At 49.3% G+C, this 57,671-nt stretch carries 57 protein-coding genes and 1 tRNA gene (1 of these 58 running past the window's edge); 18 read left to right on the top strand and 40 right to left on the bottom strand.

Features of this window, described 5'->3' with window-relative positions:
• From murA to HMPREF9443_RS02590, 15 genes are all read right to left on the bottom strand, one after another.
• Positions 1-245, bottom strand: the 5' portion of a protein-coding gene (gene murA, locus HMPREF9443_RS02660) for a UDP-N-acetylglucosamine 1-carboxyvinyltransferase (protein ID WP_040564839.1). Its footprint begins 1,021 nt before the window's first position; only the first 245 of its 1,266 coding nucleotides appear in the window; its start codon is at positions 243-245; its stop codon lies beyond the left edge, outside the window.
• A gap of 159 nt (positions 246-404) precedes the next feature.
• Positions 405-590 (bottom strand): hypothetical protein, encoded by a 186-nt coding sequence (locus HMPREF9443_RS02655; protein WP_009144962.1) that lies wholly within the window; start codon positions 588-590, stop codon positions 405-407.
• 172 nt (positions 591-762) lie between these two features.
• Positions 763-1,452, bottom strand: coding sequence for a hypothetical protein (locus HMPREF9443_RS02650; protein WP_009144961.1), 690 nt, complete (start codon positions 1,450-1,452; stop codon positions 763-765).
• A complete protein-coding gene (locus HMPREF9443_RS02645) occupies positions 1,449-2,855 on the bottom strand; it encodes an aminopeptidase (protein WP_009144960.1) in 1,407 nt (468 codons plus the stop codon). The genes HMPREF9443_RS02650 and HMPREF9443_RS02645 overlap by 4 nt, the downstream gene beginning before the upstream one ends.
• Before the next feature lie 165 nt (positions 2,856-3,020).
• The gene (gene atpC, locus HMPREF9443_RS02640) at positions 3,021-3,431 is read right to left on the bottom strand and encodes an ATP synthase F1 subunit epsilon (protein WP_009144959.1); all 411 of its coding nucleotides are present in this window, start codon (positions 3,429-3,431) and stop codon (positions 3,021-3,023) included.
• 3 nt (positions 3,432-3,434) lie between these two features.
• On the bottom strand, positions 3,435-4,847 hold the full coding sequence (gene atpD / locus HMPREF9443_RS02635) for a F0F1 ATP synthase subunit beta (RefSeq protein WP_021719232.1): 1,413 nt from the start codon (positions 4,845-4,847) through the stop codon (positions 3,435-3,437).
• A gap of 28 nt (positions 4,848-4,875) precedes the next feature.
• Complete coding sequence (gene atpG / locus HMPREF9443_RS02630; protein ID WP_009144957.1) at positions 4,876-5,760, bottom strand: ATP synthase F1 subunit gamma; 885 nt, start codon at positions 5,758-5,760, stop codon at positions 4,876-4,878.
• A 7-nt stretch (positions 5,761-5,767) separates the two neighbouring features.
• Positions 5,768-7,591 carry a F0F1 ATP synthase subunit alpha gene (gene atpA / locus HMPREF9443_RS02625; protein WP_009144956.1) on the bottom strand — a complete coding sequence of 608 codons (1,824 nt, stop codon included), beginning with the start codon at positions 7,589-7,591 and terminating at the stop codon, positions 5,768-5,770.
• Positions 7,592-7,681: 90 nt separating this feature from the next.
• Positions 7,682-8,161: a F0F1 ATP synthase subunit B gene (gene atpF / locus HMPREF9443_RS02620; protein ID WP_009144955.1), complete on the bottom strand. Its 480-nt coding sequence runs from the start codon at positions 8,159-8,161 to the stop codon at positions 7,682-7,684.
• Between the two features lie 39 nt (positions 8,162-8,200).
• On the bottom strand, positions 8,201-8,464 hold the full coding sequence (gene atpE / locus HMPREF9443_RS02615) for a F0F1 ATP synthase subunit C (protein ID WP_009144954.1): 264 nt from the start codon (positions 8,462-8,464) through the stop codon (positions 8,201-8,203).
• Positions 8,465-8,497: 33 nt separating this feature from the next.
• Positions 8,498-9,220 (bottom strand): F0F1 ATP synthase subunit A, encoded by a 723-nt coding sequence (gene atpB / locus HMPREF9443_RS02610; protein ID WP_009144953.1) that lies wholly within the window; start codon positions 9,218-9,220, stop codon positions 8,498-8,500.
• Positions 9,210-9,674: a hypothetical protein gene (locus HMPREF9443_RS02605; protein ID WP_187363680.1), complete on the bottom strand. Its 465-nt coding sequence runs from the start codon at positions 9,672-9,674 to the stop codon at positions 9,210-9,212. The genes atpB and HMPREF9443_RS02605 overlap by 11 nt, the downstream gene beginning before the upstream one ends.
• Positions 9,637-9,912, bottom strand: a complete 276-nt coding sequence (locus HMPREF9443_RS02600; protein ID WP_148495312.1) for a hypothetical protein — start codon at positions 9,910-9,912, stop codon at positions 9,637-9,639. The genes HMPREF9443_RS02605 and HMPREF9443_RS02600 overlap by 38 nt, the downstream gene beginning before the upstream one ends.
• Before the next feature lie 76 nt (positions 9,913-9,988).
• A complete protein-coding gene (gene wecB, locus HMPREF9443_RS02595; protein WP_009144950.1) occupies positions 9,989-11,149 on the bottom strand; it encodes a non-hydrolyzing UDP-N-acetylglucosamine 2-epimerase in 1,161 nt (386 codons plus the stop codon).
• 15 nt (positions 11,150-11,164) lie between these two features.
• Complete coding sequence (locus HMPREF9443_RS02590; protein ID WP_009144949.1) at positions 11,165-12,184, bottom strand: glycosyltransferase family 4 protein; 1,020 nt, start codon at positions 12,182-12,184, stop codon at positions 11,165-11,167.
• Positions 12,185-12,659: 475 nt separating this feature from the next.
• Here HMPREF9443_RS02590 and HMPREF9443_RS02585 point away from each other — a divergent pair, with 475 nt between their 5' ends.
• On the top strand, positions 12,660-13,400 hold the full coding sequence (locus HMPREF9443_RS02585; RefSeq protein ID WP_040564831.1) for a porin family protein: 741 nt from the start codon (positions 12,660-12,662) through the stop codon (positions 13,398-13,400).
• Between the two features lie 35 nt (positions 13,401-13,435).
• Positions 13,436-14,518 (top strand): linear amide C-N hydrolase, encoded by a 1,083-nt coding sequence (locus HMPREF9443_RS02580; RefSeq protein ID WP_009144946.1) that lies wholly within the window; start codon positions 13,436-13,438, stop codon positions 14,516-14,518.
• 77 nt (positions 14,519-14,595) lie between these two features.
• Here the strand turns inward: HMPREF9443_RS02580 and HMPREF9443_RS02575 are convergent, their stop codons facing one another.
• From HMPREF9443_RS02575 to HMPREF9443_RS02565, 3 genes are all read right to left on the bottom strand, one after another.
• Positions 14,596-14,799: a hypothetical protein gene (locus HMPREF9443_RS02575; RefSeq protein WP_009144945.1), complete on the bottom strand. Its 204-nt coding sequence runs from the start codon at positions 14,797-14,799 to the stop codon at positions 14,596-14,598.
• A complete protein-coding gene (locus tag HMPREF9443_RS02570) occupies positions 14,796-16,271 on the bottom strand; it encodes a Y-family DNA polymerase (protein WP_040564829.1) in 1,476 nt (491 codons plus the stop codon). The genes HMPREF9443_RS02575 and HMPREF9443_RS02570 overlap by 4 nt, the downstream gene beginning before the upstream one ends.
• Positions 16,272-16,414: 143 nt before the next feature.
• Positions 16,415-17,299, bottom strand: coding sequence for a YitT family protein (locus HMPREF9443_RS02565; protein ID WP_071585649.1), 885 nt, complete (start codon positions 17,297-17,299; stop codon positions 16,415-16,417).
• A 202-nt stretch (positions 17,300-17,501) separates the two neighbouring features.
• On the opposite strand from HMPREF9443_RS02565, the gene ispE reads away from it, so the two are divergent.
• From ispE to pth, 8 genes are all read left to right on the top strand, one after another.
• Complete coding sequence (gene ispE, locus HMPREF9443_RS02560) at positions 17,502-18,362, top strand: 4-(cytidine 5'-diphospho)-2-C-methyl-D-erythritol kinase (protein ID WP_009144942.1); 861 nt, start codon at positions 17,502-17,504, stop codon at positions 18,360-18,362.
• Position 18,363: 1 nt separating this feature from the next.
• Positions 18,364-19,056 carry a GntR family transcriptional regulator gene (locus HMPREF9443_RS02555; protein WP_009144941.1) on the top strand — a complete coding sequence of 231 codons (693 nt, stop codon included), beginning with the start codon at positions 18,364-18,366 and terminating at the stop codon, positions 19,054-19,056.
• Between the two features lie 2 nt (positions 19,057-19,058).
• Positions 19,059-19,853, top strand: coding sequence for an NTP transferase domain-containing protein (locus HMPREF9443_RS02550; protein WP_009144940.1), 795 nt, complete (start codon positions 19,059-19,061; stop codon positions 19,851-19,853).
• The gene (purR, locus tag HMPREF9443_RS02545) at positions 19,831-20,640 is read left to right on the top strand and encodes a pur operon repressor (RefSeq protein WP_009144939.1); all 810 of its coding nucleotides are present in this window, start codon (positions 19,831-19,833) and stop codon (positions 20,638-20,640) included. The genes HMPREF9443_RS02550 and purR overlap by 23 nt, the downstream gene beginning before the upstream one ends.
• 204 nt (positions 20,641-20,844) lie before the next feature.
• Entirely contained in the window at positions 20,845-22,221 is a 1,377-nt protein-coding gene (gene glmU / locus HMPREF9443_RS02535) for a bifunctional UDP-N-acetylglucosamine diphosphorylase/glucosamine-1-phosphate N-acetyltransferase GlmU (RefSeq protein WP_009144937.1), read from the top strand.
• A gap of 138 nt (positions 22,222-22,359) precedes the next feature.
• Positions 22,360-23,319: a ribose-phosphate diphosphokinase gene (locus HMPREF9443_RS02530; protein WP_021719247.1), complete on the top strand. Its 960-nt coding sequence runs from the start codon at positions 22,360-22,362 to the stop codon at positions 23,317-23,319.
• 87 nt (positions 23,320-23,406) lie between these two features.
• Positions 23,407-24,198, top strand: coding sequence for a polysaccharide deacetylase family protein (locus HMPREF9443_RS02525; protein ID WP_009144935.1), 792 nt, complete (start codon positions 23,407-23,409; stop codon positions 24,196-24,198).
• A gap of 14 nt (positions 24,199-24,212) precedes the next feature.
• The gene (gene pth / locus HMPREF9443_RS02520; protein WP_009144934.1) at positions 24,213-24,809 is read left to right on the top strand and encodes an aminoacyl-tRNA hydrolase; all 597 of its coding nucleotides are present in this window, start codon (positions 24,213-24,215) and stop codon (positions 24,807-24,809) included.
• A 77-nt stretch (positions 24,810-24,886) separates the two neighbouring features.
• On the opposite strand, the gene HMPREF9443_RS02515 is transcribed toward pth, so the two are convergent.
• The 7 genes from HMPREF9443_RS02515 to HMPREF9443_RS02485 form a co-directional block, all read right to left on the bottom strand.
• Positions 24,887-25,786, bottom strand: coding sequence for a hypothetical protein (locus HMPREF9443_RS02515; protein WP_009144933.1), 900 nt, complete (start codon positions 25,784-25,786; stop codon positions 24,887-24,889).
• On the bottom strand, positions 25,776-26,294 hold the full coding sequence (locus tag HMPREF9443_RS02510) for a hypothetical protein (protein WP_148495311.1): 519 nt from the start codon (positions 26,292-26,294) through the stop codon (positions 25,776-25,778). The genes HMPREF9443_RS02515 and HMPREF9443_RS02510 overlap by 11 nt, the downstream gene beginning before the upstream one ends.
• Positions 26,179-26,550, bottom strand: coding sequence for a hypothetical protein (locus HMPREF9443_RS02505; RefSeq protein WP_009144931.1), 372 nt, complete (start codon positions 26,548-26,550; stop codon positions 26,179-26,181). Before HMPREF9443_RS02505 ends, HMPREF9443_RS02510 begins: the two co-directional genes overlap by 116 nt.
• Positions 26,540-27,001 (bottom strand): hypothetical protein, encoded by a 462-nt coding sequence (locus tag HMPREF9443_RS02500; RefSeq protein ID WP_009144930.1) that lies wholly within the window; start codon positions 26,999-27,001, stop codon positions 26,540-26,542. The genes HMPREF9443_RS02505 and HMPREF9443_RS02500 overlap by 11 nt, the downstream gene beginning before the upstream one ends.
• Positions 26,994-27,377, bottom strand: coding sequence for a type II secretion system protein (locus HMPREF9443_RS10285; RefSeq protein ID WP_009144929.1), 384 nt, complete (start codon positions 27,375-27,377; stop codon positions 26,994-26,996). Before HMPREF9443_RS10285 ends, HMPREF9443_RS02500 begins: the two co-directional genes overlap by 8 nt.
• 17 nt (positions 27,378-27,394) lie before the next feature.
• Complete coding sequence (locus HMPREF9443_RS02490) at positions 27,395-28,435, bottom strand: type II secretion system F family protein (protein ID WP_009144928.1); 1,041 nt, start codon at positions 28,433-28,435, stop codon at positions 27,395-27,397.
• A 207-nt stretch (positions 28,436-28,642) separates the two neighbouring features.
• Positions 28,643-29,830, bottom strand: coding sequence for an MFS transporter (locus tag HMPREF9443_RS02485; protein WP_040564858.1), 1,188 nt, complete (start codon positions 29,828-29,830; stop codon positions 28,643-28,645).
• Positions 29,831-30,086: 256 nt separating this feature from the next.
• Here HMPREF9443_RS02485 and HMPREF9443_RS02480 point away from each other — a divergent pair, with 256 nt between their 5' ends.
• Positions 30,087-30,275, top strand: coding sequence for a hypothetical protein (locus HMPREF9443_RS02480; RefSeq protein ID WP_009144926.1), 189 nt, complete (start codon positions 30,087-30,089; stop codon positions 30,273-30,275).
• 105 nt (positions 30,276-30,380) lie between these two features.
• On the opposite strand, the gene ftsH is transcribed toward HMPREF9443_RS02480, so the two are convergent.
• Positions 30,381-32,231: an ATP-dependent zinc metalloprotease FtsH gene (gene ftsH / locus HMPREF9443_RS02475; RefSeq protein ID WP_040564822.1), complete on the bottom strand. Its 1,851-nt coding sequence runs from the start codon at positions 32,229-32,231 to the stop codon at positions 30,381-30,383.
• 226 nt (positions 32,232-32,457) lie between these two features.
• Here ftsH and pyc point away from each other — a divergent pair, with 226 nt between their 5' ends.
• Positions 32,458-35,898: a pyruvate carboxylase gene (gene pyc, locus HMPREF9443_RS02470; protein ID WP_009144924.1), complete on the top strand. Its 3,441-nt coding sequence runs from the start codon at positions 32,458-32,460 to the stop codon at positions 35,896-35,898.
• A 171-nt stretch (positions 35,899-36,069) separates the two neighbouring features.
• Positions 36,070-37,599 carry a hypothetical protein gene (locus HMPREF9443_RS02465; RefSeq protein ID WP_009144923.1) on the top strand — a complete coding sequence of 510 codons (1,530 nt, stop codon included), beginning with the start codon at positions 36,070-36,072 and terminating at the stop codon, positions 37,597-37,599.
• Positions 37,600-37,736: 137 nt separating this feature from the next.
• Here the strand turns inward: HMPREF9443_RS02465 and galE are convergent, their stop codons facing one another.
• The 5 genes from galE to HMPREF9443_RS02440 form a co-directional block, all read right to left on the bottom strand.
• Positions 37,737-38,726, bottom strand: a complete 990-nt coding sequence (gene galE / locus HMPREF9443_RS02460; protein WP_009144922.1) for a UDP-glucose 4-epimerase GalE — start codon at positions 38,724-38,726, stop codon at positions 37,737-37,739.
• 3 nt (positions 38,727-38,729) lie between these two features.
• On the bottom strand, positions 38,730-39,611 hold the full coding sequence (galU, locus tag HMPREF9443_RS02455) for a UTP--glucose-1-phosphate uridylyltransferase GalU (protein ID WP_009144921.1): 882 nt from the start codon (positions 39,609-39,611) through the stop codon (positions 38,730-38,732).
• A gap of 80 nt (positions 39,612-39,691) precedes the next feature.
• Entirely contained in the window at positions 39,692-41,062 is a 1,371-nt protein-coding gene (locus HMPREF9443_RS02450; protein WP_009144920.1) for a phosphohexomutase domain-containing protein, read from the bottom strand.
• A 117-nt stretch (positions 41,063-41,179) separates the two neighbouring features.
• Positions 41,180-41,959 carry a retron system putative HNH endonuclease gene (locus HMPREF9443_RS02445; protein ID WP_009144919.1) on the bottom strand — a complete coding sequence of 260 codons (780 nt, stop codon included), beginning with the start codon at positions 41,957-41,959 and terminating at the stop codon, positions 41,180-41,182.
• Complete coding sequence (locus HMPREF9443_RS02440; RefSeq protein ID WP_009144918.1) at positions 41,956-43,272, bottom strand: AAA family ATPase; 1,317 nt, start codon at positions 43,270-43,272, stop codon at positions 41,956-41,958. The genes HMPREF9443_RS02445 and HMPREF9443_RS02440 overlap by 4 nt, the downstream gene beginning before the upstream one ends.
• Positions 43,273-43,447: 175 nt before the next feature.
• Between HMPREF9443_RS02440 and HMPREF9443_RS02435 the strand changes: the two genes are divergently transcribed.
• From HMPREF9443_RS02435 to HMPREF9443_RS02415, 5 genes are all read left to right on the top strand, one after another.
• Positions 43,448-44,659 carry a DUF401 family protein gene (locus HMPREF9443_RS02435; RefSeq protein ID WP_009144917.1) on the top strand — a complete coding sequence of 404 codons (1,212 nt, stop codon included), beginning with the start codon at positions 43,448-43,450 and terminating at the stop codon, positions 44,657-44,659.
• Positions 44,660-44,816: 157 nt separating this feature from the next.
• Positions 44,817-46,274 (top strand): sodium/proline symporter, encoded by a 1,458-nt coding sequence (locus HMPREF9443_RS02430; RefSeq protein WP_040564819.1) that lies wholly within the window; start codon positions 44,817-44,819, stop codon positions 46,272-46,274.
• A 196-nt stretch (positions 46,275-46,470) separates the two neighbouring features.
• Positions 46,471-47,064 (top strand): hypothetical protein, encoded by a 594-nt coding sequence (locus HMPREF9443_RS02425; RefSeq protein WP_009144915.1) that lies wholly within the window; start codon positions 46,471-46,473, stop codon positions 47,062-47,064.
• Between the two features lie 229 nt (positions 47,065-47,293).
• On the top strand, positions 47,294-47,488 hold the full coding sequence (locus HMPREF9443_RS02420) for a type II toxin-antitoxin system HicA family toxin (RefSeq protein ID WP_009144914.1): 195 nt from the start codon (positions 47,294-47,296) through the stop codon (positions 47,486-47,488).
• A 4-nt stretch (positions 47,489-47,492) separates the two neighbouring features.
• A complete protein-coding gene (locus HMPREF9443_RS02415; protein ID WP_040564817.1) occupies positions 47,493-47,906 on the top strand; it encodes a type II toxin-antitoxin system HicB family antitoxin in 414 nt (137 codons plus the stop codon).
• Between the two features lie 62 nt (positions 47,907-47,968).
• Here HMPREF9443_RS02415 and aguB read toward each other — a convergent pair whose 3' ends face one another.
• From aguB to HMPREF9443_RS02370, 9 genes are all read right to left on the bottom strand, one after another.
• Positions 47,969-48,847, bottom strand: coding sequence for an N-carbamoylputrescine amidase (gene aguB / locus HMPREF9443_RS02410; RefSeq protein WP_009144912.1), 879 nt, complete (start codon positions 48,845-48,847; stop codon positions 47,969-47,971).
• Positions 48,844-49,977: an agmatine deiminase gene (aguA, locus tag HMPREF9443_RS02405; RefSeq protein ID WP_009144911.1), complete on the bottom strand. Its 1,134-nt coding sequence runs from the start codon at positions 49,975-49,977 to the stop codon at positions 48,844-48,846. Before aguA ends, aguB begins: the two co-directional genes overlap by 4 nt.
• Complete coding sequence (nspC, locus tag HMPREF9443_RS02400) at positions 49,974-51,212, bottom strand: carboxynorspermidine decarboxylase (protein ID WP_009144910.1); 1,239 nt, start codon at positions 51,210-51,212, stop codon at positions 49,974-49,976. Before nspC ends, aguA begins: the two co-directional genes overlap by 4 nt.
• 1 nt (position 51,213) lies before the next feature.
• The gene (locus HMPREF9443_RS02395) at positions 51,214-52,473 is read right to left on the bottom strand and encodes a saccharopine dehydrogenase family protein (protein WP_009144909.1); all 1,260 of its coding nucleotides are present in this window, start codon (positions 52,471-52,473) and stop codon (positions 51,214-51,216) included.
• 35 nt (positions 52,474-52,508) lie between these two features.
• Positions 52,509-53,363 carry a polyamine aminopropyltransferase gene (gene speE / locus HMPREF9443_RS02390; protein WP_009144908.1) on the bottom strand — a complete coding sequence of 285 codons (855 nt, stop codon included), beginning with the start codon at positions 53,361-53,363 and terminating at the stop codon, positions 52,509-52,511.
• A 13-nt stretch (positions 53,364-53,376) separates the two neighbouring features.
• Positions 53,377-54,825, bottom strand: coding sequence for an aminotransferase class I/II-fold pyridoxal phosphate-dependent enzyme (locus HMPREF9443_RS02385; RefSeq protein ID WP_021720419.1), 1,449 nt, complete (start codon positions 54,823-54,825; stop codon positions 53,377-53,379).
• Positions 54,826-54,948: 123 nt separating this feature from the next.
• Positions 54,949-56,610 (bottom strand): biosynthetic-type acetolactate synthase large subunit, encoded by a 1,662-nt coding sequence (gene ilvB / locus HMPREF9443_RS02380; RefSeq protein ID WP_009144906.1) that lies wholly within the window; start codon positions 56,608-56,610, stop codon positions 54,949-54,951.
• Between the two features lie 29 nt (positions 56,611-56,639).
• Positions 56,640-57,179, bottom strand: coding sequence for an acetolactate synthase small subunit (gene ilvN / locus HMPREF9443_RS02375; RefSeq protein WP_009144905.1), 540 nt, complete (start codon positions 57,177-57,179; stop codon positions 56,640-56,642).
• Between the two features lie 320 nt (positions 57,180-57,499).
• Positions 57,500-57,584: transfer RNA gene (locus HMPREF9443_RS02370), tRNA-Leu, on the bottom strand.
• Positions 57,585-57,671 lie beyond the last annotated feature (87 nt).

The raw sequence follows: 57,671 nt of genomic DNA, 5'->3' as shown, positions 1-57,671 counted from the left end.
GAGGTTATCTCAGTGCTGTCGATATCCAGCACATTCTTTTCCGGACTGCATTCTACAGCCAGTCCCAGACATTTTAAAACTTCACTTATAGTATGCACATCTTCCAGCATCGGAACTTCATCAAGATGACTTGGGGTAGTTCCCAGGATAGAAGCTGCAATAATCGGCAGTACAGCGTTTTTCGCACCGCTGGTTTTAACTGCACCAACGAGGCGGTTTCCGCCCTTCACAATTAGTTTTTCCAAAATAACCCTCCTGCATATGCGAAGTCGGAAAAATTTTTCCGTAACAAATATTTTATCATCAAACACAGGCTCTTTTCAAGACTTAATAAAAATCCGGAAAATTTTGCCACAGGCATATTTCGCCCGACCTTATAAGAAAAAGCCGGCACTGCTTCCGGCTCAGAAATTCACCCGCTGGCGGTCTGCTAAAATATTATAATAGGTTTCCTTCTCCATTAATTCCCTGCGGATAGCCTTTTTAGCATCCTCATCAGCACATTCCGCCAGACGCTTGCGCAAAAAAGCTATATCCTGCTTCAGCATCAGCATTTTGTTTCCTGCCAGACTTTCTACGATATCAGCCATCTTACAGTCACCGTCCTTACTTATATATCTTGTGCTTCTTCTCAAGAAACTTAGCGGCCTTGCCTAGTTCTACATATTATAGTCTACTATAAGCAAGTTTAATATGCAAGGAAAAATCTGTGACAAAACGCAAAAACCGCCCGACAGGAGCATCCCGCCGGACGGCTTAACTTTACAGCCTGATAATTTCGGCTTTACCAGCAAACATTTCCGCTAACGCAGCAAGCTGCGCATCCTGCGCCACATCACCCACAAGCACCGTATCCGGTGCCAGCAGACTGATGCTGATGTCGCTGAACATCTGCCGCAGCTCGTTAATCATCCTGGCGTCACCGTCATTAATTATGCCCGGAGTACGCTCTGCCAGATGCCAGTAAAGCTGCTTTAAAATATAGCTTTCATTTTTGTTGTACTCTTTGATGTTGTCAATAATGTTATAGGGATAAACATCCTTCTCCCTCCAGGTAGCCTTAAAAATATCCAGCACCTTATTTTCATAAGCAGCCTTATATTCATTCCAGCCCTCACGGTCGTCAAATTTCAGCATATCCTCCAGCTTGTCACGGCAGCTGATAACCTTACGGCAACGCACAAGCATCGCATAAATCAGCGCCCGCTCCGCTTCCGTAGCCTGCGGCTCCTCGCGCGTAACTGTCATTACCTGCAGCCTGCCGGCCTTGCCAAGCATGCGCTCGGCAGCAAATTTTGCGCTTGCCAGATGCTGCATCGATAAGCTGCTGTCAACAGTATTTACAGGAAGTCCCAAATCAGCCAGTTCTGCCACTTCTTTCTCAGAAGCCAGAACAAGTGCGCGCACAGGCTCCTTGCCTGCAAGCAAAGCTGTTACAGCTGCTGTATTCATTTGTCGCTCTCCAGGAAAGCAGCGAATGCTTTATAGGTGTAATAAACATCCAGCTTAGAGCTCAGCTCGAACGGAGAATGCATGCACAGAATAGGCACACCAAGATCGACTACGTCCATATCCATAGAAGCAACATACAATGCAACGGTACCGCCGCCGCCTTCGTCTACAGCGCCCAGCTCGCCGATTTGCCAGAAAACATCAGCCTCATCCATAATGCTGATAACCTTGGCCATCGTTTCAGCGCTGGCATCATTGGAGCCGGATTTGCCGCGCGCACCGGTATATTTGGTCAGTACAGGACCTTTGTTCACGAAGCAGCTGTTGCGCTCTTCATATACGGAAGCAAAGCTCGGATCGTAGGCACCGTTAACATCGGAGGAAAGTGCGGTGGTATTGCGCAGCAGCTTGCGGATGTTGGCACCCTGAGTTGCTGCCAGATCCTCCAGATAGTGCAGCACGAAATCGGAATTCAGGCCGGTGTTGCCGTAGGAACCGATTTCTTCTTTATCTGCCAAAACCGTAACAGTGGTGTAGTACGGTGCTTTGGTATCAATTTCCGCAGTCAGTGCGGTATAAGCGCAAACCTTATCATCCTGGCCGTAGGCACCGATCAGGCTGCGGTCCAGGCCTACATCCTGTGCCTTGGTTGCGGGAACAAATTCAATTTCCGCACGCATAAAATCATGCTCGGTAATACCGTACATTTCGTTGAGCAAAGCCAGTGCGTTCAGCTTAACGGCATCTTTTACACCTTCCTCTTCGCTTTCGTCAACAAAAGGCAGGCTGCCGATAACAATGTTCAGCTCCTCGCCCTTAATGCCTTCGCTCAGCTTGCGCTCGTTCTGTTTAGCGCCAAGATGCGGCAGCAAATCGGTTACGCAGAATACGGGGTCACCGGCATTTTCGCCCACGCAGACCTTCACCAGCTCGCCGTTCTTTTTGATGATAACGCCATGCATTGCCAGAGGCACGGTCACCCATTGGTATTTGCGGATACCGCCGTAATAATGCGTTTTGAAGTAGGCCATCTCATGGTTTTCGTATACCGGGTTCGGTTTTAAATCCAGACGCGGAGAATCGATATGCGCAGCGTTCAGGCGCACGCCTGCCTCCAACGGTGCGGTGCCGAAGGTGGACATAGCCATAGATTTGCCGCGGTTTACGAAATAAACCTTGTCGCCGGGTTTATATGCCTTGCCTTCTTCGAAGGGAACATAGCCTGCAGCAGCCAGCTTTTCTACAGCCTTAGCGGTAAATTCACGCTCTGTTTTTGCTGTATTCAAAAATTCCTTGTAGCCTTCGCAGTATGCAAACGCTGCTTCCTTGGCAGCAGTGTTCTTCTTAGCGATATGGGAGAATTCCCATGTCAAATTCTTTTGCAATTCCTTTGCAGTTGTCATAATCTATCACTCCTTGTATAAGCTTTAGTAAGCAGTGCCAAACGGCACTATGTAAATCATACCACAAATAGCACCTTTTGGGGAGAGGAAGGGAAATGTATACAATACAAAAACCCCCGCCCTGACGGACGGGGGGTAATTTTTTTGGCATTGTCGCAATGCTTATTACAGCTTGTGAGTAGTACGCAAGCGGGCAACAGCTCTCTTCAGCGCGTTTTCGGCACGAACAGTATCAATGTCTTCGCTCTTGGAAGCAAGACGTTGCTCTGCACGTTCTTTAGCTGCTGCTGCACGAGCGGTATCAATATCTGCATCAGCTTCGGCAATAGTTGCCAAAACGGTGCATTTATTGTCTTTCATTTCCAGAAAGCCGCCGCAAACAGCAAATTCTTTAACGCTGCCGTCAGTGAACTCCAGCTTCATCGGCGCAATATCCATGGTCGCAATGATAGGCATATGTCTAGCTTTGAGGCCCAGATTACCGGACAAAGCACGGAAACCCACATAAGTTACTTCTTCAGAAGTGAACAGCATCTTATCCGGCGTGACAATTTCAAAAGAAAACGGAGTAGCCATCTATTAATCCTTCATAGTTGCAGCCTTGGCAACAGCGTCATCAATGGTACCAACCATGTAGAAAGCACCTTCCGGCAGGTCATCATGCTTGCCTTCGAGGATTTCTTTGAAGCCGCGGATGGTTTCCTTCAGAGGAACATATTGACCGGGGGTACCGGTGAACTGTTCAGCAACGAAGAATGCCTGGCTGAGGAACTTCTGAATCTTACGAGCACGAGCAACAGTTACTTTGTCTTCCTCGCTCAATTCTTCCATACCCAGAATTGCGATGATATCTTGCAATTCTTTGTAACGTTGCAGGATAGCCTGTACGCCACGAGCAACATGATAATGCTCTTCGCCGATTACCAGCGGATCGAGGATACGGCTGGTGGAGTCGAGCGGGTCAACTGCCGGATAAATACCAAGCTCTGCGATTTGACGAGACAATACGGTGGTTGCATCCAAGTGAGCGAAGGTGCCTGCCGGAGCCGGGTCAGTCAAGTCATCCGCAGGTACATATACAGCCTGTACGGATGTGATAGAACCGGTCTTGGTGGAGGTAATACGCTCTTGCAGTGCGCCGATATCGTTTGCCAGAGTAGGTTGGTAACCTACTGCGGAAGGCATACGGCCGAGCAATGCGGATACTTCGGAACCAGCCTGAATGAAACGGAAAATGTTATCGATAAAGAGCAGTACGTCCTGGCCGCCAACATCACGGAAGTATTCTGCCATGGTCAGGCCGGTCAGACCAACACGCATACGTGCTCCAGGAGGCTCGTTCATCTGGCCGTATACAAGAGCAGTCTTGTTGATAACGCCAGACTCTTTCATTTCGCCCCACAGGTCGTTGCCTTCACGAGTACGTTCGCCAACGCCTGCGAATACGGAATAGCCGCCGTGTGCAGTAGCAATGTTATGGATAAGCTCCATAATAATAACGGTTTTACCTACGCCAGCACCGCCGAACAGACCGATTTTACCGCCCATTGCATACGGAGCGATAAGGTCAACGACTTTAATGCCGGTTTCCAAAATTTTAGTAGCTGTAGCCTGTTGGTCAAAGCTCGGAGCCGGTCTATGAATGGGCCAGTGATCAGCTGCTTCAACCGGAGTGTCATCATGGTCTACAGTTTCACCTAAAACGTTGAAGATACGGCCCAGTACACCAGGACCTACCGGAACGCTGATAGGAGCGCCGGTATCTACAACTTCCATGCCACGAACCAGACCGTCGGTGGAGCTCATAGCAACAGCGCGGACAATGTTATTGCCGATATGTTGCATAACTTCTGCGGTCAGGTGGATTTTTACTTTACCCTCATCGGTGGTGCCGTCAATGTGCAATGCGTTGAGGATAGCAGGCATGCTTTTAGGAGGAAACTCTACGTCGATAACAGGGCCTACAACTTGTACGATTCTACCTGTATTCAAGGTTTTAGCCTCCCTACGAAATATCTAATTAGTTTTGTGCCTGTTTCAGAGCTTCTACGCCGCCAACGATTTCGTTCAGCTCGCGGGTAATGGATGCCTGACGAGCCTTGTTATAGGACAGCTCCAGGTTTTGTACCAGCTTGCCTGCGTTATCGGTAGCAGAGCTCATAGCAGTCATACGAGAGCCCAACTCACTGGCAGCAGATTGTACCAGTGCAGCGTAAACTACGGTTTCCAGATACTTAGGTGCAAGTACCTGCAGAGTTTCGTCTTCACTAGGCTCGAAAATAAAGCTTGCGCTAGCTTTGCCTTTCTCCTTTACAGGAGGCTCTACCGGCAGAATCTTGTCGCTGGTAGGAATTTGGGACAAAGCGGTTTTGAATAGTGTAAACACAACATGCAGCTCGTCGAAATGCTCGTCAGCAAATTGTTTGATTGCATCCTGAGCAATTTCTACCGCATTTGCGTAAGACGGTCTGTCGGAGTAGCCGAAGTGGCTACTCAGCACTTTATAGCCGCGACGTTGGAAGAAATCTCTAGCCTTACGGCCGCTGGTGATAATGACTACGTCATGCTCACATTCGGAAATCTCCGCAACTGCTTTTTTCAAAGCGTTGGAACTATATGCGCCTGCCAGACCTTTATCAGAGGCGAGCACCAGATAACCAACTTTTTTAACATCACGATGTTGAAGCAGCGGGTGTTTTTTGGCACTTAAGCCTGCAAGGATGCTCGGATCGCTCACAACGTTGGATAACACTTCTTTGATCTTGATAGCATACGGACGGCTTGCTGCAGCTTTTTCCTGCGCTCTTCTGAGGCGGGCAGCAGCAACCATTTTCATAGCCTTCGTGATCTTGCCAATGTTACCTACGCTTTTCATGTGGCGATGAATCTCGCGTGCAGTAGCCATTAGTTAATCACCTACCTTCACTAACAAAGGTTTCCTTGAACTCGGCGATAGCTTTCTTCAGAGCTTCTTCGTTCTCATCAGTGATTTTCTTGGTTTTGATGATATCTCCGCCAACTTCCGGATGGTTAGCTTCCATGAAGTCCAGGAATTCTTTTTCGCAGCGAGTTACATCTTTAACTGCTACGTCATCCAGATAGCCTTTGGTGCCAAGGTAAATAGCCATAACCTGTTTTTCAACAGACAACGGGCTGTATTGGCCTTGTTTCAGAACCTCGGTCAGACGTTGACCACGGTCCAGCTGTGCTTTGGTAGCTTTATCAAGGTCAGAAGCAAACTGAGCAAATGCTGCCAGCTCGCGGAACTGAGCCAGATCCAGACGTAAAGTACCTGCAACCTGCTTCATAGCTTTAATCTGAGCAGCACCACCTACACGGGATACAGACAGACCGGAGTTGATAGCCGGACGGATACCGGAGTAGAACAGCTCGGATTCAAGGAAGATCTGACCGTCGGTAATAGAAATTACGTTGGTCGGAATGAAGCCGCCTACGTCACCTGCCAGGGTTTCGATGATCGGCAGTGCGGTGATGGAACCGCCCTTCAGTTCATCGTTCAGCTTAGCAGCGCGTTCCAGCAGACGGGAATGCAAATAGAATACGTCGCCAGGGTATGCTTCACGTCCTGGAGGACGACGGAGCAGCAGGGACATTGCACGGTATGCAACAGCGTGTTTAGACAGGTCGTCGTATACGCACAGAACGTCTTTGCCCTGATCCATGAAGTATTCAGCCATGGTTACGCCAGCGTACGGAGCCAGGTATTGCAGCGGAGCGGAGTCAGCAGCAGTAGCAGCAACGATGATGGTGTATTCCATAGCGCCGTGTTGTTCCAGAGTACGAACAATACGAGCGATGTTAGAAGCCTTTTGGCCGATAGCTACATAAATGCAGATAACGCCCAGACCTTTTTGGTTGATAATGGTGTCGATTGCAACTGCAGTCTTACCGGTACCACGGTCGCCGATGATAAGTTCGCGCTGACCACGTCCGATAGGAACAAGTGCGTCGATACATTTAATACCGGTTTGCAGCGGGGTATCAACGGATTTACGATCTGCGATACCATGTGCAGGAGATTCAACCGGACGACGTTCAGCAGCAGCGATTTCGCCTTTGCCGTCGATCGGGTCGCCGATAGCGCTAACTACACGGCCCAGCAGGTTTTCACCAACAGGAACCTCCATGATGCGGCCGGTACGGCGAACTACGTCGCCTTCTTTGATTTTGGTCTCGCCGCCCATCAGTACGATACCAACGCTGTCCGGGTTCAGGTTCAGAACCATGCCGGATACGTTGTGGGGCAGTTCAACTAATTCGCCAGCCATAGCGTTTTTCATACCGATAACGGTTGCGATGCCGTCACCGATTTTTTCTACGATACCAACTTCTTCCAGATCAGCATCCACATTGTAATTCTCCAGTTTGTTGCTGAGAGCATCACCCAGGGCTTCCGGTTTGGTGTACTCGTGAACGTCAATGCCGTTCAGAGCAACTTCCATTTTCTTCAGCTTGCGCAGTGCGGAAGCGTCGAATACCTTATCGCCAACTTGTACGATGATGCCGCCGAGGATGGACGGGTCAACTTTCTTGTTCAGGAAAATCTCACGGCCCAGTTTCTCGGTCAGGATTACAGAAATGGATTGATACTCTGCTGCAGATAATCTCTTGGCAGTAGTTACGTTTACATCTAACAGCTCTTTAATGGAGCCCAGATCAATTTTGAAGTCGGACAATTGTTGCTTAATTAAAGCAATATTTTCTTCTGTCTTCATGTTGTACCAATCACCTCCGAATACCGGCTTTTAGCCTGCTGCTTCGCATTACAGCGGCATATATCCGGCTTATTAGGGAAAGCAGCAAAATTATTTCATGATAGAATCAACGATTTTGCTAGCCATTTGTTTGTCTTCTTCAGAACCTAACTTTTGTTCTACGATCTTGCTAGCAGCAATCATGGACAGGTTGATAACTTGTGCACGAACTTCGTCCATAGCTTTCTTCTGTTCCAGTGCGATTGCTTCTTTAGCGGTTGCAATAACCTGATCTTGTTCAGCTTTAGTGTCAGCCATGATCTTGTCATGTGCAGCCTGAGCAGTTTTGCGAGCAGCATCAACAATAGCTTGAGCTTCTTGTTTAGCTTCAGCCAGCTTTGCAGCGTATTCAGCTTTAACTGCTTCTGCGTCAGTCTTAGCCTTTTCAGCAGACTCCAGGTCGCTTGCAATTTTATTCTTACGTTCATCCATAATGTTGCATAAGGGTTTGTAAGCAAATTTTGCAAGAACAATAACTAAAACCAAAAAGTTCAGGATCTGCGCGATAAGTGTTGCGTTGAAGTTAACCAATTATAGCACGCTCCTTTTGTAATATCTTGCAAAATAAAATTATTTAATGAACGGGTTAGCGAATACCAGAACGATAGCGATTACATAGCACAGAATAGGCATGGATTCGATCAAGCCTACGCAAACCAGCATGTTGGTGAAGATTTTACCAGACTCTTCCGGTTGACGAGCCATGGATTCGATAGATTTGCCGCACATGTTGCCGTTACCAAAGCCAGCACCCATAGCAGCGCCCAGGCAAACGAGACCTGCACCGATTACGGATGCAGCAGTAATGATTGCATTTTCAGACATTTGTTTCATCCTTTCAGAATATAAAATTTTTGTGTTAAAGAGTTATTCTTCGTGGCCGGCAAAAGCCAGAGCATAAGAGCCCAAAGCCAAGATAGTAAAGATAAAGGCCTGTACAAAGCCGATGAACAGGGAGAACATTACCCACAGTTCAGGGACAACCCACGGAGCCAGCTGATACAAAACGATCAGCAGGATTTCGCCTGCCAGGATGTTACCAAAGAGACGAAGGGCCATAGTCAGCGGTTTAGTCACTGCATCCAAAAGGTGCAACGGCAGGAAAGCCGGACTGGGGCTGACAAAATGTTTGAAATGGCCGATACCTTGTTGCATAACGCCAACAAGATATGCACTGAAAGCTACTAACAAGGACAAACCAAAGCAGGTATTGATATCGTTAGTAGGAGAAGTCCAGTGAACACCGACCTGAGGAAGCATGCCAATTTCATTGGATACAAGGATAAACATAAAGAGAGTAATAATGAAAGGTGCCATATATTTGCGGCCTTTCACACCACCAAGATTGTCTTCCATTAAACCATTCAGAAAATCGACAAAGAACTCCATGACATTCTGCAATCCGGAAGGTACTAACTTCGGATTTCTGGAAGCAGCAAAAAACAAAACAAATACGATAGCCATTGCAATCCAGGTCATATACATAGTTTGCATATTAACCTCACCCAAAAAGGTGTTGGTTGCAAGATAATGGATTATCTCTTTGGATTGTTCAGCCTCTTGCGCCATAGCAGCAGCTTCATTTCCCATCTTTCACACTCCTTTCTTCACGTTCCTCTTCTTTTTGGAGTTGGCACGCGATAAATATTAAATTTAAAATATAGAATATATGTGTAAGAAGAAAGCCCACGGCCACATAAAACACATGGTATTTCATCTTCAACATCGCAACAAAAAGGCTGCCTGCCGCAAAAATCCGGTAGTAGCGATAACGCTTTAAAAGCTTCACGCCGCGCTCAGGATCATCTTTAAATGCCAGAGCCTTACGCGCACCGCTGCACATAATAACCATGTCCAGCGCACCCACGACCATGCCGCGGAACAACCCGGTAGAGATTTCATCAAGACCTGCAAGCCTTGTTATAACCGCCAAAACCAGTACACACAGCGCAGTACGTATAATCACAGGCGTACCGCCCTGTCTGACCAATGGCGTTAAGTCAAAATTATTTTTCATCCTGCTTTTTCTTTTTTCCGGCATCATTTCTTGAATAGATGCTTCTTTGAATAAGATTATAGTAGGTCATAATCAGTGATATTACTGCCAGAGCAATGCAGATACCCCGCATTGTATGGTCACCGGTTTCCAGATGACGGTCGAGCCAGTCACCGCCAAAATAAGCCAGCATAAAATCAATCACAGCCATAAAAGCCAGCGAAGAAACTGTAGCCAGAGCTTCCAACATTCTGATATGTTCCTGATCGGGCTTATATTGTTGCATGATTCCACAACCTAGCATAAATTCACAAATTAATCATATTTACTCTTTTAATTTTAATATTTTTCACAGTGTTTGTCTACGCTTTAGACGCGAATTCCGGCAAAATTTCTACATCAAAGCCATTTTTTCTTAAAATCGCATGAATAATGCGTTCACAGGCCTTGCCGTCGCCGTAAGGATTAGCAGCCTCCGCCATAGAGCGATAATGCTCGGCATCATCCAAAAGCAGATTGGTTTCGCGCAGCACATCATCATAAGCTGTGCCTACGAGCTTAACCGTACCGGCTTCAACAGCCTCCGGACGCTCAGTGGTATCACGCAGAACCAGAACCGGCTTGCCTAAGGCAGGAGCCTCCTCCTGAATTCCGCCGCTGTCTGTGAGCACGATATCAACCTTAGCCATCAGATTGGCAAACGGTTCATATTCCATAGGCTCAATCAGATGCACTCTGTCTAAATGTCCCAGCTCCTCGCGCACTATTTCACGCACCTTGGGGTTTTTGTGTACCGGGAAGATTGCTTCCACATCGGGATGCGCTTCCAGCACGCTCTTCAAAGCGCGGTAAACATGACGCATAGGCTCGCCCAGGTTTTCACGGCGGTGGGTAGTCATCAGAATCAGACGATGACCGCTGGCAAATACCTTATTGAACTCCTCGTCCTCAAAGCGGTAGCCTTCCTTCACCGTAGTCTGCAGAGCATCGATAACAGTGTTGCCTGTTACCAGAATCTGCTCGGGGCAGATGTTTTCCTTCAGCAGGTTAGCCTTGCTGGTAGAGGTAGGCGCAAAATGCATATCGGCAATCGCACCGGTCAGCTTGCGGTTCATTTCCTCCGGGTAAGGAGAATATTTATTACCAGTACGCAGGCCTGCTTCCACATGGCCTACAGGAATCTGCGCATAAAAGGCAGCCAGAGCACCGGCAAAGGTAGTCGAGGTGTCACCATGCACCAGCACCATATCGGGCTTTGCTTCCTCCATAACGGATTTCAGGCCCATCAGCGCGCGGGTAGTAACATCATACAGGGTTTGACCTGCCGACATAATGTTCAAATCATAATCAGGCGTAATGCCAAACAAATCCAGTACCTGATCAAGCATCTCGCGATGCTGTGCGGTAACTGCCACAATTGGCTGAATATATTTGGGATATTTACGCATTGCCAGCACCAGCGGGCACATTTTGATAGCCTCCGGACGAGTGCCGAAAACTGTCATTAACTTTATCTTCTCCACGGTTCTTCCTCCCCCTTATCTGTCGTTCAGAATACCGATTTTCTTAGCACCAACGGCAACTGCCGTAATAATAACCGCTATAATAAGTGCGGCGTAAAAGCCGTCAAACTCTGCCCACAGCACAGCTGCGATACCGAGCACGGCTGTAATAGCATACATCAGCAGAACTGCCTGCTTCTGGTTCATGCCCATCGCCAACAGGCGGTGATGCAAGTGTCCCTTATCGGGCTGGAAAATTGGACGGCCGTTGCTGTAGCGGCGCATAATCGCAAAGGCTGTATCCATAATCGGCAGGCCCAGTGCAATCGCCGGTACAATCAGCGCTACGGTAGCAGCAGTCTTGACTGCGCCATAAACCGAAATAGCTGCCAGCATATAGCCGATGAACATACTGCCTGTATCGCCCATGAAAATAGTAGCGGGATTAAAATTATAGCGGATAAAACCGATAATGCCGCCGGCCAGAGCCGCAGTCATTACAGCTATATGGTAATAACCCATCTGAACCGCAACCAGAATGACTGTCATCGAAGCGATAGCGGATACGCCTGCTGCCAGGCCGTCCAGACCGTCAATCAGGTTGACAACGTTCGTAAAGCTGATAACCCAGAAAATTGTCAGCGGTATAGAAATAAACCATTCGTTAAGATAAAAATAGCCGCCGAAGGGATTGTTCAGCCATTCGATACGGATATCAAAGGCCACAAGTACGCAGGCAGCAAAAATCTGCCCCAGCAGCTTGACCTTTGCCGGCAGCTGATATTTGTCATCCAGTACGCCTACGATGGCAATCACGCTGCCGCCAAGCAGAATGCCGACAATATCCTTCGTCAGCTCCAAGCTTGCCACTGCGGCAATCATAAAGGCAATATAAATAGCCAAACCGCCAAGACGCGGCATAATCTTCTTATGCACCTTGCGGTTATCGGGCTTGTCAATCGCGCCGATTTTAAAGGCTAATGTTTTAATATAAGGGGTCAATATATAGCTTACCAAAGCGGCAAGCAGAAAGGGAAAACCGTAAGCACTTAACATTTATTTCTTTCTCCACCGAAACCTGATTCCTTGCACACGAAAAACACTAAACTATTCGTTCCTTATATAGTATAACATTTTTGACACTTGCGTCAATTACTTTTATTACAAAAATGCTGTAATAAACCTTTTTTTCCGCAAAATTATCCCAAATTATTCCCATTTATTATAGCATAATATCATCAAGGGAATATATCCTTTTGGCATAACTTATATGTTGTTTGGGTTCTCCGGATGTTGCCTTTTAAAAATTCTTACGGATTTATCTCATATCGCAGACTTTTTACAGATGATTTTTCCGAAATAATCACCGTTAAGGCTTTTTTAACTTCACTTTGCTCCTGTCTGCTGTAAATCTGCTCTAAAAAAAGTCAAGTAAACTCCTCTATCGTAACAAAGCGAAAATTTATGTTAAATTTATAGTTTTTTTGTCCATTTTCTGCTTAAATTAAATTTAAGAAAGGGAGGGATGAGAATGCTGTCCAAGAGCTCATTTTTCACAACAATTCTGCTGCTTCTGCCTGCTATGGCAAGCGCACAGACAGCAGATGATGATCTGCAGCTGGAGCTGCGTTATTATGCACCTAAACTGAAATTTACATCTCACGGAATTGTGCCTGCTGCTTACAGTAATTTCCGCGATACGCTCAACATTAAAAACGGTAATGCACCCGAATACAGGCTAAGCGGCAAAAACTGGTATGTAGATTACATCGCTATCCACGAAAAAGGCTATGCTTCGCACCACATACCGGCACCAGGCAGCCTGATTCCGGCGGACAGCCGCACCAAGCTGAATTTGGACTATGCTTCCTTTAACTATCTTTCTCCCATCAAAACAACTGAAAACGGCACCGCCTACTGGCTCGCAGGCCTGCGCTGTTACCGCTTCGATACTGCGTTGCAGTTCAGCAGTCCCGTACTTAATAAAAAGTGTGCTAAGCAGCTGAACCAGTTCGCCCCTGCCTTCGGCATCGGCGGCAAGCATTACCTTGATGAGGCACACCGGCTGCAGCTTTACAGCGAGCTTTCCGGCTTGCCCTTAGGCGGCCGCGGGCACACCTACGACCTTGATATCGGCGTAAAATACAGTCCTTGTAAAAACCTCAGCGCCAACGCCGGCTACCGTGTTCTGGATTTGAAAATCAAAAACGATGACGGCACCGGTCTGTACAAGCTTTCCGGTTGGTACGGCGGCCTGAGCTACAGCTTTTAACATTTTATTATGAAAACCAAAGAGGAGGTTCCGGCATGAAAACAATCACCGCTTTACTTATGGCAACACTTATTATGTGTCCCTGCAGCAGCATCATGGCTAAAAATCCTGCTGCCTCTGTAACCGACAAAGCGCAAAAGGCATCAATTTCTACCATTAAAGATTTGGATAACGGGCGTTTGTACGTAATGGATTATACGGCAGACTATAAGCTGGACAAAATGCTGCAGCAGAATATCAACAGCGTTGACACCATGCTGGCCTTCGTCGGCAGGGAGCTTCTCGGCGCAGCCAAACCGGCTCCGGGCGCCATTGACGCCGGCTGCAGTGCCTTCGCCGGACGCACGGAAGAAGGCAAGCCTATCTACGGACGCAACTTTGACTATAAAATGAAAATGACTGCCGTAATGGTACGTACTGCTCCTAAGGACGGCTATCGCTCTATCGGTATAGCGGATGCAGGCTGGGTAGGCTACGATATCGGCAGCCTCAGCGACGGCAAGAGTGATTTATCGGCAGCAGTAGCAATGCCATACCTGATTATGGACGGTATGAACGAAAAGGGCCTTGCTGTCAGCGTGCTGAAGCTGGACGGCAAGCCTACGCACCAACGCACCGGCAAGCCTCAGATTACAACAACAGCTGCTCTGCGCCTGATGCTTGATAAGGCAGCCAATGTAGACGAAGCTTTAGCATTATTGGAAAAATATGATATGAATTCATCTATGGAAACTGCCAACTTCCATTTTCTGCTCAGCGATGCAGACGGAAAAAACGTTGTTTTGGAATATACTATTGATGATATGACTGTTATCGATACCAATTATGTTGCCAACCATTATCTGGCACCCAAAATGCATGGATTGGGACACGCCTATGACCGCTTTGCTGTACTGGATTCTGCTGTAAAGTTTAAAAAGAGCATCTTTACGCCCTTTGAAGCTATGTCCCTGCTTTCCCTTGTCAGCCAGCCGGAAACCGAAGAAGCAACCAGCATGACGCAATGGTCCGTAGTATATAATCTGCATGACCTGACAGCGCAGGTTGCCATCCGCAGAAATTATGATAAGCTGTTCAACTTTACGCTGGCAGATTTAAGCGGCAAGGCTAAAATCTAAATTATAACCATATACCTTACGCAAAAAGAAGCTGACAGGCACCTATGTGCCGCAGCTTCTTTTTTGTATGACCTCTTTCAGCAGTCCCAGCCAGCCTGCTGCTTCTCCTGCTCATCCATCTGCAGGCGCACCCGCTGCGCCGTACTGCGCACAGCGACAGCGTGTCCCTCCAAAGCTGCGAAGGGTGCAAACTGCGCTGCCCGCTCTGCCAGCGGCATCTGCCGGTGCCGCTTTGATACATGATGCGGCAAATTGATAATATCCTCATAACTATCGTTCATGCCTTGTGACCTCCTATCTGTTCGTTGCGCTCCTTTGCTGTTGCCCCGTCAAGCAGGCTCATGCCCTTCAAAACGGAATTCTTGCCAAAGCGCCGCTTAATCTCCAGCTGTGCCTGCTGCAATCTGTTTTCGCGCTGCCATGCAGCCTGCTGCACTGCCTCATTCCCAAAGTTAAACAAGCTCAGCTCCTGTTCCTGCTTCTTGGCAGCAGCCTGCGCCGGAAGCACATGATTCGCCGCCAAGGTCAGCCTCCGCACCAAAAGATTGCTGTCCGTAATGCGCTCATACAAATCCGCTGCCGCCTGCACCAGCAATTTAGATGATGAAGAAAAACACCCCAGATTAAAGCTGCCATGCGCATGCTGCGGCACCCTGCGCCCGTAACAGTCAATCTTCACCACACCCTGGTAGCTGCTGCCCTGCTTCAGATTGTCGATATCATAGCCCACCGTAAGCACTATCTGGTCGGTCACCAGCGCCTTGCTCACCAGCTCCAGCGCCAACGCATCTGCCATCTCACGCAGCACCAAAAGTGCCTCCGCCGATTCATACGCACGATGCAGCACCTGCCCCGAGCTCAGGCTGCAGACCTGCGGCCGGTATCCCTTCACATCGGCAATCGTACAAGGCTCCCAGCCCCAGGCGTGGTCAATCAAAAGCTCCGCATTTTTTCCGAAAAGACGGTACAGCAGCTCTTCATTATATACCGAGCAGCGCGCTATATCTCCCATAGTATATATGCCCCGCGCCTCCAGCTTGCTCGCGTAGCCACGGCCGACGCGCCAGAAATCCGTCAGCGGCCGATGCTGCCACAGCTCACGCCGGTAGCTCTGCTCGTCCAGCTCCGCAATCCGCACGCCGTTGGCATCTGCCGCAATATGCTTCGCCCGCACATCCATCGCCACCTTCGCCAAAAACAAATTAGTGCCGATGCCTGCAGTAGCGGTAATACCTGTTTCGCGCAAAACATCCAAAATAATCCGCATCGCCAGCTCCCGCGCCGACAATCCGTAAAGCTCAAAATATTGCGTTACATCCATAAACACCTCGTCCACAGAATAGACGATGATATCCTCCGGCGCCACATAACGCAGATAAATTTCGTAAATTCGCGTGCTGTATTCCATATAATAGGCCATACGCGGCGGCGCAATAATAAAATCCAGTGCCAGCTGCGGCTCGCTCTGCAGCTGCGCATAAGAGCACGACGAACCGCAAAGCTGCCTGCCGGGAGCAGCAAAACGCCGTGCGGCATTTATCTGCTGCACACGCTGCTTCACCTCAAACAAGCGCCCGCGCCCCGGAATACCATAGCTTTTCAGCGAAGGCGTCACCGCCAGACAAATAGTTTTATCCGTCCGCCGTTCATCTGCCACTACCAGATTAGTATCCAGAGGATCAAGTCCGCGCTCGCGACATTCTACCGACGCATAAAACGATTTTAAATCTATAGAAATATAAGTACGCTGCAACTTTTTCTTCTCCTTTACTATCTGTTTTGTTTCTATTATAGCACTTTCAAACGTACATGTCTGTAATATTATAAAAATATTTTCGTATTTATAGTAAAAGAAAATCCCCTGCCGGCGAACAGGCAGGGGAAGAAAGTATAATCTTATTCATGCTTCTCCGGAAATTTAGGTCTGGGGAAGTTAGGACCGGACGGCTTAAGCGTAAAGCCACGGCCGAAGACATCGTTAACATCACTGATAATCATAAAAGCACTGGGGTCAATCTCTCGCACAATGGAGCGTACCTTCGCCAGCTGTGTCAGCTTGATGACTACGAAAACCAGCTCGCGGTGACGATGCGTAAAGCAGCCCTCGCCGCTGATATAGGTAACACCGCGGCCAACGATTTTAATAATCGCTTCCGCAATTTTCTCGTGATGCTCGCTGATGATAATAACCTTCTTTTTATAATCAAAGCCTGTCGTAAACGCATTACAGGTTTTGGTCATCACAAAAAAGGTAAGCAATGTGTACAACACCGGCTCAATACCGAATAAGGAAACACTGGCCAGCAGCAGGCAGATGTTGAAGGCAAAACCAGTTGTACTAATAGAGATAGAATAATTTTTCTGGATAATAGCGCCGATAATATCCGTACCGCCGCTGGAGCCGCCCACGCGGTACATGCACGCGGCACCGATGCCGTAAAGCACACCGCCGGCAATGCAGGCCAGCAGCTTGTCATGCACTACAGTATAGTTTGACAGAAAATGAAAGAAATCCAAAGATACAGAAAAAGCAATAATACCATACAGCGCGCTGATAGTATATTCACGGTCCATATACTTATAGGCTAAAAAGAACAGTGGCACATTGCAGATTAAGCTGGTAGCGCCCATCGGCAGGCCGGCAACATAATAGGCAAGTACGGCAACGCCGCCGATGCCGCCGCTGAGCATCTTATTAGGCATATAAAAGGTATTCATGGCAATACCCATAATCGCACAGGCCAAGGTCACCATAGCATAATGGTAAATTTTTTTCTTCAAAGCGGGATTCATAAAATTCTCCTTTGCAAGCAAAATATTCTGAATATGTTTTTTATGTATATATTGTAACACTTTAACGCAGAAAGGCAACTACTAAATATTTTTCTCGCCAAAATCCCGAACGTTCGAAAAAAATTCTTGCTATGCAGGCATAAGCAGTATAAAATAATACTGTATACAACATTAGGCAGGTGAACTTATAATGAAGCAAATAAAAGAAACGGCATATGCCAAAATAAATCTGGGACTTGATATTCTCGGCAAGCGTGAGGACGGCTACCACGAGGTAAGTATGATTATGCAAAGCGTCGGCCTGAGCGACGAGGTTGTTATCAGCAAGGGTAACGGCATTCAGATCAGCTGCAATCTGCACAACCTCAGTTGCGGTCCTGACAACCTGGCCTACAGAGCAGCCGCATTGCTCGCAGGTCACTGCGATATTATTCCGAACGTTCACATCGCCTTGAACAAAAAAATTTTTCTAGCGGCAGGACTGGCAGGTGGCAGCAGTGATGCGGCAGCAGTTTTGCGCGGTCTGAACCGTTACTGGGGGCTTAACCTGGAAAATTATGAGCTGGAACAGCTCGCTGCGCAGTTGGGCAGCGATATCCCATTCTGCATCGAAGGCGGCACCATGCTGGCAACAGGTCGCGGCGAAGTCCTCATCAAGCTGGAGGACATGCCCGAAACCTGGCTGGTACTGGCCAAGCCCCGCGGACTGGAGGTTTCCACCGCCTGGGTTTACAAGAACTTTAACCACGGCCGTGTAGTACATGCACCCTGCATCTGGCAGCTGGAAGCATATCTGCGCGAAGGCGGCAAAGCCATCGTTCCCTATATGGGCAATGTTTTAGAAACAGTTACAATCCCGGCACACCCCGTTATAGCCTCTATTAAGGCTGCTATGCTGGGAGCAGGCGCCTACTATTCTCTTATGAGCGGCAGCGGCCCGACCGTCTTCGGCCTTACTGCTGACAAAGAAACTGCCAAGCGCGTACAGCAGGCACTGACAGATTTTGATGTAGAAACAGCAATTACGACAACTATCGGAAGGAGAAACTAATATGTCCGGACATTTGCAGCCTATAAAACTAGACAGCTACAAGCCTCTGCGTGAGCTTGTCTGTGAAAATATCCGTCAAGCTATTATTGACGGCACCTTCAGCCCCGGCGAACGCCTCATGGAAATCCAGCTGGCTGACGAAATGGGCGTAAGCCGTACGCCCGTGCGCGAAGCAATCCGTAAGCTGGAGCTGGAAGGCTTTGTAGTTATGATTCCCCGTCGCGGTACCTATGTTGCCGATATTTCCATTAAAGATATCACCGAAATTTACGAAATCCGTATCAGCCTTGATATTCTGGCTGCCGGTCTGGCTGCCGAGCGTATTACGGATGAGGAGCTTGAACAGCTTAACGGTTATCTTATCGAAATTGGCCAGCATATCGCCAACAATGATATGGATAAAATCGTCGAAGTAGATACTGCCTTCCATGATATGTTATACACTGCCAGCCGCAACGAGCGTCTGCGCAGCATCATCAATAACCTGCGCGAGCAGATGACTACTATCCGCGGCCGTTCTATGAGCTACCCGGGACGTTTAGTGGAAACCATGGACGAACATCGCAATCTGGTAGAAGCAATTGCCGCACATGATGTAGAACGTGCGCAATACGCAGCCCGTATCCATCTGGAAAACGCCGAGCACACCCTCATGCGTTCCCTCAGCGAGCATCTGCCGCAGAAGAAGGCGTAAGCATGACAACTGCTAATATAGATGCTTTTATTGTAGCAGGCGGCCTCAGTCCCTGGCTGAAGTCCTATGCCGGCACCGAACACCGCTGCCTGGCACCGCTTGGCGATAAGCGCCTCATAGACTATATCATTGCAGCCCTGCAGGGAAGCGGACGCATCCGCCGTATTGTCGTAGCTGCCCGCCCCGAAGCCTTGGCGCTTTTAGAGGGTACGTTACCGGCCGACGTTCTGCTGTGTGAAGCCGCAGGCGACCTGCCGGCTACAGCCGTCGCTGCCTCCGAAGCCTTAGGTCCTGATGCCAGCGAAAAGCTGCTAGGAGTATGCGACGACATTCCGCTGCTGACCTCCCTTGCAGTACGCGACTTTCTTGCAGCCTGCAATGCCTTCCCCGAAAGCCAGCTTTATTATCCCATCATCCCCAAGGATGCCTGCCTGAGTGCTTATCCCGATGCAAAGCGTACCTACGGCAAGTTGCGCGACGGCATCTTTACCGGCGGCAATATGATGCTGATGGCCAAAGAGATTATTCCCGGCGGCCAGCAAAAAGCACGCGAAATCTTTGCCCGCCGCAAATCACCGCTTAAGCTGTGCAACTGGCTCGGATGGGGCTTCTTGATAAAGCTCCTGTGCCATCGTCTGACAGTGGCCGATGCGGAAACACGCACCTCCGCACTTCTGGAAATGCGCTGCAAAGCCATCATCACCCGTCATGCCTGTATCGGCATGGATATAGATAAACCAAGTGATTTAGAACTTGCAAGGAGGACGCTTACATATGGTAAAAGCCAAAAGAATTGAACGCGTAGCAGCGTTAAGTAAACTTTTAGCCGATCATCCATATCGGCTGTTTTCATTTTCATATTTCTGCAAAAAATTTGCTATCGCCAAATCCACCCTCAGCGAGGATGTTTTAGCCGTAAAATCCGGACTGGAGCTTTACGGCCTCGGCAAGGTAGAAACCGTTTCCGGCGCTGCCGGCGGTGTACGCTTTATCCCCGGCCATCTGCCGGAGGACGACGCAGCCTTCTTGGAAGAGCTTGCTGCCCGCCTCACCTCCCCGGACCGCATCCTGCCCGGCGGTATGCTTTATACTACCGATATTCTTTGCCATCCGGAAACCGTAGTGCGTCTGGGTGAAATCTTCATGCTCCGTCTGCAGGAGCTGGCACCGGACTGCATCATGACGGTTGAAACAAGCGGTATTCCGCTGGCTATGCAAACTGCGCGTGCATTTAACGTGCCTCTTGTCATCGCCCGTCACACCAGTGATATTACCGAAGGCAGCACCGTCAACATCAATTACGTCAGCGGCTCCACCAAGGTTATCCAAAACATGGCCATGCCCAAGCGCGCATTGCAGCCCGGCAGCCGTGTGCTGATTGTGGATGATGTTATGAAGGGCGGTGGCACCGCCAAAGGCATGATTGCTTTGGCTCACGAAGTCGGCGCTCAGGTTGTAGGCAAAGCCTTTTTAATCGCCACCGCTGCACCGGACCGCAAGCTGGTAGAAGATTACACTGCCTTCTTCACCCTGCATAACGTAGACGAAGAACAGCAGAAAGTAACATTGGAAGTAAATAAATAATATAGAATACATAAGGCTGGCTAGAAGGTATTTTTAGATGATGCCTTATGGGCAGACCGAATTTTTATCAACTATAAACTACGTCAGGCTGTTTGGAAGGTATCAGATGCTAAACGACGGTGACGACGGCGTACTACTTGTACGTCTAGGAAACGTTGTGACGCAGATGATGCCTTATAGACAGTCAGGAAAGGAAGAACTCACATGTCAGAATTAGTAGCAATAATCCTCGCCGCAGGCAAAGGCACAAGAATGCGCAGCAAATACCCCAAAGTACTGCACAAGGTAGGCGGCAAGCCCATGTTGCAGCACGTAATTGACGCTGCAAGCGCTGCCGGCGCAGACAAAAAGGTTGTTATCGTCGGCCATGAGGCAGAACTGGTAGAAGCAATGGTAGGCAATCAGGGAACCATCGCCCTGCAGGCCCAGCAGCTTGGCACCGGCCACGCTGTAATGCAGACTGCCGATACCCTGAAGGACTTCCACGGCACTGCGCTCATCCTGTGCGGCGACACCCCGCTGCTGGACGGCGAAGAGCTGAAAAAATTCTGCGAAGCACATCAGGAAAGCGGCGCTGCTGCTACCGTACTTACGGCAATTATGGACGATCCGTTCGGCTACGGCCGCATTGTACGCGATGCTGACGGCAATGTACAGGGCATCGTAGAGCAGAAGGATGCTACCGAAGAACAGAAAGCTATCAAGGAAATCAACACCGGTATTTACTGCATGGAATGCCCGCAAATGTTTGACGTGCTGGCTACCCTGACTAACGACAACGCGCAGGGCGAATATTACCTGACTGACGTACTGCAAAAGCTCAACGAAGCAGGTGCTAAGGTTGGCGGTATTTCCACTGCCGACAGCGATATGGTTATGGGTATCAACTCCCGCAAGCAGCTTTCCGTTGCTGAAGGCGTTATGCGCCAACGCATTTTGGATAAGCTGATGGATGCAGGCGTAACCATTATGGATCCTGCCAGCACCTTCATCGAAGCAAGCGTAAAAATCGGCCGCGATACCGTTATTTATCCCTACACCTGGCTGGAAGGTACAACTGAAATCGGCGAGGACTGCGAAATCGGTCCTAACGCCCGCTTTACTAATGTAAAAATCGGTGACGACAACCATCTGCAATTCATCTACGGCCATGACTGCGAGGTTAAAAACCACGTTACCGCCGGTCCGTACGTTCATCTGCGTCCCGACACCGTTATCAGCGACCACGTTAAAATCGGCAACTATGTAGAGGTTAAAAACTCTAACGTAGGCGAAGGCACCAAGCTGCCTCACCTCACCTACATCGGCGACAGCGATATCGGCAGCGGCGTTAACATGGGCTGCGGCTGCATCACAGTCAACTACGACGGCAAGAAGAAGCACCGCACCGTTATCGGTGACAACGCCTTCGTCGGCTGCAACACCAACCTTGTTGCACCTGTAACCGTACAGGCCAACACCTACATCGGTGCAGGCAGCACTATCACCAAGGAAGTACCCGAAAATGCTCTGGGCATTGCACGTGCCCGTCAGAAAAATATCGAAGGCTGGGCCGAAAAATACCGTAACGAGGATAAATAAGCTTTTATAGTCACATATGTGTCAAAAAGTTTACAAAAAACTTGTGATTTACGTGTTTTTTGTGTATAATTAAATTTAAGTAAAGTTTTGCTCATCGCACCAGCAAACTACAACAAGGTAATTTTGGAGGGATTGGACATGTTGTCTGACGAGAATAAGTTAAGAATATTTACCGGTAATGCAAACCCTGATCTGGCACGCGAAATCGCTGCTTACCTCGGAACCACCGTTGGTGATTCTGTAGTTAACCGTTTCAACAACGGCGAAGTTCAGGTAATGATTAACGAAAGTGTACGTGGCAAGGATATCTTCATTGTACAACCGACCTGCGGCCCTATCGTTAACGATAACGTAATGGAGCTTTTGATTATGGCTGATGCCTTCAAACGCGCCAGCGCTAACCACATCACTGCTGTTATCCCCTACTATGGCTATGCACGCCAGGACCGCAAAGCACGCGGCCGTGAGCCTATCACTGCTAAGCTGATGGCAGACCTGCTGGAAACTGCAGGCATTACCCGTGTAGTAACCATCGACCTGCACGCTGCACAAATTCAAGGCTTCTTCAACATCCCCTTTGACCATATGCCCGGCGGCCCGCTGATGGCAGAATACATTAAATCCAAGAATCTGGAAGACATGGTTGTTATCTCTCCGGACCTTGGTGGCGTAAGCCGTGCCCGCAATTTCGCTGAAATGCTGAATGCACCGCTGGCTATCATCGACAAACGTCGTCCGGAACCCGGCGTTGCTGAGGTTATGAACCTGATTGGCGACGTTAAAGGCAAAACCTGCATCATGGTAGACGACATGGTTGATACCGCAGGCTCCCTGACCGAAGGCGCACGTGCCCTGAAGAAATTTGGTGCTAAAGAAGTATATGCATGCTGCACTCACCCGATCCTGACCGATCCGGCACTGTCCCGCATTGCTCAATCCGATATCACCGAGCTGGTTGTTACCAACACCATTCCTCTGGCTCCTTCCAAAAAGCACCCGAAAATTAAGGTGCTCTCCATTGCGCCGATTCTGGCAGAAACCATTCTGCGCATTTACAATGACTGGTCTGTAAGCCAATTATTCGATACCAAACACTAAGCGTAATATAAAAAGGCTTGCCTCTGGCAAGCCTTTTTGTTATGATTAAAGCCGGCAAAACTACCGGCTTTAATATTTGGAGTAACTATGCGTATCATTTATCTTCTTATTATCTGTTCCCTTGCCGGCGTACTGCTGCTGTGGCTGGGGATATACAAAAAAATCAGCAGAAAGACTGCCGCTATAAGCGCTGCTCTCAGTCTTACGCTTGCAGGCGCGCTGCTCTTGCTCGCCGTACTTCCCGGCAACAGCTTTTATGGCAAGGTTATAACACATGCGGAAAATACCCACGGGCGCAAGCTCATTGCCCTCACCTTTGATGACGGCCCTTATCCGCCCTATACCCAGAAGCTGCTCAAGCTTTTGGCTGCCAAAAACGTGCATGCCACCTTCTTTATAGTGGGCGAAAACGCTGCCAAGCATCCGGAAACAGTAAAGCTCGTCCAGGCACAAGGACACCTGATTGCTCTGCATGCAGGCTATCACAAGGATTTGCTTAAGCTCAGCAGCAGCGAAGCTGCCGCCAACATCGCCTATGGCAAGCAAACGCTGCAAAGCATCACCGGTACTGCACCGCAGTATATGCGTCCGCCGCACGGCTTCAAGGACTGGAGCACTGTCAAGGCTATCAATGATGCAGGTATGCAGATAGTAAACTGGAGCATCATTCCCCGCGACTGGACAAACCCAGGCGTGCAGGTAATCGCCGACAGAGTCTGCGAGAACGCATCCACCGGTGCTATTGTCCTGCTGCATGACGGCGACAGTCCCAAAAATCTGGCACCGCGTGACCAGACGATTGAGGCAGTCGGCCTCATCATCGACCGTCTGCGTGCAGAGGGATATGAATTTGTCACCATCGAAGAACTTAATAAATAAAAAGGAGCAACAATATGAAACTAATTGTCGGCCTTGGCAATATCGGCCGCGAATACGAAAATACCCGTCACAACATCGGCTTTATGGTAGTTGACGAGCTGGCACGCCGTCTTGGTGTAAGCTTCGGTAAGGAGGACCGCAGTGCCTATATGGCAGAATACCGCGCTCCCGAAAAAATCATCATCATCAAGCCAACCACCTACATGAATCTCAGCGGTGTTGCTGTTGGTGCCTACGCCAACTTCTATCACATCGATCCGGATGATATCGCTGTTATCCAGGATGATATGGATATGCCCGTAGGTCAGCTGCGCATCCGTCGCAAGGGCAGCGCCGGCGGCCACAACGGCATCAAATCCATTACCGAGCATTTGGGCACCGATGCTTACCCGCGCTTTAAAATCGGCATCGGCCATCCGGCACGCAATAATAAGGCAGTTGTCAACCATGTACTGCATGCCTTCCAGGGCGAGGACAAAACCGCTATCGAAGCAGCAGTAGCAGAAATGGCCACAGCGCTGGAGGAATGGATTAAATCCGGCGATATCGAAGAGGTTATGCAGGCGCACAACAAGAAAAAGGCTAAGGCTGAAAAACCTGCAGCCGAATAAACAATATAAAAGAACTAGCAAGAGCAGTCATAGCTCCGGCTAGTTCTTTTTTTGGTTATGCAATATATTCAACAAAATTACGGCTTATTGAAGGCCGGTGTCAGCATCGGTTCAACAGCACCTGTATCAGGAGTAAGGTCTGCTGTTCCCCTGAGCACGATTTTGTCTGCCAGAACAAAGCCGTTCAGCTGACAGCCTGCACCTATCGTCACCGTTCCCTTCGCCAGCAGCAGCGCCTGTGCCATTTTGGTACCGTCACCCAGCGTAATATCGCCCTCTTCACTAATAAGCACTATGCGGTCCGTGTAATATGAACCCGGTGCGGTATTTATCGACAGCTTATTGGCTATCAATGTTGCACCCTGCAGGCCTTTGCTGCCAAGAATCAGCGAAGTATTACTCCTCAGATAATAAAAGCGGGCGCTGAGGCCGTTTTCCTCCGTAGTCCTTTTGTTCAGCGAAGCAGCGCATTTATTCTGCAGAAAGCTAATCTGCGGCAGCCTTACTTCTTCTGTGCTTGTATATAACGCTGCCTGCTGCAGATATTCTCCTCCTGTCAGCGAACGTCCCGCAAGAACGCTCTTAGCTGCCAGCTTCCGCATCTCCGGACTGAAGCTCACCCTAAGCCTGTGCAGCCGCTGTACTGCGCCAACATGATTAGCGGCTACGACAGACACCTTCAGGTAATCTATCTGCCCATCCGAGCTGTAACTGCTTTCGCTTGTCACTTTTACCGGTTCATTGCCCGGCTGCAGCTCGCCCTCATAGCAAAGCTGCGTACCCGCAGGCTGCGGTTTTTGACCTATAGCCTGCAATACGGAGCCGCACAACAGCCGCAGCTGCTGCCCCCGTAAAAAATCCTTTTCCGCCTCATAGCCCTTTACTGCATAAAGCAGGCAAAGCTGGGCGCTGAGTGCCAGCAAGAGCGCTGCCAGCAGGCACGGAAGCGATATACTGCCCTTTGCGCTATGCATCATCTGTTATCCTCGCACTATAACAAATAAAATACTGCGTCACCCGCATGCTTCTGCCGTTACGGTAAAGATCGAAGCTTACGCACAGCATTTGCGGCGAGCAGCGTCGCACCTGCCATCCGAAAACGCCTACCTCCTCCAGCGACACCGGATTCACACCCGTGCCTTTATTGGTACGCGTCCTCTGGTATATGCCCTGCTTATCGCTGTAAACAGTCACCTGTTTACACCCCTCAAGCATCCTGCAACTTATTTTGCCGTCAGTCTGCAGACGCACGCTCTGTGCATCATAGCAGACTATCTTTTCTAACTGCGCCAAAATATGCCGTCTGGCTTCCTGCAGCTGCAGCTCATCCTGCAGGCAGCCAAAGCTGAGACCGGCAGTGCCTGTTGCTTTAAAGACCAACGTCACCAGCACTACTGCCAGCAAAAGTCCCAGCAGCAGCTCCAGAAGCAGATAGCCCCTCTGCCGTCGGCAGCGCACGGATAAGCGTAACCCTGACCTTGCCATAAGCAGCCTGCACCTCCTGTACCGCCAAACATTCTGTGCTGCCGGAGCTAATTCTTTGCGTCACGTCAAAGCGGCCGCTATATTCTTCGCCCGCCAGCACCTGCTGTGCGGCCTGCACCGCCTGCTGCAGTTCAAGGCTTTCATTCAGCAGATAATTGCTGCGGTAAAAGCCCTGTATCGCTGTCGCCAGCAGCACTGCCGTAAGGCAGAAGCACACCAGCTCCTGTACCAGGCAAAAGCCTCTGCTATTTTTCATAAACAGTCACCCTGCCTGTAACCGGCTGCACCGTCAGCCGGCAGTACATATCAGGCAGCTGTCTATGCTCCAGCCTGTAACCGCCAATGGCTGTCGGATTGCCGTTTTCATTATAGCTGAGATTCTTAATCGCTTTTTCGCACGTCAGGCTGATGTCAGCATCGAGCCTTACACGCTTCCAGATTTTATGCGCGCGCTCAATTCTGTAGCTATGCTTATCCTTATCGCTGACTTTAAGCGTGTACATATAATTTTCCGGCTGAAACAGCGTCTGCTGCTGCATCTGTCTGATATCCGCCGCCAAAAGATATGCTGTATAGCGCAGCTGCTGCCTGTAATACTGCCGCTGCAGCGTCTTGCTTCCGGGATACAGCATTACTGCCGCAAGTCCCAGGCACCCAAGTGCCAGCAGCAGCTCCAACAGCAGATAGCCTGCTGTCTTATTATTCACCGGCGTTAGCTTTACTGCCCGGTGAGGTTACTGCCGCACCCTTGCTGTTTTTGCCGCTGAGGGTATAGGTGCCGTCGGTTGTATTTGGTGTATAGGTAAGTGCCTCGCCCTTGGCATCCTTGAATTCCAGCTTACCGCCCAGATATTCGCTGTCCAGTGTAGTAAGCTCTGCCGGCACAGTGCCTGCATCCATCTTATACAGCTGAATTGCCTGGTCGATAGTCACCAGATCGTTTTGCAGACGGGCATTCTTCACTCTGTCGTTAGCACCCGAAAGCGAAGGCAGCAGCATGGTAGCCATAATGCCAATCAGCGCCGCCGCTGCTACTACCTCGATTAAAGTAAAGCCTCCCTGTTTACGCATTGTTTTTAACATAATCGTACCTCCTGAATTTACTCCGGCATTGCCGAAAGCATCTCAAATAGCGGACCGATAACTATGCAGACGATTCCCGCTATGATAATCGCTGCCACTAAAAGCAGCAAGGGCACCATCAGCTCCTGCAGCCTGCCAAGCTGCTGCTGCATACGCTGCTCACCGGCCGTTACTGCTTCCTGCAGCATTTGCGGCAGATAGCCTGTAGATGCGCCCACGCATACAAGCTCCAGCATCAGCGGCGAAAAAAGCTCTTTTGCGCCGCCTGCAGCCTGTTCAATCGCAATGCCTCGCTTTAGCCTGCTATTCAGCAGGCGCAGCTGCCCGGCATACTGCTCATCATCCATGGTATCCGTCACAATCGCCACCGCTCTTGTTATGCCTACACCGCTTTCCAAAAGCAAGGCCAGCAATCTGCAAAAGCGTACTTCTAATAAAAGGCCATGAAAATTTCCGCTTAACCGGCTGCGTAAAAAACAGCGCAGCAGCCTGCGTCCCAGCAAAAAAAGTGCAGCTGCTACGCCTGCCGTCAACGCCAGCGCTGCCAACGGCTGCTGCAGCAAAGCATCCTTCAGCGTCAGCAGCAAAGCCAATGTACCCATCGGCAGCACGCCCATAGCGCTGTAGGTATCCGCCAGTACCGGCAGGATGTACAGTAAAAACAGCAGCAGCACGCAAAACGATGCCAGCAGCAAAAATGCCGGATAAGTTACAGCCCTCTGCACAAAACGCCGCAGCTTAAGCTGGCGGCTGTAATAATCTGCCAGCTGCTCCAGCAACGTGGCCAGCTCACCGCTTTCTTCCCCCACAGCCACCAAAGTAACTGCCAGCTGAGTACAGCAATCCGCTTCCGCTGCCAAGGCCTGTGCCAGGCTGCTGCCACGGCGCAGCCTTTGCTGCAGACGATAGCAGAGCAGCATCTGCTTAGCGCTGCCATGCTTTTGCAATAACTGCAGCGCATTCAGTAACGGCAGGCCGCTGCGCAGGATTACCGCCAGCTGCCTGTAGAAGCTGATCTGCTCCGCCAGGCTCACGCCTCCTCTAAGCTTAATTTTCATCACCTCCACATGGCCGATTATAGACTATTTGTGAATTTTCTGTCTAATTTTATTTGTCACATATGTGAAATCTGTGTGACATAAAAATCTTTTTTTACCGCAAGCAAAAGAAAAAACTCTGAAAGCCTCATATTACAAGACTTACAGAGTTTTTCTTAACTGATTAATTTTCTGAAAATTATCTGTAATTATAACGTTCTAAGCAGTCTAAGCAACAATATTTTGCTCATGACCATGACGAAGCCAAACGCAAGCGCTAATGCCGAAAAGAATCACGCCGGCTACTACAAAAAGACTTTGCAACGGCGCAAATGTAGCAATAGCTCCGCCAAGTACAGGACCTACCATGGAACCGAACTGCTGCGCACTGAACATAAAGCCAAAAACGCGTCCGCGCTGGTCGGTAGTTGTATTGCTGGCCAACACCGCACTCAGCGAAGGCTGAATACCGGCACAGCACAAGCCATAGCAAAAATTACAGACACAGAACAAAAGCAGTGTCTGCGGCATTGCCGTCACCGCACTCATCAAGCCGGAAAGCAGCGTAGCAGCGCACAACGCTTTATAAAAGCCGTGCTCCTGTCCGAAGCGTCCCCAGCTCGGCGCAGTAATAGCACTGGCAATGCCTACGAGCGAGAAGGCCACGCCGGAAAGAAACATAATGTTGCCCTCACCATGGTTCAGCTCTGCGATATAAAGGCTCAAAATCGGCTGAATCAGCAGGATAACCATCTGAGCTACAGCAATGTAAATCAGCGTTTCACGAATTACAGGTTGCTGTAAAAGCTGTACCTGCGGCTTGGACGCAAGCTTTTTCGGCTCCGCCTTCGGCGGCTCGGGAATGTAGAACATAAATACCAGCGTAATAATTGTCAGTAACCCACCTGCAACAAAGAATGAGGCACGCATGCCAAACAGCGTTGCCAATGAACCGCCTACAAGCGGACCAATGACGTTGCCGCAGGTCAGTCCTGCCTGCATAATGCCCAAGCTCACGCCCAGCTTTTCCATCGGCACCAGGCTGGTAGCAATAGCCAGGCACGCACTCCACAAGCCGGCAGCAAAGCCCTGCAACACACGCACACCGAACATCTGCTCCGGCGTAGTTACTATGCCGCCCAAAAAGTACGACAGAGCCAGGCCTGCACCCGCACGCACCGCCATCATCTTTTTGCCGTGCGTATCAGCCATTTTACCCCAGATAGGCGCCATGATACCGCCAATCAGAAAGGTTATGGAAAAAATCGCGCCGTTCCACATTTTTACATCATCGGCACTTACTCCCAGTTCGTTCATCAGATACATCGGCAAAAAGGGAATAAGCATAGTATAGCCTGCAGCCATCAGCACAACATTAACCGTAAGAATGGCTAAAACAATCTTCCAGTTTTTCATAAAATCCACCTCAAAATAAAACAAAATCATACAACAGTAATAAATTATTATAACGCTAAGGCCGTTTTTGTGCAAATAAAAAATCTGCAATACAGCCTCAATTGCATAATATAATTACACTTAGGGAAATATGCTCTGCCGCAACAGAAGCATATATAAAACTGTATCAAAACAGTATCAACACAACAAAACAGAACACCGAAACCCGCTTGCCTAACGGATTTTCAGCGTTCTGTCTGTTTTTGGAGGAGAAAATATGAATTTGCTTAAAAAGCAAATAGCAGCTCGTTTAAAAGTAGAGGAGCTAACCAATGCACTTAAGGAAATTATCAAGGTCAAAGGTCAAGGCTGCAATGCAAAATCAGGAAGGGACGATATACATTGGTTAGCCATCACTAACTTCACGATTATTGTAGCACATATTTTTATAGTTAGCAATAGCTAATTTTAATTTTTTTATTTTTTTTCGCGATTAACGCTGCGTGCAAAAAAACAACGCAGTCACGTTGCCGTTTTACGGAATACGTAACTGCGTTTAAGCTTGTAATTGTTATTCTTCCGGAGTTTTCTCCTCTGCATTTTCTTTAGCCTGCTCCTGCTGCAGCAAAGCCATAAACTGCTCGCCGGTGATAGTTTCCTTTTCAAGCAGGTACTGTGCCAGTACATCCAGCTTATTTCTGTTGTCCTGCAAAATCGTGCGTGCCTTTGCGTGAGCCTCCTTAATCAACGCCAAAACCTTGGCATCAATCTTGCCGGCTGTAGTTTCACTGCACTGCAGGGCAGCGTCACCGCCCAGATAACGGTTGGCCACAACCTCGGTAGCCATCATATCAAATTCTTCCGTCATACCCAGACGCGTTACCATGCTGCGTGCCAGCTTGGTTGCCTGCTCGATATCATTGGAAGCGCCGCTAGTAATGCTGCCGAAAACAACCTCCTCGGCACTGCGGCCGCCGGTCATAGTTACAATCTTGTTGAACAGCTCTTCCTTGGTCATCAGCACGCTGTCATTTTCGCTGATTTGCATGGTGTAGCCTAAAGCGCCGTTGGTACGCGGAATAATAGTGATCTTATGAACCGGAGCACTGTGCTTCTGCATAGCAGCAACAAGTGCATGCCCAATTTCGTGGTAGGCAATAACCTTTTTCTCTGCGAGAGAAATTACCGCACCCTTACGCTGATAACCGGCGATAACGGTTTCAATGGATTCCTCCAGATCTTCCTGCTCCACCACGTTACGATGCATTTTTACAGCGCGCAACGCACCCTCGTTGATAATGTTGGCGAGCTCCGCACCGCTGGCTCCGGCTGTTGCCCGCGCCAACGTACCGTAATCGATATTGTCTGCCATACGCACATTACGTGCATGAACCTTCAGGATAGCCTCACGGCCTTTCAGATCTGGCAGCTCAACAGGAATGCGACGGTCAAAACGTCCCGGACGCAGTAGCGCCTTATCCAGAGATTCCGGACGGTTGGTAGCTGCCAGAATAACTACACCCTTGCTGCCGTCAAAGCCGTCCATTTCGCTCAGCAGCTGATTCAAAGTCTGCTCGCGTTCATCATTGCCGCCGAACTGGCCGTTATCACGGCGTTTGCCGATGGCATCGATTTCATCGATAAATACTATGCAAGGTGCCTTTTCCTGCGCCTGCTTGAACAAATCGCGCACACGGGCAGCGCCCATGCCAACGAACATTTCTACAAATTCACTGCCGCTGATGCTGAAGAACGGCACCTTGGCTTCACCTGCTACCGCACGCGCCAGCAAGGTTTTACCCGTACCGGGAGGGCCTACCAGCAATGCACCCTTCGGCATGTTAGCACCGATATCCTTGTACTTGCCTGGATTATGCAGAAAATCCACCAGCTCCATCAGTGCTTCCTTAGCCTCGTCCTGACCTGCTACATCGGCAAAGCTTTTGCCTGTCTGCGCTTCCACATAGACCTTGGCATTGCTCTTGCCGAAGCTCATGGCGTTGCCGCCCATGCGCTTGCCCATGAAGTACATAAATAACTGTCCCAGGCCAAAGAAAATCAGAATCGGCAGTACCCAATTGGTGAAAAAGGTTACCAGAGGACTTTGTTCCTTAGGCACAACCTGCGTAAATTCTACCTTACTCTTCATCAGACGGTTAGCCAGCTCCGGGTCTTCCACTCTGCCTGTAACGTAAATTTCTTTTTCGTTGTTCTTATCAACCGCAGCCAGACGCTTATCGGTAATTTCTACCTTAGATACCTTGCCTTCATCCACCATCTGAAGAAAATTATTATAGGAAACCTCCTTCATTTTCGGGTTAAAGAACATTGGCATGATTACGGAATTGAATACCAGAATCAAAACCAGCATCAGCATATAATAATACGTCAATGGCCGTTTTTTATCATTGTTATCGTTCATCATTTCATCTCCTCGCTATGCTTTATAAGTATTATTGTATACCTATTTATAGCAATAAACAAACGAAAAAAATGTGAAGCTGATTGTATCGTCAACACAAAAAGTGTTAAAAAATCACACTCTCCCCGTCCCCTGCAAGAATACTTGTATACATGCGTCCTATCCCTTGAATTTACATGTCATTTTCTATACAATTAGCTTGTAACTATCTAAGGAGGTCAAACTTATGCCTAAAATTAATACAGTTTTAGTTGCTAACCGCGGCGAAATCGCTATCCGCGTTTTCCGCGCCTGCAACGAATTAGGAATCCGTACTGTTGCTATATATTCCAAGGAGGACACCCTGTCCCTGCATCGCAATAAAGCCGACGAGGCCTACATGGTAGGCGAAGGCAAAAGTCCGACCGACGCTTATCTTGATATCGAAGACATTCTGCGCGTAGCCAAGGAGCATGACGTAGATGCCATCCATCCCGGTTATGGCTTTTTATCCGAAAACAGTAATTTAGCACGCCGCTGTGCTGAGGAAGGCCTGATTTTCATCGGCCCGCGTCTGGAACACCTGGTAATGTTCGGCGACAAAATCAACGCCCGTAAGCAAGCCGAGCTGGCAGGCATCCCCATGATTCCCGGCAGCAAGGGTACAGTAAACAGCCTCGATGAGGTACTGGCCTTTGGCGAAAAATGCGGTTATCCTATCATCATTAAAGCAGTCAACGGCGGCGGCGGCCGCGGTATGCGCGTTGTTCACAGCGCCGAAGAAGCCATAACTGCCTACGACATGGCTAAAAGCGAAGCTAAAAAAGCCTTTGGCAATGATGAAATATATCTGGAAAAATATCTGCAAAATCCGAAACACATTGAAGTACAGATTATCGGCGATACCCACGGCAATTTAATGCATCTGTTCGAGCGCGACTGCTCCGTACAGCGCCGCCACCAGAAGCTGGTTGAAATTGCTCCGGCCTTCGCCCTGCCTATAGAACAGCGCAAAGCTATCTGCGAGGCTGCTGTCAAGCTGATGAAAAATGTTGACTACATCAGCGCCGGCACCGTAGAATTTTTGGCTACTCCCGACGGCAAGTTCTACTTCATCGAGGTTAACCCCCGCATTCAGGTTGAACACACCGTTACCGAGCAGATTACCGGTATCGACATTGTGCAAACACAAATCAAAATTGCTGAGGGGTACAACCTGCACGGCCCGGAAATCGCCCTGCCGCAGCAGGATGAGCTGACAACCATCGGCCACGCTATCCAATGCCGTATTACCACAGAGGACCCGTCCAATAACTTTATGCCCGATACAGGCAAGCTGATTACCTACCGCAGCGGCGGCGGCTTCGGCATCCGTCTAGACGGCGGCAACGCCTTCACCGGCTCCGTCATCACTCCGTACTACGATTCTCTGCTGGTTAAGGCTACCACCTGGGGCCTCACTCACCAGATTGCAATTACCAAGATGCTGCGCTGCTTGAAAGAATTCCGTATCCGCGGCGTCAAAACCAATATCCAGTTTTTGGAAAACGTACTGCAGAACCCGCACTTCATCAAGGGCGATTATACTACCGACTTTGTTGATAATACACCGGAGCTGTTTGTCTTCCAAAAAACCTTGGACCGCGGCAACAAGCTGCTGAACTACATTGCCGATATCACCGTCAACGGTTACTCTAACGTCGGCGTACAGCCGAAGCCTGACTTTGCTCCGCTGAATATGCCCAAGCCCTACAATGGCATTCTGGCGCTGGGTGCTAAGCACGTTCTCGATACCCGCGGACCTGAAGGTCTTGCTGAATGGGTACTGGCACAGCAGGAGATTCTGCTCACAGACACCACCTTCCGTGATGCGCATCAGTCCCTCTTCGCCACCCGTCTGCGTACTGCCGATATGCTGCGCGTTATGCGTGACACCGCCGGCAAGCTGCCCGGACTTTTCTCCTTTGAATGCTGGGGCGGCGCTACCTTCGACGTAGCCTATCGCTTCCTCGACGAAAGCCCCTGGCAGCGTCTGGCACAGTTCCGTCAGGCTGCACCGAACATTCTCTTCCAGATGCTGCTGCGCGGTGCCAACGCCGTAGGCTACACCAGCTATCCGGATAATGTTGTTAAGCAGTTCATTAAGCTGGCAGCCAAAAACGGTATCGACGTTTTCCGTATCTTCGACAGCCTCAACGGTCTGGACAATATGCGCCTGTCGATTGACACCGTCCGCGAATGCGGCAAGGTAGCAGAGGCAGCACTGTGCTACACCGGCGATATTCTCGACCCCAACCGCGATAAATACGATTTACATTACTACATCAATATGGCTAAGGAGCTGGAAAAAGCCGGCGCCAACATTATCGCCATCAAGGATATGGCAGGCCTGTTGAAGCCGGAAGCAGCTTACCGCCTGGTAAGCAGCCTCAAATCCTACGTCAACGTACCTATCCATCTGCACACCCATGAAGGCAGCGGCAACGCTATCTACACCTACGCGCGTGCTATTGATGCCGGCGTTGATATCGTAGATACTGCTATGAGCGCCATGAGCAACGGTACCTCCCAACCCAGCGGCAGCAGCCTGTACTACGCACTCAGCGGTCATCCGCGTCAACCGCGTCTTGACGTAGACGCTATGAACGAGCTGTCCCGTTATTGGGAAACCGTGCGTCCCTACTACAAGGCAGCCGACAGAACCGAAAACTTCCCCAACCCCGAGGTTTACGTACACGAAATGCCCGGCGGACAATATACCAACCTCAAACAGCAGGCACAAGCTCTGGGCCTCATCCATCGTTGGGAGGAAATCAAGGATATGTATCACCGCGTATCCATGATGTTCGGCGATTTAATCAAGGTTACTCCATCCTCCAAGGTTGTCGGTGACATGGCACTCTTCATGGTGCAGAACGACCTGACGGAAGAAGATGTATATGCTAAGGGCGATATTCTGGACTTCCCGGCCTCCGTTGTGGAATTCTTCGAAGGACGCATCGGCACTCCGTACCAAGGGTTTCCCGAAAAGCTGCAGAAGCTGGTGCTCAAAGGACGCGCACCTATCAGCGAGCGTCCTGGCGCTGTACTGCCTCCGGTAGATTTTGAGGATGTACGCGCTAAGCTCAAAGAGCTTGAAGCACCTACTACGGACGAAGCAGTGAGCGCTTACTGCCTCTATCCTAAGGTATTCACCGACTGGGTAAACCGTTACAACCAATTCGGCGATGTATCCGTTCTCGATACTCCTACCTTCTTCTTCGGCATGACTCCGGGCGAGGTTATCAAGGTTGAAATTGAACAGGGCAAAGTGCTCGTTATCAAGCTGGACCACATATCCGAAGCCAACGCTGCCGGTATGCGCACCGTCTTCTTCGAATTCAACGGCCTGCCGCGTGAAATCGAAATCAAGGACCGCAACGCCAAGACCACCACTGTTACCCGAAAGAAAGCAGAAAAGGGCAACATGGGCGAAATCGGCGCTTCCCTTTCCGGCTCCGTTGTCAAGGTGCTGGTAGAAAAGGGCCAGTCCGTTACCAAGGGCACTCCGCTGATTGTTACCGAAGCTATGAAGATGGAAACCACGCTTTCGGCACCGATTTCCGGTATCGTCAGCGCTATCCATGTAGCTGCAGGCGAACGCGTAGAAAGCGGCGACTGCCTCCTGGAAATAAAAACTCAAATGTAAATTGCATACGCTTAAACTTAAGGCTGCTGCCGTGGCGGATTTCCGCTGCTACGGCAGCCTTACTTTTTTTGCTGGTCATTATTTTTCCTCTATGTTATGATATAGTTACTCTTTGCTTTTTTAAAACAGCATTATTTGCTGCAATACATATTTTTATTACGAGGTGAGCACATGAAGCAGACAATCTATCAATATGTAAACAGCTATCTGGACGAGCATGGCCGCTTTACTGCTACCAATCTGTGCGATGACCGCTACGCCACCATTCCACGTCCCCTTGGCTCCGAGGATGCCTTTCACTATACAATGGGCAACCTGCCCAATCCCAAATCCGCCAGCATACTGCTCAAGCTGCTGCAGGCCTATCTGAACGAGCCTACCACCCAGCAGCGCAGCAAACTGTACAATGAACTGAAGGGCATGGCCTTTGCGGAATATTGCGACCCCTTTATCGAAGCTTTAGACCAGAATGATATCAACAGTGTTGCCTTCGACCTGGCGCGACGCTTTTTCTATAACGCCGACGGACGTGAGCATGTTAAATTCGCCATGCTGCTTTTCGGCATGTACGGCATGGAAAAAATTTGTCAGCAGGAGCCGGAGCTGTGGCAGGATTTGCTGCGCATAGCACACTGCGAGGAATTTACCTTCGCCTTTTTATATTCCTGCCGCGTAACAAAATTCAACCCGCAAAACGCTATCTGGGAGCTTATCCGCTGCACCAGTGGCTGGGGCAAGGTTTTCAGCATTACCGACTGCCACTGCCGTGATGAGGAGGAACGCCTCTGGCTGCTGCAGAACGGCCCCGATATCGACGTAGAATATCCGCCGTTGTCCGTCAAATTCATCAGAGAAACACATTTAGAGGAACAGCTGGCACATCCGCTTAACTACGCACAGTATAAAAGCGCTGTCATCATCGTGGGCAATTATCTGATTATGCTCAACCATTTCCCGGCAGAGGTAATCGAAGAGCAGTTCAACATCAGCGATATCCATCTGAACAAGCTGCTTACCTGCCTGCTTGCGCAGGCCGAAGCACATGTCAGCAAACCGGAGGATGTACTTGATTTAATCAGCTACGTTACGGCGCTGCAGCAGCTTTGCGATGAGCAGAACCATAGGCAGCTCACGCTTAACCAATGCCATGAGCAGATTGCCGCCTGCGAAAAAATCATCTACCGCAAGGACTGGCAGCCTGAAATTGACAGCGATTTAATCAAGGACAATAAGCTTGATTATCAGCTGTGCAACCTGGCAGTGGAGCTGGATATAGACATTTGGCCGCGGCTTTTCGATTTTTGGTTGGCACATCTGGACGAAACACCGCTGTTCCCGTACCTGCTTTCCTACGAAGGCGAGCAGCGCTCCGAACGCGTGCTGCGTCAAATCGAAGCAGACCTGCCCCGCTACTGCGTAGAACAAAACGACCTGCTGGTACCGCTGCGTTATCTCAACACACATCCGGGTGAAAGCGATGCTATTATCTGCGCTGCCCTGGAATCCATCTTCGATTTGCCGCGCGGCATTGCCTGCGGTATCGTCGATGACTGGGGACAGGAATTTATCACGCCTGCCATCCGCCGCTCGCTGATTAAAGCGCGTCAGCTCAGCAATAACGATGTAGTTACCGCACGTATCGACTGCCTGCTGGCTGGCAAGCATTTCGACATCGGCAAATTCCTCAACAAACGCAAATAAGCAGACTGCTATGCAATGTTATTGCTTAGCTTAGACAGTTATTGTTAAGAAAAGCTTTCTCAGCACATAACAAAACCGGTTTCCCTATCAGCTTAAAAGCCTGGGAAACCGGTTTTTTAGTATGCACTTATTTACTTTTAGCCGCAATAGCCATGCGGATGGCCCTTATGCCACTTCCACGCGGTGCTGATAACCTCATCTACACTGCTGTGCTGCGGCTCCCAGCCAAGCTCCTCACGGATTTTTGCCGAAGAAGCAATGAGCACTGCGGGATCACCGGCACGACGCTCCTCCTCCACAACGGGGAAGTCAACGCCGGTAACCTTTTTGGCGCTGTCAATCATCTGGCGTACGCTAAAGCCGTTTTCACTGCCCAGATTATACACACGGCTGCTGCCACCGCTCAAAAGATGTTTGAGTGCCAGCACATGCGCCTTCGCCAAATCGCAGACATGAATATAATCACGCACACAGGTACCGTCAGCCGTCGGATAATCGGTACCGAAGATAGAAACCTGCTTGCGCACGCCCTGCGCCGTTTTCAGAATCAGCGGAATCAGATGGCTTTCCGGACTGTGGTCCTCGCCGATATCGCGCGTCGGAGAAGCACCGGCAGCGTTAAAATAACGCAAAGCCACATAACGCATATCGTAGGCATGGTCATAATCTGCCAGCATGCCTTCAATCGCCAGCTTGGTACGGCCGTAAACATTGGTCGGTGCCAGACGGCTGTCCTCGGTAATAGGTACTGCTTCCGGCTCACCGTAAACAGCTGCGGTAGAAGAAAATACCATTCGGTCCACACCGGCACCACGCATAGCCTCTAAAAGATGCAGGCTGCCTTCAACATTATTAAAATAATATTTCGCCGGGTCGGTCATAGATTCGCCAACCAGACTGCTGGCAGCAAAATGAATCACCGCATCAATTTTAAACTGCTCCATAATGTGCTTGGCAAAACGCACATCATGGATATCGCCCTCTACCAGCTGTACTTCGTCAGGCACTGCCGCCTCATGGCCGGTAGAAAAATTATCATAAACAATAGGAGTAAAGCCGCTCTTTTGCAGCTCCTCCACTACATGGGAGCCAATATAACCTGCTCCGCCGGTAACAAGGATATTCATTAATTATTTGCTCTCCTTTGTAACGATTCCCTGCAGATAAGTCAGGAACTTGTCACGCAGCTCAGGACACTTCAGCGCCATTTCTACAGTTGCCTCCAAGAAGCCCTGCTTATCGCCCACGTCATAACGACGGCCTACAAAGTCATAAGCATACATCGGCTGCTCCTTAGCCAATACCTTAAGCGCATCGGTCAGCTGGATTTCATTACCACGGCCGGGCTGAGTTTGCTCCAGAATCGGGAAAATTTCCGGTGTAATTACATAACGGCCCAAAACCGCCAGACGAGAGGGTGCTTCTTCTACTGCAGGCTTTTCTACCATATCGTTTACCTTAACGGTACGTGCTTCATCAGTCGGTTCACCGGCAACAATGCCATAGGCAGAAACCTTCTCCTGCGGCACCTCCTGCACACCTAAAACACTGGCACCGGTTTTATCGTAAACATCAATTAGCTGCTTCAGTGCAGGCACCCGGCTGTCAACAACATCATCGCCCAGCAGTACGGCAAAGGGCTCATCGCCAACAAAATGCTTAGCGCACAAAATAGCATGACCAAGTCCGCGCGGTTCCTTTTGGCGGATATAATGAATGCGAATATCGGAAATTTTGCGTACCAGCTCCAGCTCCTTGGTTTTGCCGCTGGCCTCCAGGTTCAGCTCAAGCTCGATGCTGCGGTCGAAATGATCCTCGATGGCACGCTTGCTGCGGCCGGTAATAATTAGGATGTCCTCAATGCCGGAAGCAAGAGCCTCTTCGATAATATATTGGATGGTCGGTTTATCAACAATAGGCAGCATCTCCTTCGGAGTTGCTTTGGTAGCAGGTAGGAAGCGTGTTCCCAGGCCTGCTGCCGGAATAACGGCTTTACGTACAGGTTTAAACATTTTATCTTATCTCCTTGTATAGACTCAATTTATAAATCGCGGTGACTCAGCAAGCGATGCTTTACGGGAAGCATCTAAAATCAGGCTTCCTCGCCGCCGATAACTTCCAAAAGCTCTGCAGTCTTAGCCGCCAGCAGCTCCTTGTCACTCTTAGTTTCTACGTTCAAGCGCATTACAGGCTCCGTATTGGATACACGCACATTAAAGCGCCAGTTGTCATAGGCAACGCTCAGGCCGTCCAGATGGTCCTGCTCGCCGTCAGCATATTTTTTGCCCAACTCAGCCAGCACTGCTGCGGAATCTGCCACCTTGCGGTTGATTTCGCCGCTGCAGGGATACATAGCAACGCGCTCGCCTACCAGCTCGCTAAGCTTTTTGCCGCTGCGGCACATCAGCTCGGTAACCAGCAGCCAGGGAATCATGCCGCTGTCGCAGCAGGAGAAATCGCGGAAATAATGATGCGCGCTCATTTCGCCGCCGTACAGCACGTCATTGTTGCGCATGCATTCCTTCATAAAGGCATGACCGCTCTTGCAGCGTACAGGCACACCGCCGTCACGCTGCAAAATAGCTTCGGTGTTCCAGGTAAGGCGCGGGTCGAACATAATCTTTGCACCCGGCTCCTTGTGCAGGAAAACCTCCGCCAGCAGGCCGACAATATAATAGCCCTCGATAAAATCTGCCTTCTCGTCAAAGAGGAAGCAGCGGTCGAAGTCGCCATCCCAGGCAATACCAAGATCCGCACCGCTCTCACGTACAACCTTAGCCGTAGCTTCACGGTTGGGCAGCAGCAACGGGTTGGGCACACCGTTCGGGAAGGTACCGTCAGGAGTTTCGTTCAACGTGATAAATTCAAACGGCAGATGCTTCGCCAGCTCCTTCAAAATAGGACCGGCACCGCCATTGCCGGGGTTAGCAACAATTTTCATCGGCTTGAGCACGCTTGTATCAACATAGGTCAGCAAATGCTCGATATAGGCAGGCATAATATCCATATGCTCCAAAGCACCCATAGTTTTGCCTGCTACTACCTTATGCACGAACTCTTTGGTTGTAGCAACCATCTCACCGATTTCCTTCAGACCGGTATCGCTGGAAACAGGACGTGCATCACGGCGTACCAGCTTCATGCCGTTATATTCCTTGGGATTATGGCTGGCAGTAACCATAATACCGCCGTCTGCTTTCAGATGAGCGGTAGCAAAATAAATCATTTCCGTACCGCATTGGCCGATATCAATAACCCTGGTGCCGCCATGGCGCAGTCCCTCCGTCAGCGCATCCACCAGTGCTCTGCCGCTCAAGCGGATATCATGTCCGACAACAACAGTTTCCGCAGCGAACATTGCCGAAAAAATTCGTCCCATACGGTAAGCCATTTCCTCGTTAACTTCTGTGGGGTAAACGCCGCGTACATCGTAGGCCTTAAAAGCCTTGTTCGTAACTTGCATTTGTCTATTCTCCTTTTTTATAGTGTATTTAGCAAAATTTCATTGTTCAAGAACCATTTTATATTATTCTTCATCCAACAAAAAAATCCTGCCTGCATCGCAGACAGGATTTGAACGCTACAGCTTAGCACCGCTCGCACGGATAACTTCTTCCGCTGCCTCGCCCAGATACCAACGGATAACGGAAAAGAACGGCAGCGTCACGCCATTATAGTCAGGCACCAGACAGATGGTTGCCAACATTTCCAAAACTTCATCCAGCTCACGGCCCTTACTAAGCTCATCACTTATCTGGTCCTCCAGCGTATGGATTACCTCACGACGCATGCGCATCAGCCGCGGCGCGTTCAAGTTCAGCTCGCGGATAGTGCTGCGCGCCTTACCCTGCAAATCTTTGGGGCAGGTATCTTCGTCTACGTACATCCGCCCGCTATGCTCCGCATAACGGAACAGACGGATTTTGCCGGGAATCTTCAGCGGATTGAGGATATAGTTTGTAATTTCACGCCCACCCTTAGGCACATCGCAGCTGCGGTCACGCTTCTGGCTTGAATAGCGCCACTCGGGGTCAGGCACATAAGGCTGACTGCCGCCGTGGCACACGCCCAACAGATTGCGCCAATCCAGATGATAGTTGTGCCCATGCTCCTGCGTAGCATTTTTCGGATAAAAATGCTCCACGCGGAAGTCGTCAACCTCGCCTTCCTCCTCCGCCAGCTTAATGCCTACCTCACAATAGGCGCAAAGGCCGTGCTGGTCACGCAAAATTGCTTCCCGCACCTGTTTATAGCCCCTGCGGCAGCGACGGCGGAAATGCTCCCAGGTTTCCTCGGGATTATGCAGCCTGTACTGCCTGAGAAGCTCAGGTTCTTCCTTGCTTTTATAAACACGTTTCATGAGCGCCTCCTGCGGAACTGACGCATACGGATATCCATATCCGCACGCAGCAGAGCAGGCTCCTTGCCATTGGACCATTTATCCAGCTTTTTGCGCAGTTCCAGCGCTTCCGGCGTATCCCAGGCATCCTCGCTCACCAGCTGCAGATAACGCTTTAAATCCTGCACAATCGGCAGAGCTTGCGGACGTGGGCTCACATTCTGAATATCCTGCAGCAGCTGATAGCTGTTGGCGCCCAAGGAAAAATCTACGTGGCGCACGCCTTCGAACTGCTTGCTCCAGGCCAATACGCGTATGCTCTCGGCCGGCACGCTGCTAAGCACCTGCGCACTATGCGTAGTCACTACAAACTGTACCATCGGGAAGGTTTTCTGTAAATCCAGCAGTACCGTCTGCTGCCACAGCGGGTGCAGATGCATTTCTACCTCATCAATCAATACAAGCCCCGGAGTCTTGGTTACCGCATCCTCACGCAGCTGCGGATTCAGACGCGCCATGCGATAGGCCAGGTCAGCCACCATGCTGATAATACTGCGAAAGCCGTCGCTCAATTCATCTACCACCATTTCACCCATATCGGGATGACTGACAACAAAGCATTTCAGGCGGTAATTATAATACAAATCACGCAGGCCGGTACTTTCCAGACACACGTCGACAGCGTTCTGAATCGCATTCTTCAGCATCACATTGCGCTTCACCTCTGCGCTGTACTGCTGCTCTGACTGCGCACACTTGGTGACATACTCAAACCATTTCCCGAAGGTGCTGTAGGAAGAAGACGGCTCCAGGCATTCCTCGTAGCCTACATTGCGTTCCATCAGCGATTTATGAAAATTTGTCATCAGCTTGCTGTCTACCCAAATGCGCTGAGTACCGTAATAGGCCAGCACCGGCAACAGCCTGTTGCCGTTCTCCTTGGCATCGTGCGCCAATGCACAGCCACGTTCGCACAGCTCATCAGCATCATCCTCAGGCACATTTCCCTCCAGCAGGCGGCGGTTACAGGTAAGCTTTTTGCCGTAAACCTCACCCTCCAGCTTAATTTCTACCGGATAATGGCATTCCATACCATCAATATGACGCATATCCTTTTTATAAACAGGCACACGCCGCACATCCTGGGGAGTAATTTGCCGGCCACTGGCATCAAAGCTGCGCAGATAGGGCTCCAGAGCAATTGCCAGCGCATCAAAAATCGCCGTCTTGCCCTTGCCGTTTTCGCCTACAATAACTGTCAGCTTAGGTTCAAAAGCAATATCAAGCTCATCGTAACAACGGAAATTCTTCAGTCTTAATCTTTCTATCTGCATAATCTGACCTCCGTTTCTGTATCTCTGCTTACATTATAGCATTATTTGCATCCCATACTAAGATTTTTTACAGTTTTATTATGATTTTTTTGTGGCAGGGTGTATAATAAATAAACATCATCAGCAATTACTTGGTACTTGCCAACAATTACGCAACCGAAAGGAAAACCTGTTTATGAACATATTTCTTCTGCTTACAATCGCCATGCTCATGATCATCCTCATGCTGAGGCGTCACATCCCCATCGGCCCCTGTATGCTCACCAGCGGTATTTTTATCTGGCTGATGAAAGCACCGGAGCTGCCGTATCTGGTACAGGCATTACGCGAAACATTAACAATGCCGCGCACCTATGATATTCTTTTTGCCCTTTATTTTGTCATGTGCCTGGAAATCGAGCTGCGCACCAGCGGTGCATTGGCAGGTATGGTGCAGGCGCTGCAGCGCATCTTTTCCAGCGCTAAGGTAACCCTGGCCGTGATGCCTGCCTTCTTAGGCCTGCTGCCGTCACTTGGTGGCGCACGCTTCTCGGCTCCTATTGTAGAGGAAGCCAGCAAAAATCTGCCTATCGAACAGGAGCATAAAGCTGCCATCAATTTCTGGTTCCGCCATATCTTTGAATTTTCCAGCCCGATTATTCCCGGTATGATTATGGCCTGCAACATCGCCGGCGTCAGCTACGGTGAATTCATTCTGCATCTGGCCTGGCTAACCGTACTGGCCTTCTCCGCAGGCTGGTTTGTCCTCATCCGCCCCATCAAAGCGGCAAACAGCCGTACCGAAACTATTGCCAATGACAGTCAGGGTACGCAGTATTTATGGCTGGCGCTTTCGCCTGTCATTATCACCTTTATTCTCGTAGTATTCTGCGGCTTGAACGCCTCCGCCGGCATGGGCCTGGTCACAGCCTGCCTGTTTCTGGTACTTCGCTTTACTAATCGCGAGGTTGGCCTCAAGGATGTTGTTATCGGCGCTCTGGACATCAAAATGTTCCTCAATGTGCTGTGCATCCTCTACTTCATTCAGATATTGACCGTCACCCACGTGCTGCAGGAAATCGTCGCAGCCTTCCAAAGCTCTCCGCTGCCGGTGCCTGTTATCATCGCCTGCGTCAGCTTCATCATCGGCGTGCTCACCGGCATGTCACAGGGACATGTGGCTATCGTTATGCCTATCGTTGCCGCTATGCAGACAGGCAGCCTGAACCTGGCCGGCGTTGCCATGGCCTTCGGTATTGCCGGTCAGATGCTCACACCGACGCATATGTGCCTTGTTATCACCGTCGATTATTTCAAAGCCAACTTTTTTAAAACGCTTAAGCCGGTTCTGCTTTGCGAAATCATCATTCTGACTCTCTTTACAGCTTATACATATTTCACATGGTAAATTTTCAGTGCTTAGTCAGCAGCAAGCAGTGTTCGGATTAGTCCTCAAAACACTGTCCGTTGCATATTAAGCATTTTATTTTTATTATTTACTTGCAGTAGCCTAAAGTTTAAGTGTATAATAGCATTATCTATTCTTAAATTTTGGAGGGGTGTTTGTGAATTATACGGAAATGGTAGTCTTCATCGTCTACCTGCTATTCATGCTGTCAATCGGTATCTGGTTCTTCTATAAAAATCGTCAGGGTGGTGAAAAGACCTACTTCCTCGGCGGCCGTCAGATGGGACCGTGGGTAACCGCTCTTTCTGCCGGTGCTTCTGATATGAGCGCCTGGGTGCTCATGGGCTTGCCGACATCTATCTATGCTCTTGGTCTCGGTCAGGCCTGGATCAGTATCGGCCTGCTCACCGGCTATTCCTTAAGCTGGATTTTCCAAGCACCGCGCCTGCGCCGTTTTTCTATCGTGGCAAACGATGCCATCACTATTCCGCAGTACCTCAGCAACCGCTTTTTATCTAAGTCCCATGTGCTGCAGGTAATCTGTGCAATCGTTTTCCTTATTGCCTACACTATTTATTCCGCATCAAGCATCAAGGCTTGCGGTACTCTGTTCAACACCGTTATCGGCATTGATCAGACCTACACCATGTATGTGGCAGCCTTCATCATCATCGGCTACACCTTCTTAGGCGGCTTCTCCGCTGTTTGCTGGACTGACTTCTATCAAGGCCTGATGATTCTCGGTTCTCTGCTGATTGCACCTATCTTCGCAGTGTCCTTAATCAATCCGCAGGCTGTTGCCGGCATTCCGCCCGATTACTGGAATCCGGTTGCCAAAACCTCTGATATTATCTCCGGCTTCGGCTGGGGCCTTGGCTACTTCGGTATGCCGCATATCATCATCCGCTTCATGTCCCTCAAATCCCAGAAGGAAATGAAGAAATCCGCTGTTATCGCTATCAGCTGGACCGCCCTCATCTGCTTCTTCGCTACCATGGTAGGCGTTGTCGGCCGTATGTATCTGGGCATGGATGAGAACATCAATCAAAACTCTCTGGTATTCATCGCCATGGTTCGCAGCATTTTCCCGGCTCTGATGAGCGGTATCCTGCTTTCCGGCGTATTGGCAGCTTCCATGAGTACTGCTTCCAGTCAGCTGCTCGCTTCCGCTTCTGCCTTTGCCAGCGACGTTTATAAACCTGTAATCCGTAAATACCAATCCGGTGACAAGGAAATGCTTTGGGCAGGACGTATCGTTGTACTCGTTATCTCCTTCGTAGCTCTGCTTATTGCCGATTCTCCGCGTGCAGGCAGCATTATGGAGCTGGTTGCCAACGCCTGGGGCGTATTCGGTGCAGCCTTCGGTTCTGCTATCATGCTCAGCCTTTTCTGGCGCGGCTTCACCTTCCAGGGTGCGGTAGCCTGCATCATCGTCGGTGCTGTTGTCGATATCGGCTGGTACCTGACTATGGCAGCCTCCACCGGCATCTACGAAATTATCCCCGGCTTTTTTGCCAGCCTTGTAGCAGGTGTCATTGTTTCCCTGCTCAGCGGCGGTCCTTCCAAGGATGTTGCTGCGCTTTATGATAAAGCCAACAACTACTTTGAGGAATAATTGTATAAGCCTAAAAAATTAGCCACATAAAAAAGTCCGATTTGTCATCACAGACGAATCGGACTTTTTATATTCTCAGCAAAATTTCAAGCTAATTTTACCCAAAGAGGCAAAAGCATAGCATTTTCCTCTCAATCATATTATAATAAAAGTGACCAATAAAATTGCTTAATACATTATGTGAGGAGGTTCTGCCATGCGTACTTTTCTGATACTGGCCTTTTGGTACTGGTTCTATAATCAGCTCTTCTTCCTGCTGGCTGCCATGGGCTTTTTTATAATACATTTTCTTGTTGCTGTCATCGGCTTCGGCGGTATGGATACCCTTGCCAGCGGCATTCTGCTAATACTTTATGCATTAATCCTCTACAAGCTCTTCGGGCGCTTTCTCTGGCGCAGCAGGCTGCAGCAATATAATCCCGGCAACACACAGCTGCTTTGCGCCTCACTGTTGCCGCTGATTTTAGGCAGCGTTGTTCTCACCGCCAGCTTTGCCATAGCAGACGGCAAAATCTACAACACCATGACTGCCATGCCTGTGCTCGCAGCGATCAACCTCAGCCTGTCCTATCTGCCGCTCGCCAAAAGCGTCTGGACTATGCTTATTTTAGGCAGCATCTTCAACATCTTCACCATCACCTGCTTCTGGCGCTACTGCCGCAAGTATCTGCAGCAGGAAATTCCCTGGCTGAAGCTGTTCACAATAATAGCTATCTGTCTGGCAGTCTGCACTATCATTATTTACAGCATAACCATTATGTATCTGCCTGATGACAAAGTAGGAGGATGAGATAGTCAAAATTTTATCATCATTAATCCAAACATCTTATGAAATTTTTGCGAATATACCTCTAACCATATTTTCTATGATATAATAAGTCTAACATACAAATTTAATACTGTTGTCGTTCTCTTAGGAGTATTGTAGTACCAACTGCAATACTCCTTTTTTAATAGCATCACCAATACGTATTGTTTTTATACGTGTTAAATGATACAATTATGAAAGGAGCAATATCATGAAATTTAAAGAACTGGAAAAGCTACTGAAAAAAGCCGGTTGGACATTATATTCTACCAGAGGCTCCCACTTTTATTACGTACATCCACGCCAACCTAATAAAGTAACTGTTCCTAACCATAAGGGAGATATTCCCATAGGCACAGTTAAAGCTATTTTCAAACAAGCCGGTTTAGATTTTCAGAAAGGGTGATTTTATGTTATCAATGTATCCTGCGTGCTTTTATAAAGAAAAAGACGGACGATACACCGTAATTTTTCCAGACCTTAACCATCTGGCAACCTGTGGTACGGATTTACAAGATGCTATGAAAATGGCAACAGACTGCCTTGCAGGCTTTCTTTACGAAGCAAAGCTCAGCAATGAAGCTGTTCCGGAACCATCTGAATTAAACACTATTGACGTTAACGAAGAATATAACGATTACGCAGAAGCCTTTGTTAATATAGTAAGTGTTGATGTAGAAGCATATGCCAAAGAGCACTTTACCAAAGCAGTCAAAAAAACTCTCACCATCCCTAAATGGTTAAATGATGCGGCGATTGCCAAAAAGCTGAACTTCTCCAAAATTTTACAGGATGCTCTCAAGCACGAGCTCAATATCGGATAAAACAAAAATCACAACCGGTTACACATATAGCCGATTGTGATTTTTTATTATAGCTTCAATATTTACTTACCGGCAATCTTACCATAGCATTCCGGTCTGCGGTCACGGAACAGTCCCCAGCTCAGTCTGTCCTCAGACAAGGCTGCCAAATCATACTCCGCATAAAGAATTTCTTCCTGATCACGCGATGCATCCTGCACAAGCGCACCGGTACCGTCGGTCATGAAGGAAGAGCCGTAGAACAGCAAGGAGGACTGTTGGCCTGCATTGCCTTCGCAGGGCTCCACAGTTTCCAGACCAATGCGGTTTGCTGCTACCACAGGCATCAGGTTAGCTGCACTATGACCTTGCATAACACGGCGCCAATGCGGCATGCTGTCACAGTCTAAGATAGGCTCGGAGCCAATCGCCGTAGGATAGAACAAAAGCTCTGCTCCGTTCAGCGCCAGGCAGCGTGCTGTCTCAGGGAACCACTGATCCCAGCAGATACCGATACCGACACGGCCATACTTGGTATTGAAAACCGTAAAACCGCTGTTACCCGGTTTAAAGTAAAATTTTTCCTGATAAAAATGATCGTCAGGAATATGTGTTTTGCGATAAACGCCTAAAATCTCACCGTCGGCATCAATGCAGGCGATGGAATTGTATAATTCATTGACATCACGCTCAAAAAAACTGATAGGCAGAACGATATTCAGCTCCTTCGCTAAACGCTTGCCCATCTGCACCGCAGGATTTTCTTCCGTAGGCAGTGCATACTGATAGAAATCATAGCGACGCTGCTGGCAGAAATACGGACGCTCCCACAGCTCCGGCAACAGAACAATCTGCGCGCCGTTCGCTGCAGCTTCACGCACCAGTGCTTCAGCGTGCTGTAAATTTTCTTCTACGGTCGGCGCACAGCGCATCTGCACTGCTGCCACCTTTACCTTGCTCATAAGCACACTCCCTTCGGAATTTGCTGTGTAATGCAGTGAATATTGCCGCCACCGGTCAAAATTGCCCGCGCCGGTATCTGCACTACCTTACGCTCAGGACAGAGCTTGGCAAGAATTTCCGCAGCCAGCGCATCGCTTGCCGCATTCTCCCCGCCAAAGGCAGGCACTACAACACTGTCATTACTGAAATAAAAGTTTACATACGAAGCCGCCAGACGTTCACCGGCCTCGCGCATATCCTCTCCTTCAACAAAGTCGAAGCCTGCTACCTCGTCCTCGGTGATGCACACAGGCACCGCAGGCACAGGCAGCTTATGCACGATGATTTTACGTCCCTTGGCATCCGTCAGCTGCTCCAAAGCATCCAGGCTAGCCTTGCTCAAAGCATACTGCGGATCAGCTTCATTATCTGTCCACGCCAGCACCACCTCACCGGGGCGGATAAAGGCACAGACATTATCTACATGCTCGTTTGTTTCATCGTTATAAATACCGCGCGGAATCCACAAAACCTTTTCCACGCCCAGGTAAGTCTTAAGCTTTTGCTCAATCTGCTCTTTGGAAAGGTCGGGATTACGCCCGGCGCTCAGCAGGCAGGCCTCCGTCACCAATGCCGTACCATCGCCGTCGCAGTGAATAGAACCGCCTTCCAGCACAAAGGGAACAGCATCATACAGCGCAGCACCATAATGCTCGGCAAACTTTTCCGCAAAAGCATCGTCCTGCTCATAATCGGGATACAGGCCGTCTACCTCGCCACCCCAGGCGTTAAAGCGCCAGTTTACACCGCGCAGCTCGCGTCCCTGCGCGCCGTCACGCACAACAAACGTCGGACCGATGTCACGCGCCCAGCTGTCATCTGTTTCCATAGCTAGCAGCTCAACGTTAGCGACACCTGCAAGATATTCCTGCGCTACGGCAAAGTGCTTAGCACCGCAGATAACATAAACCTTTTCGCTCGCCGCAATCGCCTTAATCACAGCCGTAAACGCTTCGCAGGCCGCAACTGCGCCAAAGCTCCAGGAGCCCGGACGCTGCGGCCAAACGATAATGCAGCCATCATGCGGTTCGTATTCGCCGGGCATATGAAAGCCGTCGGCAGCGGGAGTAAAGTTTTTCTCTAACATCATGACAAACGTCCTTTAAAATCTTCATAACCGAAACGGCGTACAAGCTCCGTAGTACCATCCTTGTGCAACAGCACAATATCAGGCAGCGGAATGCCGTTAAAGGTATTATTTTTTACCATGGAATAAATCGCCATATCCTCAAAAATCAGCTTATCGCCAACCTTGATTTCCTTGTCAAAGCTGTAATCGCCAATCACGTCACCGGCCAGACAAGTCATAGAGGACAAACGGTATTTATATTGCTTTTCGTCAGCCTCATAGCCGTCGCGCAGAGTCGGACGGTACGGCATCTCCAGCACGTCAGGCATATGACAGGCAGCCGATGCGTCAAGGATAAGAATATCCAGACCGTTATGCACAATATCCAGCACCTCACTCACAAGATAGCCGGCATTGAGTGCCACAGCCTCACCGGGCTCCAGATATACCTCAACGTGATAGGTAGCGCGAATATATTTTACTAAATCAATCAGTGCTTCCACATCATAATCACTGCGCGTAATATGATGACCGCCGCCCAAATTCAGCCATTTAAGCTGTGCAAAATACTTGCTGAACTTCGCCTCGAAGGCCTTCCAGGTCGTCAGCAGATCATCAGCGTTCTGCTCACACAGCGTATGGAAATGCAGGCCCTCGATTTCCGGCGGTAAAACCTGCGGGAAGTTAGCCAGTGTTACACCCAAACGTGAGCCATAGGCACAGGGATCATAAATTGCATGCTCACCCTCCTGCGTCGAGCATTCCGGGTTCACGCGGATACCAACGCTCACACCGGCCTGAGCGCAAACAGCCTTATGCTTTTCAAACTGCGCAAAGCTGTTGAAAATAATATGGTCGCAGATTTGCACCAGCTCCTGCATATCCTGCTCCTTAAAAGCAGGTGCAAAAACATGGTTCTCCTTGCCCATCTCCTCATGACCGAGGCGCGCTTCGTAAATACCGCTTGCCGTCGTGCCTGCCAGATATTCACCCATCAGCGGATAGAGGCGGAACATAGAAAAGCATTTCTGTGCCAGCAGAATATGCGCACCGCTTTCGCACTGCACATGCTGCAAAAGGCGCAGATTATTCAGCAGCTTAGCCTCATCAACCACATAGCAGGGAGTCGGCAGCGCCTTCAGCGCCGCCTCCTCACGCTCTGCGCGCAAATTCTTCTGCAAATCAGCCAGACGGGAAGCACCCTCAGCCTTGTCGACAACATATGCCGGCATTACAGTTTTCTTGGCGTCCGTCATCTTATTCTACCGTAGCCGGGTTTTCGTCAACAACCCAAGGCAGGCCGAACTTATTCAGCATATCCATGTACGGATCCGGATCGAATTCTTCCACATTGAATACGCCTTTGCCCTGCCATTGCTTAGTAATAACCAGAGCAGTACCGATCATTGCAGGAACGCCGGTGGTGTAGCTGATAGCCTGAGAGCCGACCTCTTTGTAGCATTCCTGATGGTCGCAGACATTATAAATATAAATGGTCTTTTTCTTGCCATCTTTGGTACCGGTGAAGATACAGCCGATGTTGGTTTTGCCTACGGTGCGAGGACCGAGGGAAGCAGGATCCGGCAGCAGTGCTTTGAGGAACTGAATAGGCACGATCTCCTTGCCTTCATAGTTAATCGGCTTGGTGGACAGCATGCCAACGTTCTCCAGGCACTTCATATGTGTCAGATAGCTTTGACCGAAGGTCATAAAGAAGCGGATGCGTTTTACGCCGGGAATATTCTTCGCCAGAGATTCAATTTCCTCATGGTGCAGCAGATACATATCCTTCATGCCTACCTCAGGGAAATCATACTCGCGTTTGATAGCCATAGCAGGGATTTCTACCCAATGGCCGTTTTCCCAATAGGAGCCGGGAGCAGAAACCTCACGCAGGTTAATTTCCGGGTTGAAGTTGGTAGCGAACGGATAACCGTGGTCGCCGCCGTTGCAGTCCAGAATATCAATAGTTTCGATTTCGTCAAAATAATGCTTCAGTGCGTAAGCGGAGAATACACTGGTAACACCGGGGTCAAAGCCAGTGCCGAGCAGAGCCATGATGCCGGCCTGCTCAAATTTTTCTTTATAAGCCCATTGCCAGGAATAATCGAAGTAAGCAGAGAAGCCCTCTTCCTTGCAGCGCTTGTCATAAACTGCACGCCATGCGGGATCGTCAATGTTTTCCGGCTCATAGTTAGCGGTATCGATGTAATCAACCTTGCATTCCAGGCAGGCATCCATAATAGTCAGGTCCTGATAAGGCAGAGCAACATTCAGCACTGCATCCGGTTGGTAAGCCTTAATCAGCTGCACAAGCTGTTCCTTGCTGTCAGCGTCAACCTGTGCTGTAGTAATCACAGTAGAGGTCGTGGGCTGCAGCTTTTCTTTAACTGCGTCACATTTGGACTTCGTACGGCTGGCAATACACAGCTCGGTGAAAACATCACTGTTTTGACAGCATTTTGCGATAGCTACGCCGGCAACACCGCCGCAGCCGATTACTAATAATTTACTCATAATTCAAATCATCTCCTGTTCATAAATTAAATAAATTATCTTTCTTCTTCCTCCAACATATCTTCAACATACTTAGGCAGCATAAACGCTCCCTTATGCAGATGCTCGGAATAATACCAGGTCTTGATGCCGCGCTCCAGCCACTTCTTGGCATCAAAATCCTTCAGCGGATGATACTTCTTGGAAGCAAAGCCGAACAGCCAGTAACCGGAAGGACAGGTCGGAATGTGCGCCTGATATACACGGCTGATGGGAAAGCTGTGGCTGGCCTTGCGGTGCATGGCGCGGCAGGTTTCCTCATCCTCATCGTAGAAGGGGCTGCCATGCTGATAAACCATGATGCCGTCCTCCTTGAGCGCACGGAAGCAGTTACCGTAGAATTCCTTGGTAAACAGGCCCGCTGCATGTCCTAAGGGATCGATAGCATCGCTGATAATCAAATCGTATTCATCAACCTTGGTACGCAAAAAGCGCAGACCGTTAGCGTTGAATACAGTTACGCGCGGGTCATCAAGACCGCAGGCGTTGTCCGGGAAATAGTCACGGCAGACATCGATAAAAACATGGTCTGTTTCTACTACGTCGATTTCCTCTATTTCATCATAATGCGTCAGCTCGCGCGCTACACCGCCGTCGCCGCCGCCTATTACCAGTACCTTGCGCACATGCGGATGCACTGCCATAGGCACATGGACAATCATTTCGTCATAAACAAATTCGTCCTTTTCCGAAAAGACTATGGTACCGTCACAGCTGATAAAGCGACCGAATTCCTTGGATTCAAAAACGTCTATTCTTTGGAAATCCGTATCCGCACCGAAAAGCTGCTTTTCGATTTTGATATCCAGCTTCACATCTTCTGTATGATAGTCAGAAAACCATAGCTCCATTTAATCACGTCCTTTATACTAATACATTGATATTATTAACATCCGGATCCTCAGGTCCCTGCATGGAGCAACCCTTTTCCTTGGCATAAATAATATAATCGATAATATCCTTGGTGATAACCTCACCCGGCGCCAGAATAGGAATTCCCGGCGGGTAGCACATTACAAATTCACTGCAGATGCGTCCCGCAGTTTCGCGTATAGGCAAAGATTCGTCCTTGGCATAAAAAGCCTTCTGCGGCGAAACAACAACCTTAGGTGCGATATATTCGGTATTGAGCATTTGCGACGGATCCTTGGAATACAGGCGCTTGATATCTGCCAAAGCACCCACAAGACGTTCAATATCCTGAATACGGTCACCGATAGAAATATAAGCAAGAATGTTGGCTATATCACCAAACTCAATCTGGATATCATATTCATCGCGCAACAGGTCATAAACCTCGATGCCTGCAAGACCGATATCACGCGTATAGACCGAAAGCTTGGTAACATCAAAATCATAAATACTGCTGCCGTTTTTCAGCTCGCGTCCGTAAGCATAGAAGCCGCCGATAGAATTAATTTCCTCACGGGCATATTCCGCCATCTCCTGCACCTTGCCGAAGGATGCCTCACCGCGCATATACAGGTTACGGCGTGAAATATCCAGGCTGGAAAGCAGAAGATAAGAAGCACTGGTAGTCTGCGTCAGATTGATAATCTGGCTTACATACTCCCAGTTGACATTAGGCCCTGTCAGCAAAAGGCTACTCTGCGTCAGACTGCCACCTGATTTATGCATAGAAACAGATGCCATGTCAGCACCGGCCGCCATCGCATTAACAGGCATATTTTTTCCGAAATAAAAATGTGTACCGTGCGCCTCGTCTACCAGGCAGAGCATGTTATGCTCATGCGCCAGCTTGACGATAGAACGCAAATCCGAACAGATACCATAATAAGTAGGATTGTTTACGAGCACCGCCGTAGCATCGGGATTTGCCTTAATTGCCTTAGCTACCTCGCCGATCTCCATCCCCAGAGAAATTCCCAGCTTACTGTCAACCTGCGGATTGATATAAACCGGAATCGCGCCATTAAGTACGAGCGCGTTAATCACACTTTTGTGTACATTGCGCGGCAGGATAATTTTATCGCCTGCCTTACAGGAGGACAAGACCATGCTTTGCACGGACGAGGTCGTACCTCCTACCATAAAGAATGCGTGTGCCGCACCGAAAGCCTCTGCTGCCAGCTCCTCTGCGTCGCGGATTACCGAAACAGGATGGCAGAGATTATCAAGAGGCTTCATGGAATTGACATCCAGGTTTACGCATTTTTCTCCCAGCAGCTCGCGAAGCTCCGGGTTGCCACGACCGCGCTTATGACCTGGTACATCAAATGGCACAACGCGTTTTTTACGAAAACGCTCCAGTGCCTCGTACACCGGAGCAGAAGTTTGTGATAAATTTCCCATTTTCTTCTCCAAAGCATAAAAAAATAAAAGGACAGATGATATTTTCTTCTGTCCCTTTATCGTAACATTTTTAACCTGTTTCAGCAAGAGTTTTAAGAGTAACTAAGCAAAATCTTAGCCAATTCAGTTTATCTCATCGTCAGCGAATTTTACAAAATCATTAATTCCCAGTCCCGGAGCTACCATTGGGAGTACCATATTTTTAGGATTAATGCAAACCTCTATAAGATAAGGCTTCCTGCATTCCCACGCCTTGGCCACTGCCTGAGCCAAAGCCTCCGGCGTATCCGCATGCTCTCCTTCAATTCCGAAGGCAGCAGCATATTTTACAAAATCAACATAGCCCGGCAGCTCGCAGGCCGTAAAGCGTTTGGCAAACTGCACCGTCTGCAGCTGGCGTATCATTCCCAGTCCGCTGTTATTGAACACTATAGCGATAACAGGCACATTATTGCTGGCAATAGTAAAAAGCTCGCTGCCTGTCATCTTAAAGCCGCCGTCACCGCTTATGCTGATGACACGGCTCTGCGGACGCGCCAGCTGTGCGCCTAACGCAGCAGGCAGGCCGAATCCCATCGTACCTAAGCCACCGCTTGTCAGCCACTGGCGGGCAAACTGTATCTTCAAATGCTGCGCTGCCCACATCTGATGCTGCCCTACGTCCGTAGTAATAATATAATCCTTGTCCTTGAGCACCGGATTCAATGCTTTAAAGAACCGGGGCGCCTCCTCGTCCCCAAAATCATCGTCCATACCCGGCCAGGAATTTATCTTATCCCACCATGAGCTCAAATCGTGCGGCTGCGCTGCCTTTTCCAAAGCATTCAGCGTTGCTACCATATCTCCGGTTATGCCTATACCCGAATCAATATTTTTATCTACCTCGGCAGGGTCAATATCAAGATGGATAATAAGCTTGTTGGCACTGTAGCTGCTGCGTTCGCCTGTAACGCGGTCATTAAAGCGGCTGCCGACAGCCAAAATCAGGTCGGCTTCCTTAACGGCATTATTGGCACGTTCATGTCCATGCAGGCCTGTCATTCCCAAAAACAGCTGTCTGTAGGCACTAATCGCACCAAGCCCCATCAACGTGCTGACAACTGGAATATGCAGCTTTTCACACAAATGCATGGCATCATATTCTGCATTGGCATTGATAACGCCACCGCCGACCAGCATTACCGGACGCTTTGCCTTATTGATAGCTGCTGCAGCCGCTGCCACACGTTCAGCATCAGGCTCCAGCGGCTGCAGCTCCGCCAGACGGGATTCCTCAAAATCTATCAGTGCCGTCTGCACATCGCGCGGCACATCTACCAACACCGGTCCCGGGCGTCCTTCACGCGCCAGCTGGAAGGCAAGTCGCAATGTCTGCGCCAGATTTTCCGGCTTTTTAACTAAAAAATTATGCTTGGTAATAGGCATTGTAATACCTGTGATATCTACCTCCTGGAACGCGTCATGGCCGATAAGCGCCCTGTTTACCTGACCTGTAATGGCCACAACCGGTACGGAATCTAAAAATGCCGTTGCCAGACCTGTGACCAGATTGGTTGCACCGGGACCTGATGTAGCTATACACACGCCAACCTTACCTGAAGCACGCGCAAAGCCGTCTGCCGCATGTGTAGCACCCTGCTCATGCGCCGTTAATATATGTTGTATCGTACTTTGCCGTAATGCATCATAAAAAGGGAGAATCGCACCCCCGGGATATCCGAAAACCGTTGTTACCCCTTCTTCTGCCAGTATTCTGCACATAATCTCTGCGCCGCTTAACTGCATACGCTCACTTCCTTCCGCAAATCTATCTCTTATATTGCCGCATGACCATCATCCATCTGCGGCCATTCAAAACGTGATTTTTCCACAGCCAGCGACGTATCTCCGCGCTCTAAAGCAACAAGGCCGGTCTGTACCATTTCGGTTACGCCATATGGACGCATAACATCAACAAAAGCGCGCAGCTTGCCTTCATCGCCGGTAGCAACAAATATCAGTGACTCACCGGTTACATCCACGGCATGCGCACGGAACACTTCCGCCAGCTGCAGCAGCTCCGGACGCTTATTGCCGGCCTTTACCTTAACCAAAATCATACTGCGGGTAGCACTGGATTTAGGAGGCAACACCTTGACACGCTCTACCTCAACCAGCTTCGCCAGCTGTTTGGTAACCTGAATAATGGTCGGCTCGTCAGCTTCCATCGTCACTGTCATACGCGAGAACTCCGGGTTTTGCGTCGTGCCTACCGCCAGGCTGTCAATATTGAAGCCACGGCGTGAAAACATGCCTGCTACACGCATCAGTACGCCAGGCTGATTACGTACAACAATCGATAAAATTTGCTCCATATCTTTCCCTCCTGCAATAACATGTCTACAGCTCTGATGCTCTTACAAATCTGTCAGGCTTGCCGGCATCATCTAATCAGTGTTTTTTTATTATTTCAGCAAGCAGTTTTTTGTCAACAAAAAGTGTAATATTTGTATATTATTTTTTGATTACAGCTTATTAGTGTAAACACTATTACAGATTTCAGTGTACAAAAAAAGCCCACGCAGCTATTGCCACGTGAGCAGTAAAACATCCAACAGCATTCTTTTGTTTAACAGTTGAAGCAAATAATCAAAAAGCTCACGTGACCATTCCACGTGAGCCTGATTTATAAGGTTGGTGCGAGTGACAGGAATCGAACCTGCACGCCGAAAGGCGCTAGATCCTAAGTCTAGTGCGTCTGCCAGTTCCGCCACACTCGCATATAAAATATTATATCATAACAAGAACATCTATGGCAACTGTCCATGTAAACAAAGGCCGCGTCAGTTTACTGTAGGAATCAAAAG

The organism is Phascolarctobacterium succinatutens YIT 12067 (assembly GCF_000188175.1).
Taxonomy (GTDB): domain Bacteria; phylum Bacillota; class Negativicutes; order Acidaminococcales; family Acidaminococcaceae; genus Phascolarctobacterium_A; species Phascolarctobacterium_A succinatutens.
The sequence above is the reverse complement of the archived record's forward strand: the minus strand, read 5'-3'. Positions and strand labels throughout refer to the sequence as shown.

Coding starts and splice junctions, on each gene's coding strand:
- HMPREF9443_RS02505 (WP_009144931.1), bottom strand. CDS start 26,550: ATGAAAAATAGCAGAGGCTTTTGCCTGGTACAGGAGCTGGTGTGCTTC.
- HMPREF9443_RS02645 (WP_009144960.1), bottom strand. CDS start 2,855: ATGACAACTGCAAAGGAATTGCAAAAGAATTTGACATGGGAATTCTCC.
- HMPREF9443_RS02605 (WP_187363680.1), bottom strand. CDS start 9,674: ATGATGCCGGAAAAAAGAAAAAGCAGGATGAAAAATAATTTTGACTTA.
- HMPREF9443_RS02655 (WP_009144962.1), bottom strand. CDS start 590: ATGGCTGATATCGTAGAAAGTCTGGCAGGAAACAAAATGCTGATGCTG.
- HMPREF9443_RS02530 (WP_021719247.1), top strand. CDS start 22,360: ATGTTGTCTGACGAGAATAAGTTAAGAATATTTACCGGTAATGCAAAC.
- HMPREF9443_RS02650 (WP_009144961.1), bottom strand. CDS start 1,452: ATGAATACAGCAGCTGTAACAGCTTTGCTTGCAGGCAAGGAGCCTGTG.
- HMPREF9443_RS02465 (WP_009144923.1), top strand. CDS start 36,070: ATGAAGCAGACAATCTATCAATATGTAAACAGCTATCTGGACGAGCAT.
- galE (WP_009144922.1), bottom strand. CDS start 38,726: ATGAATATCCTTGTTACCGGCGGAGCAGGTTATATTGGCTCCCATGTA.
- HMPREF9443_RS02580 (WP_009144946.1), top strand. CDS start 13,436: ATGAAAACAATCACCGCTTTACTTATGGCAACACTTATTATGTGTCCC.
- purR (WP_009144939.1), top strand. CDS start 19,831: ATGGTAAAAGCCAAAAGAATTGAACGCGTAGCAGCGTTAAGTAAACTT.
- ispE (WP_009144942.1), top strand. CDS start 17,502: ATGAAGCAAATAAAAGAAACGGCATATGCCAAAATAAATCTGGGACTT.
- atpC (WP_009144959.1), bottom strand. CDS start 3,431: ATGGCTACTCCGTTTTCTTTTGAAATTGTCACGCCGGATAAGATGCTG.
- HMPREF9443_RS02385 (WP_021720419.1), bottom strand. CDS start 54,825: ATGGGAAATTTATCACAAACTTCTGCTCCGGTGTACGAGGCACTGGAG.
- atpG (WP_009144957.1), bottom strand. CDS start 5,760: ATGGCTACTGCACGCGAGATTCATCGCCACATGAAAAGCGTAGGTAAC.
- HMPREF9443_RS02550 (WP_009144940.1), top strand. CDS start 19,059: ATGACAACTGCTAATATAGATGCTTTTATTGTAGCAGGCGGCCTCAGT.
- atpA (WP_009144956.1), bottom strand. CDS start 7,591: ATGAAGACAGAAGAAAATATTGCTTTAATTAAGCAACAATTGTCCGAC.
- HMPREF9443_RS02445 (WP_009144919.1), bottom strand. CDS start 41,959: ATGAAACGTGTTTATAAAAGCAAGGAAGAACCTGAGCTTCTCAGGCAG.
- HMPREF9443_RS02395 (WP_009144909.1), bottom strand. CDS start 52,473: ATGAGTAAATTATTAGTAATCGGCTGCGGCGGTGTTGCCGGCGTAGCT.
- ilvN (WP_009144905.1), bottom strand. CDS start 57,179: ATGGAGCAAATTTTATCGATTGTTGTACGTAATCAGCCTGGCGTACTG.
- HMPREF9443_RS02490 (WP_009144928.1), bottom strand. CDS start 28,435: ATGAAAATTAAGCTTAGAGGAGGCGTGAGCCTGGCGGAGCAGATCAGC.
- HMPREF9443_RS02415 (WP_040564817.1), top strand. CDS start 47,493: ATGTTATCAATGTATCCTGCGTGCTTTTATAAAGAAAAAGACGGACGA.
- HMPREF9443_RS02480 (WP_009144926.1), top strand. CDS start 30,087: ATGAATTTGCTTAAAAAGCAAATAGCAGCTCGTTTAAAAGTAGAGGAG.
- HMPREF9443_RS02420 (WP_009144914.1), top strand. CDS start 47,294: ATGAAATTTAAAGAACTGGAAAAGCTACTGAAAAAAGCCGGTTGGACA.
- nspC (WP_009144910.1), bottom strand. CDS start 51,212: ATGACGGACGCCAAGAAAACTGTAATGCCGGCATATGTTGTCGACAAG.
- HMPREF9443_RS02450 (WP_009144920.1), bottom strand. CDS start 41,062: ATGCAAGTTACGAACAAGGCTTTTAAGGCCTACGATGTACGCGGCGTT.
- HMPREF9443_RS02525 (WP_009144935.1), top strand. CDS start 23,407: ATGCGTATCATTTATCTTCTTATTATCTGTTCCCTTGCCGGCGTACTG.
- HMPREF9443_RS02510 (WP_148495311.1), bottom strand. CDS start 26,294: ATGGCAAGGTCAGGGTTACGCTTATCCGTGCGCTGCCGACGGCAGAGG.
- HMPREF9443_RS10285 (WP_009144929.1), bottom strand. CDS start 27,377: ATGTTAAAAACAATGCGTAAACAGGGAGGCTTTACTTTAATCGAGGTA.
- HMPREF9443_RS02600 (WP_148495312.1), bottom strand. CDS start 9,912: ATGCAACAATATAAGCCCGATCAGGAACATATCAGAATGTTGGAAGCT.
- HMPREF9443_RS02485 (WP_040564858.1), bottom strand. CDS start 29,830: ATGAAAAACTGGAAGATTGTTTTAGCCATTCTTACGGTTAATGTTGTG.
- HMPREF9443_RS02425 (WP_009144915.1), top strand. CDS start 46,471: ATGCGTACTTTTCTGATACTGGCCTTTTGGTACTGGTTCTATAATCAG.
- atpE (WP_009144954.1), bottom strand. CDS start 8,464: ATGAAACAAATGTCTGAAAATGCAATCATTACTGCTGCATCCGTAATC.
- ftsH (WP_040564822.1), bottom strand. CDS start 32,231: ATGAACGATAACAATGATAAAAAACGGCCATTGACGTATTATTATATG.
- pyc (WP_009144924.1), top strand. CDS start 32,458: ATGCCTAAAATTAATACAGTTTTAGTTGCTAACCGCGGCGAAATCGCT.
- HMPREF9443_RS02585 (WP_040564831.1), top strand. CDS start 12,660: ATGCTGTCCAAGAGCTCATTTTTCACAACAATTCTGCTGCTTCTGCCT.
- speE (WP_009144908.1), bottom strand. CDS start 53,363: ATGGAGCTATGGTTTTCTGACTATCATACAGAAGATGTGAAGCTGGAT.
- HMPREF9443_RS02440 (WP_009144918.1), bottom strand. CDS start 43,272: ATGCAGATAGAAAGATTAAGACTGAAGAATTTCCGTTGTTACGATGAG.
- aguA (WP_009144911.1), bottom strand. CDS start 49,977: ATGATGTTAGAGAAAAACTTTACTCCCGCTGCCGACGGCTTTCATATG.
- atpB (WP_009144953.1), bottom strand. CDS start 9,220: ATGGGAAATGAAGCTGCTGCTATGGCGCAAGAGGCTGAACAATCCAAA.
- HMPREF9443_RS02575 (WP_009144945.1), bottom strand. CDS start 14,799: ATGAACGATAGTTATGAGGATATTATCAATTTGCCGCATCATGTATCA.
- ilvB (WP_009144906.1), bottom strand. CDS start 56,610: ATGCAGTTAAGCGGCGCAGAGATTATGTGCAGAATACTGGCAGAAGAA.
- galU (WP_009144921.1), bottom strand. CDS start 39,611: ATGTTTAAACCTGTACGTAAAGCCGTTATTCCGGCAGCAGGCCTGGGA.
- aguB (WP_009144912.1), bottom strand. CDS start 48,847: ATGAGCAAGGTAAAGGTGGCAGCAGTGCAGATGCGCTGTGCGCCGACC.
- HMPREF9443_RS02555 (WP_009144941.1), top strand. CDS start 18,364: ATGTCCGGACATTTGCAGCCTATAAAACTAGACAGCTACAAGCCTCTG.
- pth (WP_009144934.1), top strand. CDS start 24,213: ATGAAACTAATTGTCGGCCTTGGCAATATCGGCCGCGAATACGAAAAT.
- HMPREF9443_RS02590 (WP_009144949.1), bottom strand. CDS start 12,184: ATGTTAAGTGCTTACGGTTTTCCCTTTCTGCTTGCCGCTTTGGTAAGC.
- glmU (WP_009144937.1), top strand. CDS start 20,845: ATGTCAGAATTAGTAGCAATAATCCTCGCCGCAGGCAAAGGCACAAGA.
- HMPREF9443_RS02435 (WP_009144917.1), top strand. CDS start 43,448: ATGAACATATTTCTTCTGCTTACAATCGCCATGCTCATGATCATCCTC.
- HMPREF9443_RS02515 (WP_009144933.1), bottom strand. CDS start 25,786: ATGATGCATAGCGCAAAGGGCAGTATATCGCTTCCGTGCCTGCTGGCA.